General features: G+C 63.9%; 54 protein-coding genes (2 of these 54 running past the window's edge). 24 read left to right on the top strand and 30 right to left on the bottom strand.

Annotation, left to right across the window (positions count from 1 at the left end):
• A protein-coding gene (locus V6767_RS10395; RefSeq protein ID WP_448427624.1) for a TetR family transcriptional regulator C-terminal domain-containing protein crosses the window boundary here: on the bottom strand, positions 1–333 show its 5' portion. The gene continues 315 nt to the left of window position 1, outside the view; only the first 333 of its 648 coding nucleotides appear in the window; it begins with the start codon at positions 331–333; the stop codon falls past the left edge of the window.
• A gap of 256 nt (positions 334–589) precedes the next feature.
• Here V6767_RS10395 and V6767_RS10390 point away from each other — a divergent pair, with 256 nt between their 5' ends.
• The 6 genes from V6767_RS10390 to V6767_RS10365 all read left to right on the top strand — a co-directional run bounded on the left by V6767_RS10390 (position 590) and on the right by V6767_RS10365 (position 5159).
• Positions 590–1777, top strand: a complete 1188-nt coding sequence (locus V6767_RS10390; RefSeq protein WP_448473420.1) for a M20 metallopeptidase family protein — start codon at positions 590–592, stop codon at positions 1775–1777.
• A 39-nt stretch (positions 1778–1816) separates the two neighbouring features.
• The gene (locus V6767_RS10385; protein WP_448473419.1) at positions 1817–2671 is read left to right on the top strand and encodes an ABC transporter substrate-binding protein; all 855 of its coding nucleotides are present in this window, start codon (positions 1817–1819) and stop codon (positions 2669–2671) included.
• A gap of 7 nt (positions 2672–2678) precedes the next feature.
• The gene (locus tag V6767_RS10380; protein WP_448473418.1) at positions 2679–3398 is read left to right on the top strand and encodes an ABC transporter permease; all 720 of its coding nucleotides are present in this window, start codon (positions 2679–2681) and stop codon (positions 3396–3398) included.
• The gene (locus tag V6767_RS10375) at positions 3398–4084 is read left to right on the top strand and encodes an ABC transporter permease (protein ID WP_448473417.1); all 687 of its coding nucleotides are present in this window, start codon (positions 3398–3400) and stop codon (positions 4082–4084) included. The genes V6767_RS10380 and V6767_RS10375 overlap by 1 nt, the downstream gene beginning before the upstream one ends.
• On the top strand, positions 4081–4854 hold the full coding sequence (locus V6767_RS10370; RefSeq protein ID WP_448473416.1) for an ABC transporter ATP-binding protein: 774 nt from the start codon (positions 4081–4083) through the stop codon (positions 4852–4854). Before V6767_RS10375 ends, V6767_RS10370 begins: the two co-directional genes overlap by 4 nt.
• 95 nt (positions 4855–4949) lie before the next feature.
• Positions 4950–5159, top strand: a complete 210-nt coding sequence (locus tag V6767_RS10365) for an ABC transporter permease subunit (RefSeq protein ID WP_448473415.1) — start codon at positions 4950–4952, stop codon at positions 5157–5159.
• Here the strand turns inward: V6767_RS10365 and V6767_RS10360 are convergent.
• From V6767_RS10360 to V6767_RS10350, 3 genes are all read right to left on the bottom strand, one after another.
• Entirely contained in the window at positions 5135–6130 is a 996-nt protein-coding gene (locus V6767_RS10360; protein ID WP_448473414.1) for a DUF1775 domain-containing protein, read from the bottom strand. The genes V6767_RS10365 and V6767_RS10360 overlap by 25 nt on opposite strands.
• 61 nt (positions 6131–6191) lie before the next feature.
• Entirely contained in the window at positions 6192–6533 is a 342-nt protein-coding gene (locus V6767_RS10355; protein ID WP_448473413.1) for a hypothetical protein, read from the bottom strand.
• Between the two features lie 194 nt (positions 6534–6727).
• Positions 6728–7204, bottom strand: coding sequence for an RrF2 family transcriptional regulator (locus tag V6767_RS10350; protein WP_448473412.1), 477 nt, complete (start codon positions 7202–7204; stop codon positions 6728–6730).
• A 133-nt stretch (positions 7205–7337) separates the two neighbouring features.
• Between V6767_RS10350 and V6767_RS10345 the strand changes: the two genes are divergently transcribed.
• The 6 genes from V6767_RS10345 (at position 7338) to V6767_RS10320 (ending at position 12924) form a co-directional block, all read left to right on the top strand.
• On the top strand, positions 7338–8267 hold the full coding sequence (locus V6767_RS10345; protein ID WP_448473411.1) for an NAD(P)/FAD-dependent oxidoreductase: 930 nt from the start codon (positions 7338–7340) through the stop codon (positions 8265–8267).
• The gene (locus V6767_RS10340) at positions 8267–8890 is read left to right on the top strand and encodes a class I SAM-dependent methyltransferase (RefSeq protein ID WP_448473410.1); all 624 of its coding nucleotides are present in this window, start codon (positions 8267–8269) and stop codon (positions 8888–8890) included. Before V6767_RS10345 ends, V6767_RS10340 begins: the two co-directional genes overlap by 1 nt.
• A 97-nt stretch (positions 8891–8987) precedes the next feature.
• Positions 8988–9860, top strand: a complete 873-nt coding sequence (locus V6767_RS10335) for a LysR family transcriptional regulator (RefSeq protein ID WP_448473409.1) — start codon at positions 8988–8990, stop codon at positions 9858–9860.
• A gap of 264 nt (positions 9861–10124) precedes the next feature.
• Positions 10125–11102: a DUF1852 domain-containing protein gene (locus V6767_RS10330; protein ID WP_448473408.1), complete on the top strand. Its 978-nt coding sequence runs from the start codon at positions 10125–10127 to the stop codon at positions 11100–11102.
• Positions 11103–11131: 29 nt separating this feature from the next.
• Positions 11132–12163 (top strand): methionine synthase, encoded by a 1032-nt coding sequence (locus tag V6767_RS10325; RefSeq protein WP_448473407.1) that lies wholly within the window; start codon positions 11132–11134, stop codon positions 12161–12163.
• An 80-nt stretch (positions 12164–12243) separates the two neighbouring features.
• Complete coding sequence (locus V6767_RS10320; RefSeq protein ID WP_448473406.1) at positions 12244–12924, top strand: helix-turn-helix domain-containing protein; 681 nt, start codon at positions 12244–12246, stop codon at positions 12922–12924.
• Here the strand turns inward: V6767_RS10320 and V6767_RS10315 are convergent.
• The 5 genes from V6767_RS10315 to V6767_RS10295 all read right to left on the bottom strand — a co-directional run bounded on the left by V6767_RS10315 (position 12892) and on the right by V6767_RS10295 (position 16622).
• On the bottom strand, positions 12892–13209 hold the full coding sequence (locus V6767_RS10315; RefSeq protein WP_448473405.1) for a DUF1801 domain-containing protein: 318 nt from the start codon (positions 13207–13209) through the stop codon (positions 12892–12894). The two genes, V6767_RS10320 and V6767_RS10315, sit on opposite strands and share 33 nt — an antisense overlap.
• Positions 13206–13595, bottom strand: a complete 390-nt coding sequence (locus tag V6767_RS10310; protein ID WP_448473404.1) for a VOC family protein — start codon at positions 13593–13595, stop codon at positions 13206–13208. The genes V6767_RS10315 and V6767_RS10310 overlap by 4 nt, the downstream gene beginning before the upstream one ends.
• Before the next feature lie 188 nt (positions 13596–13783).
• Complete coding sequence (locus V6767_RS10305; protein WP_448473403.1) at positions 13784–14575, bottom strand: ABC transporter ATP-binding protein; 792 nt, start codon at positions 14573–14575, stop codon at positions 13784–13786.
• Complete coding sequence (locus V6767_RS10300; RefSeq protein ID WP_448473402.1) at positions 14572–15591, bottom strand: FecCD family ABC transporter permease; 1020 nt, start codon at positions 15589–15591, stop codon at positions 14572–14574. Before V6767_RS10300 ends, V6767_RS10305 begins: the two co-directional genes overlap by 4 nt.
• 14 nt (positions 15592–15605) lie before the next feature.
• Positions 15606–16622 (bottom strand): ABC transporter substrate-binding protein, encoded by a 1017-nt coding sequence (locus V6767_RS10295; protein WP_448473401.1) that lies wholly within the window; start codon positions 16620–16622, stop codon positions 15606–15608.
• 373 nt (positions 16623–16995) lie between these two features.
• On the opposite strand from V6767_RS10295, the gene V6767_RS10290 reads away from it, so the two are divergent.
• The 7 genes from V6767_RS10290 to V6767_RS10260 all read left to right on the top strand — a co-directional run bounded on the left by V6767_RS10290 (position 16996) and on the right by V6767_RS10260 (position 26219).
• Positions 16996–19314, top strand: a complete 2319-nt coding sequence (locus V6767_RS10290) for an NADP-dependent malic enzyme (protein WP_448473400.1) — start codon at positions 16996–16998, stop codon at positions 19312–19314.
• Positions 19315–19491: 177 nt separating this feature from the next.
• Positions 19492–20208: a GntR family transcriptional regulator gene (locus V6767_RS10285; RefSeq protein ID WP_448473399.1), complete on the top strand. Its 717-nt coding sequence runs from the start codon at positions 19492–19494 to the stop codon at positions 20206–20208.
• A gap of 42 nt (positions 20209–20250) precedes the next feature.
• Entirely contained in the window at positions 20251–21510 is a 1260-nt protein-coding gene (locus V6767_RS10280; protein ID WP_448473398.1) for an NAD(P)/FAD-dependent oxidoreductase, read from the top strand.
• A 167-nt stretch (positions 21511–21677) separates the two neighbouring features.
• Complete coding sequence (locus V6767_RS10275; RefSeq protein ID WP_448473397.1) at positions 21678–22811, top strand: M24 family metallopeptidase; 1134 nt, start codon at positions 21678–21680, stop codon at positions 22809–22811.
• A gap of 97 nt (positions 22812–22908) precedes the next feature.
• Positions 22909–23949 carry an Ldh family oxidoreductase gene (locus tag V6767_RS10270; protein WP_448473396.1) on the top strand — a complete coding sequence of 347 codons (1041 nt, stop codon included), beginning with the start codon at positions 22909–22911 and terminating at the stop codon, positions 23947–23949.
• Between the two features lie 22 nt (positions 23950–23971).
• On the top strand, positions 23972–25495 hold the full coding sequence (locus V6767_RS10265; RefSeq protein ID WP_448473395.1) for an aldehyde dehydrogenase (NADP(+)): 1524 nt from the start codon (positions 23972–23974) through the stop codon (positions 25493–25495).
• Positions 25496–25607: 112 nt separating this feature from the next.
• Entirely contained in the window at positions 25608–26219 is a 612-nt protein-coding gene (locus tag V6767_RS10260) for a GNAT family N-acetyltransferase (RefSeq protein ID WP_448473394.1), read from the top strand.
• Between the two features lie 106 nt (positions 26220–26325).
• Here V6767_RS10260 and V6767_RS10255 read toward each other — a convergent pair whose 3' ends face one another.
• The 6 genes from V6767_RS10255 to V6767_RS10230 form a co-directional block, all read right to left on the bottom strand.
• On the bottom strand, positions 26326–27984 hold the full coding sequence (locus V6767_RS10255) for a hydantoinase B/oxoprolinase family protein (protein ID WP_448473393.1): 1659 nt from the start codon (positions 27982–27984) through the stop codon (positions 26326–26328).
• Between the two features lie 3 nt (positions 27985–27987).
• Complete coding sequence (locus tag V6767_RS10250) at positions 27988–30057, bottom strand: hydantoinase/oxoprolinase family protein (RefSeq protein ID WP_448473392.1); 2070 nt, start codon at positions 30055–30057, stop codon at positions 27988–27990.
• Positions 30058–30087: 30 nt separating this feature from the next.
• Entirely contained in the window at positions 30088–31053 is a 966-nt protein-coding gene (locus tag V6767_RS10245; protein WP_448473391.1) for an ABC transporter permease, read from the bottom strand.
• A complete protein-coding gene (locus V6767_RS10240; protein ID WP_448473390.1) occupies positions 31050–32582 on the bottom strand; it encodes a sugar ABC transporter ATP-binding protein in 1533 nt (510 codons plus the stop codon). The genes V6767_RS10245 and V6767_RS10240 overlap by 4 nt, the downstream gene beginning before the upstream one ends.
• A gap of 97 nt (positions 32583–32679) precedes the next feature.
• Positions 32680–33669, bottom strand: coding sequence for a sugar ABC transporter substrate-binding protein (locus tag V6767_RS10235; RefSeq protein WP_448473389.1), 990 nt, complete (start codon positions 33667–33669; stop codon positions 32680–32682).
• A gap of 109 nt (positions 33670–33778) precedes the next feature.
• Positions 33779–34291 (bottom strand): hypothetical protein, encoded by a 513-nt coding sequence (locus V6767_RS10230; protein ID WP_448473388.1) that lies wholly within the window; start codon positions 34289–34291, stop codon positions 33779–33781.
• Positions 34292–34557: 266 nt separating this feature from the next.
• Here V6767_RS10230 and V6767_RS10225 point away from each other — a divergent pair, with 266 nt between their 5' ends.
• The 4 genes from V6767_RS10225 (at position 34558) to V6767_RS10210 (ending at position 39441) form a co-directional block, all read left to right on the top strand.
• On the top strand, positions 34558–35280 hold the full coding sequence (locus V6767_RS10225) for a GntR family transcriptional regulator (RefSeq protein ID WP_448473387.1): 723 nt from the start codon (positions 34558–34560) through the stop codon (positions 35278–35280).
• A 181-nt stretch (positions 35281–35461) separates the two neighbouring features.
• Positions 35462–36394: a dihydrodipicolinate synthase family protein gene (locus V6767_RS10220; RefSeq protein WP_448473386.1), complete on the top strand. Its 933-nt coding sequence runs from the start codon at positions 35462–35464 to the stop codon at positions 36392–36394.
• Between the two features lie 34 nt (positions 36395–36428).
• Positions 36429–37361 (top strand): 4-hydroxyproline epimerase, encoded by a 933-nt coding sequence (locus V6767_RS10215; RefSeq protein WP_448473385.1) that lies wholly within the window; start codon positions 36429–36431, stop codon positions 37359–37361.
• Positions 37362–37548: 187 nt separating this feature from the next.
• Positions 37549–39441 (top strand): PhoX family protein, encoded by a 1893-nt coding sequence (locus V6767_RS10210; RefSeq protein ID WP_448473384.1) that lies wholly within the window; start codon positions 37549–37551, stop codon positions 39439–39441.
• 205 nt (positions 39442–39646) lie between these two features.
• Here V6767_RS10210 and V6767_RS10205 read toward each other — a convergent pair whose 3' ends face one another.
• Positions 39647–41302, bottom strand: a complete 1656-nt coding sequence (locus V6767_RS10205) for a Na/Pi cotransporter family protein (protein ID WP_448473383.1) — start codon at positions 41300–41302, stop codon at positions 39647–39649.
• A gap of 113 nt (positions 41303–41415) precedes the next feature.
• Here V6767_RS10205 and V6767_RS10200 point away from each other — a divergent pair, with 113 nt between their 5' ends.
• Positions 41416–42435, top strand: a complete 1020-nt coding sequence (locus V6767_RS10200) for a LacI family DNA-binding transcriptional regulator (protein ID WP_448473382.1) — start codon at positions 41416–41418, stop codon at positions 42433–42435.
• 160 nt (positions 42436–42595) lie between these two features.
• On the opposite strand, the gene V6767_RS10195 is transcribed toward V6767_RS10200, so the two are convergent.
• From V6767_RS10195 to V6767_RS10130, 14 genes are all read right to left on the bottom strand, one after another.
• The gene (locus V6767_RS10195) at positions 42596–44107 is read right to left on the bottom strand and encodes a metallophosphoesterase family protein (protein WP_448473381.1); all 1512 of its coding nucleotides are present in this window, start codon (positions 44105–44107) and stop codon (positions 42596–42598) included.
• Positions 44104–44751, bottom strand: coding sequence for a dual specificity protein phosphatase family protein (locus V6767_RS10190; protein WP_448473380.1), 648 nt, complete (start codon positions 44749–44751; stop codon positions 44104–44106). Before V6767_RS10190 ends, V6767_RS10195 begins: the two co-directional genes overlap by 4 nt.
• Positions 44748–45593, bottom strand: coding sequence for an inositol monophosphatase family protein (locus tag V6767_RS10185; RefSeq protein ID WP_448473379.1), 846 nt, complete (start codon positions 45591–45593; stop codon positions 44748–44750). The genes V6767_RS10190 and V6767_RS10185 overlap by 4 nt, the downstream gene beginning before the upstream one ends.
• 64 nt (positions 45594–45657) lie before the next feature.
• Positions 45658–46527 carry an inositol monophosphatase family protein gene (locus V6767_RS10180; protein WP_448473378.1) on the bottom strand — a complete coding sequence of 290 codons (870 nt, stop codon included), beginning with the start codon at positions 46525–46527 and terminating at the stop codon, positions 45658–45660.
• A gap of 67 nt (positions 46528–46594) precedes the next feature.
• On the bottom strand, positions 46595–47713 hold the full coding sequence (locus V6767_RS10175) for an ABC transporter substrate-binding protein (RefSeq protein ID WP_448473377.1): 1119 nt from the start codon (positions 47711–47713) through the stop codon (positions 46595–46597).
• 54 nt (positions 47714–47767) lie between these two features.
• Entirely contained in the window at positions 47768–48868 is a 1101-nt protein-coding gene (locus V6767_RS10170; RefSeq protein ID WP_448473430.1) for an ABC transporter substrate-binding protein, read from the bottom strand.
• Between the two features lie 67 nt (positions 48869–48935).
• Entirely contained in the window at positions 48936–50057 is a 1122-nt protein-coding gene (locus tag V6767_RS10165; RefSeq protein WP_448473376.1) for an ABC transporter substrate-binding protein, read from the bottom strand.
• A gap of 28 nt (positions 50058–50085) precedes the next feature.
• Entirely contained in the window at positions 50086–51204 is a 1119-nt protein-coding gene (locus tag V6767_RS10160; RefSeq protein ID WP_448473375.1) for an ABC transporter ATP-binding protein, read from the bottom strand.
• Between the two features lie 3 nt (positions 51205–51207).
• On the bottom strand, positions 51208–52959 hold the full coding sequence (locus V6767_RS10155) for an ABC transporter permease (protein WP_448473429.1): 1752 nt from the start codon (positions 52957–52959) through the stop codon (positions 51208–51210).
• Positions 52960–53409: 450 nt separating this feature from the next.
• A complete protein-coding gene (locus V6767_RS10150) occupies positions 53410–53652 on the bottom strand; it encodes a hypothetical protein (protein ID WP_448473374.1) in 243 nt (80 codons plus the stop codon).
• A 202-nt stretch (positions 53653–53854) separates the two neighbouring features.
• Positions 53855–54691 carry an inositol monophosphatase family protein gene (locus V6767_RS10145; RefSeq protein ID WP_448473373.1) on the bottom strand — a complete coding sequence of 279 codons (837 nt, stop codon included), beginning with the start codon at positions 54689–54691 and terminating at the stop codon, positions 53855–53857.
• Complete coding sequence (locus V6767_RS10140) at positions 54688–55695, bottom strand: LacI family DNA-binding transcriptional regulator (protein WP_448473372.1); 1008 nt, start codon at positions 55693–55695, stop codon at positions 54688–54690. Before V6767_RS10140 ends, V6767_RS10145 begins: the two co-directional genes overlap by 4 nt.
• Positions 55692–56459, bottom strand: a complete 768-nt coding sequence (locus V6767_RS10135; RefSeq protein WP_448473371.1) for a glycerophosphodiester phosphodiesterase — start codon at positions 56457–56459, stop codon at positions 55692–55694. Before V6767_RS10135 ends, V6767_RS10140 begins: the two co-directional genes overlap by 4 nt.
• A protein-coding gene (locus tag V6767_RS10130) for an ABC transporter ATP-binding protein (RefSeq protein WP_448473370.1) crosses the window boundary here: on the bottom strand, positions 56456–56557 show its end. The gene runs 957 nt beyond the window's last position; the window shows 102 of its 1059 coding nt (coding positions 958–1059); its start codon lies off the right edge, out of view; it ends in the stop codon at positions 56456–56458. The genes V6767_RS10135 and V6767_RS10130 overlap by 4 nt, the downstream gene beginning before the upstream one ends.

Raw genomic sequence — 56557 nt, 5'->3', positions numbered from 1 at the left:
CAGCGAAACCTTGCGCGCGGAAAGGTTCGGTTGCGTGACATTGGCCGCGATGAAATGCGCGAGCGCCTGCGCCGGCCCTTCGGACGCCGCATGGGCGGAACCCGCCGCGGCCCCCGTCAGATTGTCCATCAGGTAGGCGTAGGCTTCATGGACCATTTCGTCCTTGGACGCATAGTAGTGCCGGATCAGTCCCGCCGAGACGCCCGCGCGATCCGCGATTTTGCGAACGCTGGCCCCGCCCATACCGTCTTCGGCCAGACAATCCAGCGTTGCCTCGAGGAGTGCGCTGCGCCGCGCATCCACGCCCAGACGTTGGTAGCTCCGCCTTGTCACCTTGATGTCCTCCTGCCTTTTGATGCCTGTGCGACAGCTTTGGGGGCTTTCGTGGCGGCAACCAAGTCATTCTTTTATTCATTTTTCAGACCGAACCGCCCCGGGAAACAACGCGCCGGGAACTGGCTGGTCGCTAATTTGTTTCCGTTACTATACATTCGTACAACATTGCGGTAAATAGGGTTCCGCACCCGAACCTGAAATACCCAATGCCCCGTGTTGGAGAGGCGGTCTCCGCATGGGCGGAAGGATACAAATGAACAAGATTTCGAACGACCCCGGACCCGAGATCGAAGCGCTCGTCCGAAAGGTCGAGGCGCGGATGATCGAGATCCGGCGCGATATTCACGCGCACCCCGAGACAGGCTTCGACACCGTGCGCACCGCCGAAAAGGTTGCCGAGGAATTGCGCGCCATCGGGCTCGAGCCGAAGACCGGGGTCGGGCGCACCGGCGTCGTGGCCGAGATCGAGGGCGGCGCGCCAGGGCCTTGCCTGATCCTGCGCGCGGATATGGATGCCCTGCCGATCCAGGAGATGACCGGCCTGCCCTATGCCTCGACCGTGGCCGGCAAGATGCATGCCTGCGGCCACGACCTGCATACCTCCGCCCTTCTGGGAGCGGCCCATGCGTTGAAAGAACTGGCGCCGAAGCTGCGCGGCACTGTCCGTCTGGTGTTCCAGCCTGCCGAGGAAACGCTGGAAAGCGGCGCCGCCGCGATGCTGGCTGATGGCGCGGGCGAGGGGGCGGACATGGCCATCGCCTTCCACAACCGCCCCGAACTGGAGGCGGGCAAGGTGCGGCTGAACCGCGGCGCCGGCACGGCGTCCAGCGACGAGTTCAAGGTCACAATTCGCGGCAAGTCCGGCCATGCAGCACGACCCCATGCCGCGATCGACCCGATCGTCGGCGCGGCCCATGTCATCGCCCAGCTTCAGACCATCATCTCGCGCGAGATGAACCCGGCGCAGTCGGCCGTTTTGACCATCGGCCATATCATTGGCGGCGAGACGCAGAACATCATTCCCGACAGCTGCACATTCGAAGGCACCGCGCGCTGCCGCAGCGCCGAATCGCGCGATCGCGTGGAAGACTCCTTCCGCCGGATCTGCACCAATGCGGCTGCGGCCATGAATCTCGAAGCCGAGATCGATTATGTGCGCGGCGTGCCGGCCCTGATCAACGACGACGCCATGGTCGACCGCGCCGCCGCCGCGCTTGAGGCCCAGTTTGGCGTAGCCCCGCTCGCGTCCGAGGAGCCGAGTTTCGGGGCAGAAGACTTTTCGCTTTTCAGCGAGCGCATGCCTTCGATCCAGATCCATGTCGGCGCGCAGACCCCCGGCCGCAACGACCGCGTCCATAACTCCGACTACCAGCCCAATGAAAGTTGCATCGCGGACAGCGCTATCGTTCTGACCCGCATGGCCACCGAGCTGCTCGCCTGAGCGGTTCCAAATTCAGAAAACCAACAGAGAGGACTATTGATGTTCAAGATTACACGCGCCCTTGCCGGCGCCGCGCTTTCCGCCGCCCTTCTGGCCGCCGCCGGCGCCCAGGCCGACGTCACCGACCGGACCATTGTCATGGCCACTGAAGGCTCCTTCCCTCCCTCCAACATGACCCGCCCCAATGGTGAGCTCTACGGCTTCGAGATCGACATGGTGAACGAGATCGCCAAGCGCCAGAACCTGAAGATCGAACTGATCTCGCAGGCCGGGGACGGCATGATCCAGGGCCTGATCGACGGCAAGTACGACGCTATCGTCGACGGCGTCAGCATCACGCCCGCCCGCCAGGAAGTGGTCGACTTCACCCACAACTATACGCTCGGCGGCTCGACCTTTGTGGTCATGAAATCGTCCGGCATCGAATTGCCGATGGATGGCGAATCCGCGCGCCTCGACAATCCCGAGAGCATCGGCCCCGCGATCGACGCCGTTGCCGAGGTTCTCGCCGGCAAGACGGTCGGCGTGCAGCAGGCAACGATCCAGTCCAAGTTCCTTGAGGAGTATCTCGAGGATCGCGGCGTCAAGGTGCGCACCTACCCGAACGGCCCCGATGTCTACCAGGATCTCAGCGTCGGACGCATCGACGCGGGCATCGCCTCGCTGACCAATGTCTCGGCCTTCCTCGAAAAGAATGCCGACAAGGCCGCCGCGACCGGTCCGGCCTTTGGCGGCGGGATCATGGGTAACGGTTCCGGCCTCGTGGTGCAGAAGGGCGATACCGAGCTGCGCGACGCGCTCAATGCCGGGCTGGAGAGCATTGTGGCCGATGGCACGCTGGCTGATCTGTCCGAAAAGTGGTTCGGTTTGGTCGTGACCCCGCAGCAATACTGACGGGCGCATGACTTCAGACCTTTATCTCCTGGGCTTCAGCCCCGAGGGATGGGGGCCGGTGCTTGTGCGCGCCGGTCTCATGACCCTCGCCGTTTCGATCGCGGCCTATTTGCTCGGCACGGTCTTGGGAACGCTGACCGTTTGGGCGCGCATCTCGGGCAATGTTTGGGTGCGCCGGCTGGCCGAGACCTATGTGGTGGTTCTGCGCGGCGTTCCCGACCTGCTGGTCATCTTCCTGTTCTACTTCGGCGGACGCCAGGTGGTGGCCTTCCTGGGCACCGCGCTCGGATTCGAAGGCCCGTTCGATATCAGCGGCTTCGTTGCCGGCATGCTGGCGATCGGCTTGATCTCGGGCGCCACCCAGTCCGAGGTCCTGCGCGGGGCCTACCAGGCCGTGCCGGTCGGCACGCTGGAGGCCGGCCGCGTCGTGGGCATGACGCGGTGGCAGCTCTTCCGCCGCGTGACCGCGCCGCAGGCGATGGTGACGGCAATCCCGGGCATGGGCAATCAATGGCAGTCCGTCATCAAGGAAAGCGCGCTGGTTTCGGTCACGGGATTGGTGGAGACCATGCGCCAGGTCTCGATCGCCGCCGGCACCACGCAGGAGCATTTCCTTTTCTATAGCGCCGCGGCCGTCATCTATCTGGTCATCACAACCCTGTCCGACCAGGCGTTCCGGCTGCTGGAACGGCGCGCAATGGCCGGCTATTCCGGAGAGGCACGCTGATGGATTTTTCCTATTTCGTTTCCCTCTTCCAGGCGCTGCTGTCCGGCCTGCCGCTGACGCTCAATCTCGCCTTTTTCTCGCTGTTGGGCGGCTTCGCTCTCGCCCTGCTGCTGAACCTTGCGCGCACCACGCGGGTCGGCAACGCGGTGGCGGGAACCTACGTCTTCATCTTCCGCGGCACGCCGCTGCTGGTGCAGCTCTTCATGATCTATTTCGGCCTGGCGCAGTTCGAGTTCATCCGCGCGAGCTTTCTGTGGCCATTGCTGCGCGAACCCTATTGGTGCGGCCTGATCGCGCTGATGCTCAACGACGCCGCCTACACGTCGGAGATCCTGCGCGGCGGGCTGCGCGCCGTGCCGAAGGGCACGCAGGAAGCCGCACGCGTCAGCGGCATGTCGGACCTTCAGGTCCTGCGCCGCGTGACGCTGCCGATTGCGGTCAGGCAGGCCTTGCCGGCCTATTCCAACGAGATCATCTCGATGCTGAAATCCACCGCGCTGGTCAGCATGATCAGCCTGATGGATGTAACCGGCATCGCCCGCGAGGCCGTGGCGGAAACCTGGCGCGCGGTCGAGATCTTCATCTGCGCGGGGCTGATCTACCTGGCGATGTCGCTGATCATCACCCGCGCGACATCTCTCGTCGAGCGCGCCCTCTCTCCCTGGCAATTCGGAGCAAGACCATGACTTCCCATCCTACCGCGGTTTCAGTCGAGGGCCTTCACAAGAGTTTCGGCGAGAACGAGGTGCTTCGCGGCATCGACCTGACGGCGCATGATGGCGACGTCATCTCGCTGATCGGGGCCAGCGGCTCCGGCAAGAGCACGCTGCTGCGCTGCATTCCGATGCTGGAGACGCCCGACAGCGGCGTCATCTCGGTCGGCCGGGCGCGTCTTTCGCCCAGCGGCGGCGCGCTGACCCGGGGCGAGATGCGCACGGTGCGCGCCATGCGCCGCGAACTCGGCTTCGTGTTCCAGAACTTCAATCTCTGGCCGCACCGCACCGTGTTGCAGAACGTGATTGAATCCCCGCTGATCGTGCAGCGCCGCGACAAGGCTGAATGCCGAGACGAGGCGCTGGCGCTGCTCGAAAAGGTGGGCCTGCCCGAAAAGGCGGACGCCTGGCCCAACGAGCTCTCCGGCGGGCAGCAGCAGCGCGTCGCCATCGCCCGCGCTCTGGCGCAAAAGCCCCGCGCGCTGCTTTTCGACGAGCCGACCTCGGCGCTTGACCCCGAACTGGTGGGCGAGGTGCTGAAGGTGATGCGCGACCTTGCCGGCGAGGGCCGCACCATGATCATCGTCACCCATGAAATGGGCTTTGCCCGCGAGGTCTCGTCCCGCACGGTCTTCCTGCATCAGGGAATTATCGAAGAGGACGGCACGCCCGACGAGGTTTTTGGCAATACCCAATCGGAACGCTGCACCGCCTTCCTCAGCGGCTATTTCGACCGCGCATGACGATCTTGGTTGGGTGCCGGCGCTTGCATCCGGATTTGGCAGAGCGCTCTGCGCGCCAGAGGGCGCGGCAATCGTCTTGAGCGCGGAACTGTGGCATGCATGGACGTGGAACCATAGCGCACTCGCTCCAGAGTGACGGGCAGATCGAGGCGGCCAAGGCGCTCGGCATTCCCTACTGGAAAATCATCTGGCACATCGTCTTGCCGCAGGCGATCCAGAACGTGATACCACTGCTGACCAACATCGCCGCCCGGTGGAGGGGCGGCGACAGGTCTGAAGCTCAGTTGGCGTTCATGTCGCCATGATCCATGCCATGTATGTCAGGGCCGGCATCTTGTGCGGCGATGTTTCTCACGGCGAAGGGCACGGTCACGGTGCCGGCCTTTTCGAAGGTCAGTTCGACATCGACGACGCTGTCTTCGACCAGCGGCCCGTTGAGCTGCATGAACATCACATGCATGCCGCCGGGCGAAAGCGTGACGGTTTTATGAGCGGGAACCGGAATGCCGTCGGACATCCGGTACATCTTCATTACCTCGCCATCCATGCGCATGTTGTGAAGCTGCAATTCGCCGGCGGCATCGGAAGAGGCGGCGATCAGGCGGTCGTCGGCATCGCCATTATTGGTAATCGTCATGAAGCCGCCGCCGACGGGCGCGCCGGGCAGGGTGGCGCGGGCAAAGGCGCCGTCGATTTCGAGATCGCCGAGCGTCACATGGTCCGGTGCCATGGCGTCATCGTGGCCGTGATGGTCGTCGCCGACCTGGGCAGCGGTAACGGTGAGCTTTGGCGCGGGCTCGCCGTCGCTGGCCTCGCCCGTGGCGGTCCAGTGGTTGGCGCTGCCATCGGCGCAGAGCTGCTCAGCGGGGAAGTAGAGCGCCGTGCCGGGTGCGATATCGGAAGAGAGCGAGCCGCGCATGACGAATTCATCGTAATGGGCGTCGGGCAGTTCGCCGCCCGTCCAGATCACCTCGGTCACGCCTTCGCTGACCGGCCTGCCGTGGTCCATATAGGTATTGGCGTAGGCGCCGGTAACGGTTTCGAGCTGCCAGCCCGCATGCGGCATCGGCTTCACGCTATAGAAGCCTTCCGGCACCTTGACGCGGATTTCGGTGGTCGCCGCGCCATCGCAGCCATGGGGAACGCGGATGACGGCCTTGTAGCTGCCGCCGACGGCCGCTTCCGCTGTTTCAAGCGTCATATGGGCACTGGCGGCGGAAAGGCTGGCAAGGCTGATCGCGCTGGCCCATGCGAGACGGGTCATGAACGTGGTCATGGAAAATACTCCGTTTGGAATTGTCGTGATTTTTTGGGCTGTTGAAGCCCGCGTCAAAAAGTCAGACGGCAAACGGCGGCGCGCGCGGATTGTAGTGGTCGGTGTGGAGGACGAGCGTCAGGGCCTGGTCGTTCACCGTGAAGACATGCGCGACAAGGCAGGTATAGGCCGGAACGGCCTCGTCCGGCGGCGACGGCAGGATGGCGGCATCCTGGCGGCAGGCATGGCAGGGGCCATGGCTTGCGGTCCCGTGGTCGGCAGGCCCGCTGCCGCAGACAACGCTCTGGGAGGATGCCAGGAGCGAACCGGCATCATGATGCGTCAAGGCCGGCATGTAGGGCTGATAGACAAAGGCAAGCGCAAAGACGGCGATCACGGCCAGCGCCGCCGCCAGTTCCCGCATCGCTGCCTTCAATCCCCGCAAACCCAATGCCTCCCCATCATCGCGCTGTTTCGCCGAAGCGTGCACAAGCTCGGCGAAACAAGAATGGAAGCCGCAATTTATTGCAACCTGCCAATTTGACGCAAGCTAAATGGTTTCCGGGTGGGTAGCTCTCGTCAGCGCCCCCCGACTTTCCGACTGAGTGTGGGCTTCAGTCAGCCCTTGATATGCGAAAAGGCCGCTTCCCGATCGCCCGCCTCGACCTGAAGCGCGGCGAACCGGTGCTCGAAATCCTGCGCCAGGTCTTCCACCGAGACTTCGGAGAACTGCTGTAGCAGCCGGCGTTCAGCCTCCTGCATCGCAAGGTCGAGCCGCGCATCTACGGCCTTTTCCACCAGACAGTCGGCGGGTTCGGCGCCGGGGCCGATGTTGAACAGCGGCGGGCTGCCGATCGCTTCGTAGACATCCAGCAGCGATATCGCGCTCAACGGCCGCGCCAGTCGCCAGCCGCCGCCATGGCCCTTTTCCGAGATCAGGATTTCCTTGTCCCTGAGGCCCGCCATCATCCGGCGCACCACGACAGGGTTGGTCGAAATCATCCCGGCGATCTGGTCAGACGTCGCGCGCTCGACATGCCGGTCGAGATGGATCAGCACGTGCAGCATGCGGGAGAGGCGGAGGTCGCGCGGCATGAAATGGGCTCCTGGCGTTTCGCTGGTCCCTGTCTAGCATCCATCATGCAACAATGAAAGTTTCATGTCTTGTCACGGGCGGATGTTTCATGTAACTCATAAAAATACATTAAAGCCGAAACAGGAGCAGGCGATGGATCACGATGTTCTCATTATCGGCGGCAGTTTTGCCGGCATGTCCGCCGCCATGCAGCTGGCGCGGGCGCGAAAGGCGGTGCTGGTGCTGGATACCGGCATGCCCAGAAACCGCTTTGCCGCGACATCGCACGGGTTTCCGGGACAGGACGGGCAAAGCCCGGCCGCGATCAAAGCGCGGTTGCGCGAGGAACTGAGCGCCTATCCGACCGTTCGTTTTCGCGACGAGGCGGCCGTGTCAGCCCGGCGTGCGGGCGAAGGTTTCCGCGTGTCTCTGGCCGGCGGCGGAGAGGTCACCGCGCGGCGGATCGTCCTTGCCCATGGCGTGCGCGATACCCTGCCGGATATCCCCGGCCTTGCCGAGCGCTGGGGCGCAAGCGTGCTGCATTGCCCCTATTGCCATGGTTATGAGCTCGACCGGCAGCCCGTGGGCGTGCTGGCCCGCGACGAGATGGCTTTCCATCAGGCGATGCTGCTGCCAGACTGGGGGCAGACCACGCTGTTTACCGGCACGGCTTTCCGAGCGACAGACGAGCAGGTGCAATCGCTGAAGAGCCGTGGCGTTCAGATCGAAGAAACGCCGGTGGCGGAACTCATCGGAACCAGTCCGGCGCTTGAAGCAGTGCGGCTTGAAGACGAGCGGACGGTTCCGCTGGCGGGCCTGTTCCTCGCGCCGCAGACCGCGCCGTCCAGTGACATTGCGGTGCAACTGGGCTGCGACATGAAGGACGGACCGACCGGGCCCTATGTCGCCGTCGACCAGATGCAGGCGACGACGGTTGCCGGCGTCTTTGCCGCCGGCGATCTCGCAAGCCCGATGCCGAACGCGACGCTGGCAGCAGCGGCGGGCGTGATGGCCGGCGGCGCTGCCCATCGCTCGCTGATCTTCGACCCCGATCTGAGACCGCAGAATGAGAGGGCATCGTGATGAAGTCGGCCGCACAGGATGAATTCTGGAACGATCTCTATTCCAGGGCCGCGCCGACCTCATCCGGAAAGCCGGGAATGGCGCTGGCCCAGTTTGCCGGACCGCTGTCGCCCGGCGCGGCGCTGGAGCTTGGCTGCGCCAAGGGCGACGATGCCGTCTGGCTCGCCGGGCGGGGCTTTCAGGTGACGGCCGTCGACATATCCTCCGTCGCGCTGGAATATGCCGCGGAGAATGCGCGCCGCGCCGGCGTTGCGGACCGCATGCGCTTCGAAGCGCATGATCTCGCCGTTTCCTTCCCCGAGGGCAGTTACGATCTGGTGACGGCGAGCTTTCTGCATTCCCCGCATGACTGGCCGCGCACCAAGGTCCTGGCCCGCGCCGCCAGTGCCGTCAGGCCGGGCGGACATCTGCTGATCGTCGAGCATGGCTCATACGCGCCGTGGTCATGGTCATCGAATGAGACGCCGCCGCCCACTGCCGAGGAGACGTTTCGGGCGATGGATCTTGCCGCCCATGACTGGCGGAGAGACTGCGTCTGCCAGATCGAGCGCGCGGCAAAGGGGCCGGATGGCCAGACCGCGCTGGTGAAGGACAATATCATCTTCCTTCATCGCATCGGCTGAGCAGGGCTGCTATGGGCTCTTGGTTGGATGGAACCAACTGTCTATCATGACGTGGCTTCGATAGAATATCCATGTTCATGACAGGAGATCATGCTCCATGATCGACATCCAGCCCCTCGCCATCCTGCGCGAGATTGACCGGACCGGCAGCCTGACCCAGGCAGCCGAGCAGTTGAACCTGACGCAATCGGCCGTCAGCCACGCGATTCGCCGTTTCGAGGACCGCTACGGCGTCAAGCTGTGGGAGCGTGAGGGGCACAAGCTGCGTCTCACGCTGGCGGGAGACTATCTTCTGGGCCTTGCTCAACGGGTTCTGCCGCAACTGGAACATGGCGCCTCGGTGATCGAGGATTATGCCCGCGGTCGGCGCGGCGCGATCCGGGTGGGGATGGAGTGCCATCCCTGCCAGGACTGGCTGATGCGGGTGGTGGATCCGTTTCTGGCGGAATGGCCGGATGTCGAGCTGGATGTGACCACGGCTTTTCAGTTCGGCGGGCTGGCAGCGCTTCTCAGCCACGAGATCGACATACTCGTCACCCCCGATCCCATCGAACGCGCGGGCCTCGAATACAGACCTGTGTTTGATTACGAACTGGTTCTGGCGGTGGCCGAGAATCATCCCCTGGCGCAAAAACAACGGATCGAGCCGGAGGATCTGGCGGGCGAAACCCTGATCACCTATCCGGTCTCGCGCGAACGGCTCGATATTTTTACCCGCTTTCTCGTGCCCGCCCATGCCCTGCCGCGCCGCCACCGCGCGGTGGAGACGACCGATCTGATGCTGCGGCTGGTGGCATCCGGCCGCGCCGTCAGCGCCACGCCCGACTGGCTTCTGCGTGAAGCCAGGGGCGTGACGGGCGTGCGGATCGGCGAAGGCATCGCCAAATCCATCCATCTCGGCCACCGCAAGGGTAACCGGGCCGCCTACATGGATGGTTTCATGGGATTGGCCGAGGCCGTTCAAATCTGAGCCATCGCTGGAGGGCCGGCGGCGTCCGGTCGTTTTTCGCGCCCAGGCGGTCATCGGGCTGCGGCTCCGAAACGGATCGCCTCAACATGACGACGTGTCATGGTTTTCTGAAAAATAATCATTTTTTATCATGGAAAAACTCGGGCATACAACACGCATTCCCTGAGCCGCCGTCTCATGAAGACTGCCGACGGGCAGGCTCGACAGGCCTCGAAAACGCAATCAATGCCAGCGCGCGCTTTCTCGAAAAGCCAGGATACCACGATGACCAATGACCTCACCTTTACGATCAAGACCATTCGTTTTGACGAAACTTACAAGCCCTCCGATTCCACGCGGACGACCACCAATTTCGCGAACCTGGCGCGCGGCGAGCGTCGGCAGGAGAACCTGCGAAACGCGTTGCGCATGATCGACAATCGCTGCAACGATCTCGCGCATTGGGACAATCCGGAGAGCGACCGCTACGCTGTCGAGCTCGACATCATTTCCGCCGAACTGGAGATTGGCGGCAATGGACAGACTTTCCCGGCCATCGAGGTGCTGAAGACGACGATCCTCGATCGCAGGACCGGCGCGCGGATCGAAGGCATCGTGGGGAACAACTTCTCCTCCTATGTGCGCGATTATGATTTCAGCATCCGTCTACCCGCGCATAACAGGGACCGGGCGGGTTTCAGCGTGCCGGACGACTTTGGCGAGCTGCACGGAAAGCTCTTCCAGTGCTTCGTGAATTCGCAGGCGTACAAGGCGCATTTCCGCAAGCCGCCGGTGATCTGCCTCAGCGTTTCGGAAAACAAGATTTATCGCCGCACCGCGAACCGGCATCCCGTGCTCGGCGTTGAATACGAGGCCAACGAGCCGTCGCTGACCGAGCAGTATTTCCGCAAGATGGGTTTGCAGGTACGCTATTTCATGCCGCCTGAATGCACAGCACCGCTGGCCTTCTACTTCTTCGGAGACCTGCTCAACGACTACACCAATCTGGAATTGATCGGCACCATCGCGACGATGGAGACGTTCCAGCGGATCTACCGGCCGGAGATTTACAACGCGAACTCGGTTGCGGGCCAATGCTACAAACCGAACCTGAAGCAGAGCGACCATTCGCTCACCCGCATCGTCTATGACCGGGAGGAGCGGACCCGGCTCGCCATCGAGCAAGGCAGGTTTGCGGAAGAGCATTTCATCAAACCGAACGCATCCCTTCTGGGCCGTTTGTCCGCTCAACACGCCCTTTGACCCATTCGAGAACCCGCAAGGTCGCGATCATGAACAAACTCCTCCCCACCTCGACCGCCGGCAGCCTGCCCAAGCCCGCCTGGATCGCAGAGCCGGAAAAGCTCTGGTCCCCCTGGAAGCTCGAGGGCGATGAGCTTGCCGAGGGCAAACAGGATGCGCTACGGCTGACGCTCGCCGAGCAACAGCGCGCCGGTATCGACATTGTCAGTGATGGCGAACAGACGCGCCAGCATTTCGTCACGACCTTCATCGAGCATCTCGATGGCGTCGATTTCGAAAAACGCGAGACCGTGAGGATCAGGAACCGCTATGACGCCAGCGTCCCGACCGTCGTCGGCGCTGTCTCGCGCCAAAAGCCGGTCTTCGTCGAGGATGCGAAATTCCTGCGCAGCCTGACCGATGGTCCGATCAAATGGGCGCTGCCCGGCCCGATGACGATGATCGACACGCTTTATGACGCCCATTACCGGAGCCGCGAAAAACTCGCCTGGGAGTTCGCCAAAATCCTCAATCAGGAAGCGCGCGAGCTGGAAGCGGCCGGCGTGGACATTATCCAGTTCGACGAGCCTGCCTTCAACGTGTTCTTCGAGGAGGTGAATGACTGGGGCATCGCCACGCTGGAAAGAGCGATCGAAGGGCTGGAATGCGAGACTGCGGTCCATATCTGCTATGGCTATGGCATCAAGGCCAATACCGACTGGAAGAAGACGCTGGGTTCGGAATGGCGGCAATACGAGGAAACCTTCCCGAAGCTTCAGGCCTCCAATATCGATCTGGTCTCGCTAGAATGCCACAACTCGCATGTGCCGATGGAGCTGATCGAACTGATCCGCGGCAAGAAGGTGATGGTCGGGGCGATCGACGTGGCGACCAACGCCATCGAAACGCCGGAGGAGGTCGCCGCGACCCTGCGCAAGGCGCTTCAGTTTGTCGATGCCGACAAGCTCTATCCCTGCACCAATTGCGGCATGACGCCGCTTGCGCGCAACGTTGCCCGCGGCAAGCTTGAAGCGCTGAGCGCCGGCGCCGCGATTATCCGCCAAGAACTGGCGGCCGCATAAGGTCTCTCAGGACGCGTGTCGGCAGAGAAAAAACGGTCCGATCTGGTCAACAATGACCGCCTTTGATGTATGCTAGTTTGATGGACCGTTCTTCCCGTGAAATCTCTCCGCGCGTTCTGCGCTGGACCTACGCCGCCAAGGCTGACGAGGTGTCGCTCGTATTGCCGGACGGGTGCGTCGATATTCTTGTCTCGTGCCGCGGCGGCACTGCCAGCGTCGGCGTCACCGATTGGGACTTTGCGCCAAGGCAGGTGAAGCTCACTGCGGGAACCTCTCTAATCGGCTATCGGCTGCAACCCGGTACCACCATCCGCCTCGACGATCTTGCGATCGTGGGCCGTGATCTTTCCGATCTGGATGCGGCAATCGCGGATGCGGCAAGGCATGATCGCGAGATTGCCGAGATCATTAATGCGCTCAACCGGCCGGGCGGTGGCATCGAGCGCCTGGCCAGGCAACAAGGCGTCTCGGAGCGCACCCTTCAGCGTCACTTCAAGAGCCTGTCGCTTCCCCCGCCGGCCTTCTGGCGGCAGCTTGGGCGGGCCAGACGGGCGGTGCAGGCATTGTCGTCGCCCGCGCCGCTGCCGGATATCGCGCTGGACTATGGCTACAGCGATCAGGCGCATATGACGCGCGAGTTCCGCCGTTGGTTCGGACGAACGCCCGCTCAATTGCGCCGCACTCCGGCCGCGATGAACGATCTGGCCCAACCCGGCCTGGGCAACTGGTCAGACGTTCTGGAGCCTGCTGGCCTGTCGTAGGAAAGGCTCGCATCGTTTTTCCGCGATGTCGGAAAGGCTTGCGAGCTTGATGTGACGTCGATGTTTGCCGCTGCCTTCCAGAATCCGGTCCGGATCGGCAAGTTGCGCGCCGCGGCTGAATTCCAGAGACACCTGATGTGCGTGAGCAAAGACGCCGCAGAACTGCGATCCGGAGTGTCCGGGAACGCTCTCGACGACGATGCCGCCATACTTTTCGATGAAGGCCGCATTCGGCTCGACCGAGAGGATCACGGTTTTCAACTGCTCGACAATCTCGTTCATCATGGCGTGGGCTTCACCGCCGAGCATATCTCGATCAGGTAACCATTCGGATCGGCGACATAGGAGGTCGTCTGCCCCCATGGCTCATCGCGCAGCTCCTGAATGAGGGTGGCCCCGGCATCGACCGCCCTTTGCAGCGCGCCGGCGACGTCATCCGTTTCGAAGGCGATTTCAAAGGTTGGTGCATCGGGCCTTGGATCGGCCGGGTTCTTGCCAAGCTGACGCATCAGCGCCTTCGAGGAAAAGGCGAGCTTTGTGGCGCCGGTCGCCAGTTCGCCATAGTCGCCGCTTTCGTGGAGAAAGGCGCGCTCAAGGCCGAACGCCTTTTCGAAGAAGTCCACAGACGCCGGCACGTCCTCGACGTACAAAATCGTATAACGGAAGATCATTACAGCTACCTCGAATAGGATGTATGCAAGCCATCATTACGACGCGTCGACAGGGCATGTCTTGAAGAAAGGCGACAGTGCCGTTTTCTTGCGCAAAGCAATTCCATGTGTGTTTCGCAGAAGGCTGACCTGCCCCGCAATGTCGTCCCCTCATGGATAAGCTGCCCAAAAAGGTCTTGAGGATCAGATCAGGTTGACGGCGCGACCTGTCGGGATGGCCCGGTCCGGAAATGGATCTGCGGTTGTCCATGGTCCGCGGCGATGCTGACGGCGGCGGCGACGCGAAAGACCCTTGCGATCAGCTCCTCCGTCAGAACGGTTTGGGGCGGGCCAGAGGCGACCAGCGCGCCATCCTTCATCACGATGATCCGATCGCAGAACATCGCTGCAAGGTTGAGGTCGTGGAGCGCCACGATGCTGGTGAGGTCCAGCTGCCGCACGGTCTGCAGGATCTCGATCTGGTGATGAATGTCGAGATGGTTGGTGGGTTCATCGAGGAACAGCACCTCGGGGCTTTGCGCCAGCGCGCGGGCGATGTGGACGCGCTGCCGTTCGCCGCCGGAAAGTGTCTGCCAGGACTGGTCCTGAAGGCGGGTCATGCCCACCTGCTGCAGGGCTCCGTCCACCGCCTCCTGATCGCTGGCGCGCCAGCCGGAAAGCGCCGAGCGGTGCGGCGTGCGCCCGAGCCGCACCACATCGCGCACGCTGACGCTGGTTTCGGTTGCAGCACTTTGCTGGACGAAGGCGACGTTGCGCGCCAGCTCGCGGCGCGGCACGTTGGCGATGTTGCGGCCCTGAATTTCCACCGTGCCGCTGACCGGCCGCTTCAGCCCCGCGAGCAATCTCAGCAGCGAGGATTTTCCCGAGCCATTCGGTCCGATCAGGCCCAGCGTTTCGCCAACGCGCACATCAAGGCTTACATCCTTGACGATAGCCTTCCGTTTCACGCCCCAGCAGAGATTTCTGGCGACAACGCTCATGTCTGTGGCCTCGCGCGATAGAGGATGATGGCGAAGAACGGGACGCCGACCAGCGCGGTGACGACGCCGATCGGCACGGTCTGCTGCGCGACGATGACGCGCGAGGCAATGTCGGCGACCACCATGAAGACTGCACCGAGAATGGCTGCGGCCGGCAAAAGGCGCATATGCACCGGGCCCACGACATAACGCGCGGCATGCGGCACGACGAGGCCGACGAAACCGATGGCGCCGACCTGGCTGACGATGGTTGCCGTCATCAGCGCGGTCACGCCAAACAGGATCAGCCGGGTGCGGGCGACCGGGATGCCAAGCGCTGCGGCATCTTCATCGCCGAAAGTGAAGGCATCAAGCGCGCGGGCCATCACAAAACAGATCGCAAGGCAGAGCACCAGCACGATGACCAGAAGGTGGAATTGCGGCCAGCGCACCCCGCCGAAACTGCCGAGCATCCAGAACATAACGCCGCGCGCTTGCTGGGCGCTGGCAGAGGTTGTGACGATATAGGCCGTCAGCGCATTGAAAAGCTGCGACGCCGCGACGCCGGCAAGAATGGTGTGGTTGGGGCCGCTGGTTGCGCCGTTGGAAAGCAGGGCGACCACAGCAAAGGCGGCGAAAGCGCCGACAAAAGCGCCGAGCGACAGTGACACGGCGCCGGCTCCGATACCCAGAACCAGGACGGCGACCGCGCCGGTCGAGGCGCCGGCGGAGACGCCGAGCACGAAGGGCTCGGCCAGCGCATTGCGCAACAGGGCCTGCAGGATCGCCCCGCAGATCGCCAGCCCCGCGCCGCACAGTGCTGCGACGAGGCTGCGGCTCAGCCTGAGGTTCCAGACCACGCTCGCCTCGATCTTCGGCACATCCGCGTTCGTCAGACCGAATTCGTTGGTGACCGTCAGGAAAACGGTTCTGACCGGGATGTTATATTCGCCGATCGCGGTTGCCGCCGCGATCGCCGTGACAAGCACAAGCGCGGAAATGCCCAGAAGCAGAAAAAGCCGCATACCGGCGCTCATGTCCGTGACCGCCCTCATTCGGCGCTGTCGAATGCCTTGATCTGCTTGGCGATTTCTTCAGCCCCGTAAAGCGTGCGGATGCTCGGGTTCATCGCCGCGCCGCTCATCACCACGATCCGTCCATTCTGGACGGCGTCCATCTGGCTCACCGTCGGATCGTTTTCAAGGAATTCGATCTTGTTTTCCGCCTTGTCGAGATCCCAGCGATTGCGGTCGACTTGGGTGGCGACGATCACGGTTGGATCGGCGGCCATGATGCCTTCCCAGTTGAGTGTGGGCCATTCCGCCTTGGTATCGAGAGCGTTGCGGCCGCCCAGGAGATCGGCGATGAAACCGGAAGGGCCGTTGCCGCCGCCGAGATAGGCGTCGTCGGCCGCCGACGCGCTGGAAAACCAGAACAGGAAGGTCAGGTCTTCATTCTGCGGGAAGGTTTCGCGCAGCGCCGCCTCGCGCGCCTTGAAGTCGGCAATCACCGCTTCGCCGCGATCCTGAACGTCGAAAATCCGGGCAAGATCGTCGATTTCCTTGTAGAGCAGGTCCATGTTCCAGAGCTGGTCGCGGCTGCCATAGGCATCGCCCGTATCGAGAGATGTGGAGCAGGCGCTGGGAGAAAGGTAGGTCGGGATGCCGAGGTCTTCGAAATCGCCGCGCTTGGCAACCCGGCTGTCGGGACCCATCAGCGTCGTCAGCATGGCTGCGACGAAATCCGGCTGCTGCTGCAGAACCGCTTCAAGCGTCGGGAATTCGACGGTGAGCGTCTCAACCTTGTCATTGGCCTCCGCCAGTTCGGGCAAAACATCGTTGGGCCAGAAGGCGGTGGCGGCCATCCGGTCTTCAAGGCCAAGCAGCAGCATGATTTCCGCGCTGTTTTGACCGAGCGCCACGGCGTTTTCCGGCGCTTTCTCGAACACGACCGTTTCACCGCAATTCTCGATCTCAAGCGGATAGGATGTCGAGGCGGCCAGCGCCGGACCCGACGCCAAAATCGTGAAGAAGCAGCTCGCAAGGCCAAGTCTCTGCGCAAAAATCATATCCGGTCCCGTCATGCTTTGATGCTGTTGGACCGCTGTTTAGAAGTGGGAGAAATCTAAATCAAGATAAAAAAACTCATCTTTTAATCAGGCGGCCTTCGCCGCGCCCCATGCGCCTTCAGCGCCCTTTCGCCGCAGCTACCCTGCACGTCTTTCCGTCGGGCTGAAGTTCGGATTGATGGCCACCTGCAGCCTATCGACGTATCGCAGGATATACGCTCCGCCATGTCTCATGGGTCCACATTCTGCGGGGGTCCTGTTTCCGAAACTGACAAAGTCTTTTGCTGTTTCACATTCGTTGACAATTTGTTCGCCCTTGCCTAACCGTTTCTGTCCATCGCCCTCTTCCGCAAGATTTCAAAGGTGACCGAGCATGGACCGAAGCGCTGACGATCGTGAAAAACCGAGCGGCCACCTCAAGCCGGCGGAACAGGAGGCGCTCGACTTCCACGCGCGCGGTCGCCCCGGCAAGCTGGAGATCAACCCGTCGAAGCCGATGGCGACACAGCGCGACCTTTCGCTTGCCTATTCGCCGGGCGTCGCCGTGCCGGTCAAGGCGATTGCCGGGGATCCGGACAAGGCCTTCGACTACACCACGCGCGGCAATATGGTCGCCGTCATTTCCAACGGGACCGCGATCCTGGGGCTCGGCAATCTCGGCGCGCTCGCCTCCAAGCCGGTGATGGAAGGCAAGGCGGCGCTGTTCAAGTGTTTCGCCGATATCGACTCGATCGATCTCGAGGTCGATACGACCGATATCGATGCCTTCGTCAATTGCGTGAAGCTGCTCGGCCCGTCCTTCGGCGGCATCAATCTCGAGGATATCCGGGCGCCGGACTGCTTCATCATCGAGCAACGTCTGCGCGAGGCGATGGATATTCCGGTCTTCCACGACGACCAGCACGGCACGGCGATCATCGCCGCCGCGGGGTTGATCAACGCGCTGCACCTGACCGGCCGTGATTTCAAGACGACGCGGATCGTCTGCAATGGCGCGGGCGCTGCCGCCATCGCCTGTATCGAACTTTTGAAGGTGATGGGCGCCTCCCATGAAAACATCATCCTCTGCGACAGCAAGGGCGTTGTCTATGAGGGGCGGGCCGAGGGTATGAACCAGTGGAAATCGGCCCATGCCGTCAGCACCGACCGGCGCTCGCTGGCCGACGCAATCGATGGTGCCGACGTGTTCCTCGGCCTCTCCGTCAAGGGTGCGCTGACCCCGGAGATGGTGGCCAGCATGGCGGAAAACCCGATCATCTTCGCCATGGCCAACCCCGATCCGGAAATAGCGCCGGAAGCGGTTGCCGCGGTACGCTCCGACGCGATCATGGCGACGGGCCGGTCGGACTATCCCAACCAGGTCAACAATGTACTGGGCTTTCCCTACATTTTCAGAGGCGCGCTCGATGTGCGCGCGACCGAGATCAACGAGGCGATGAAAGCCGCCGCCGCCCGGGCGCTGGCCGCACTCGCGCGTGAGGATGTGCCGGATGACGTTGCCGCCGCCTATGCCGGCAACCGGCCGAAATACGGTCCGGGATACATCATCCCGGTGCCGTTCGATCCGCGCCTGATCTCCGCCATTCCGGTTGCGGTCGCCAAGGCCGCGATGGAGTCGGGGGTCGCGCGGCGCGAGATCGACGATTTCGAGAAATACGAGCGGGAGCTCTCCGCAAGGCGCGATCCGATCGCCTCGACGATGCAACGCGTCTATGCCCGGGTCCGCCAGCAACCGAAGCGGATCGTCTTCACCGAGGGTGAGGAAGAGCAGATGATCCGCGCCGCGATCTCCTTCGTGAACCAGAAGCTCGGTACGGCCATCCTGCTTGGGCGCGAGGATCTGGTGCGCAAGGCCGCGCGCGATGCCGGCGCCGAAATCGACCGGCCGGGCATCGAACTGATCAATGCGAGCCTATCGCACCGCAATGCCGATTATACCGCCCATCTCTACAAGCGGCTGCAGCGCGACGGCTTTCTGTTCCGCGATTGCCAGCGGCTGATCAACAACGACCGCAACCACTTCGCCGCCACCATGGTGGCGCTCGGCGATGCCGACGGGATGGTGACCGGGGTGACGCGCAACTATTCGACAGCGCTTTCCGATGTCCGCCGGGTGATCGACGCCCGACCCGGCCATTGCGTCATCGGCCTGTCGCTGGCGCTCTGCCACGGCCGCACCGTGCTCGTGGCCGACACTGCCGTGCACGATACGCCGGATGCCGAGGAGCTTGCCGATATCGCTCAGGAAGCGGCGTCAATGGCCCGCCATATGGGTTACGAGCCGCGCATCGCCATGCTCGCCTATTCGACCTTCGGTCAGCCGCCCGGCGAACGCTCGCGCCAGGTGCGCGATGCGGTGCGCATTCTCGACGAGCGCCGGGTCGATTTCGAGTATGACGGCGAAATGGCGGCCGATGTGGCGCTGAACGCGGAGCGGATGCGGCAATATCCGTTCTGCCGCCTCACCGGCCCGGCCAATGTTCTGATCATGCCGGCCTTCCACTCCGCCTCGATCGCGACCAAGATGCTGCAGGAACTCGGGGGCTCCACCGTCATCGGCCCGCTCCTCGTCGGGCTGGAAAAGCCGGTGCAGATCGTCTCGCTTGGCGCGCGCGATGCCGACATCGTCAACATGGCGGCCATGGCCGCCTATAGCGCGACGATCGAACCCGAGAGCGACGCCGACGATTGAAATGATCGAGCGATAACGCAGAATTTCTGAATACATTTTGTCGACAACCGACCCGCGGCGTTCTATGCTGGTAACCCGCAGGGCGTTGTCAGGTCGTGCCTGTTGTGGGTCATCGGCGCAAGCGGATGATTCGAGCGCGCGTCCAGGAAGAGCGGAACAAAAACAGCAGAGGCAGTGATGGCGGCAGTGGAAGAGACGGTGAAGGCGAAAACGCGCGGATCCGGTACCCAAAAGGTCTACGAGACGCTGCGCCGGGAAATTCTGGCGATGGAGCTGATGCCGGGCAGTCCGCTTGACGAGGTCCGGCTTTCGGAACGCTTCGGCATGTCGCGCACGCCGGTGCGCGAGGCGCTGCTCAGGCTTGCAAGCGATGCGCTGGTGACCACGCTGCCCAACCGCAACACCATCGTTTCCGCCATCAACTTCGCCGACATGCCGCATTATTTCGAGGCGCTGACGCTGATGTACCGGATCAGCACAAGGGGCGCGGCCGCGCGTGGGCCACATGACCGCGCGGAGATGGTGAACATCCGCGGGCGACAGGGCGAGTTCGTCGCCGCCGTGGAAGCGCAGGACGCCTTTGCCATGATCGAGGCCAATCGCGAGTTCCACGTCGCGATCGCAGAGCTCGCCGGCAATGCCTATTATACCGGTTTCTTCTCGCGGTTGCTCGATGAGGGACGGCGTGTTCTCAGGCTCTACTATTCCACCTTCGAGGACCGGCTTCCGCGCCAGTATGTCAACGAACACGAGGATATCATCGCGGCGATTGAGGCAGGCGATACCGAAACGGCCGACCGGCTGGCGGTGGCCCATGCCGGGCAGATCGTGCGCCAGATTCAGGAGTATCTGGCGCGGGAGGCCGAACAGGCGCGCGCGCTGTCGCTGGGGTGAGCCCATGACCTGCGGCTGTAGCCAATACATCACGAGGACAAGATGAAAGACCAGACTGAAGCAGACGTTGTCGTGATCGGCGGCGGCATTATCGGCTGCATGGCCGCGCGCTATCTCATGGAGGCCGGGCGCAGGGTCACGATCCTGGAGCGCAGCATGATTGCGGCAGGAGCCAGCGCCGGCAATGCCGGCATTCTCGCCTTTCCCGAGATCGTGCCGATCCCCGCGCCCGGCATCACCTGGAAAGCGCCCGGATGGCTGCTCGATCCGCTGGGGCCGCTTGCCATCCGCCCGGCCTATGCGGCAAGGCTGGCGCCCTGGCTCTGGCATTTCTGGCGGGCGAGCTCCAGGGTGAATTTCGAGCGCGGTCTCAAGGTCCAGGCGGCGATGATGCGGCTGGCGGTCGCCGAATACGAAGCTGTCCGCAAGGACGCGCGCCTGGCGTCCTTCATTGTCAATACCGGCACGCTCGATCTCTATGATAGCGAGAAGAGTTTTGCCGCCGCGGCGGCCGACTGGGCGCGGAAGCGCGAGGCCGGCTTCGAGTTCCACCGCGTCGGCCGCGGCGAAATCGAGACGCTTCAGCCCGGTCTCGCGCCGCAGTTCGAACACGCGATCTACAGCGAGGATGGGCTGCAGGTTTCCGATCCCGCCGGTTTTACCCGCGCGCTCGCCGAAAGCCTGCGGGAGAACGGCGCCACGATCACGATCGGAGAAGCCGCCGCCATCGAACCGACCGAGGCCGGTGCGCGCATCCGCCTTGCCGATGGTGGTGCCCTTGAAGCGCGCACCGTCGTGGTAGCCTGCGGGGCGTGGTCGAAGCGGCTTGCGAAAAGCCTCGGCGAAGCGGTGCCGCTCGATACCGAGCGCGGCTACAATACCACCTTGCCGGCGACCGCCTTTCCGCTGAAGCGCCAGCTCTATTTCAACGATCATTCCTTCGTCGTCACGCCGCTCTCGTCCGGAATTCGCGTCGGCGGCGCGGTGGAGTTCGGCGGCCTCGACCTGCCGGCCAATTTCAAGCGCGCCGATGCGCTGTTGACGCTTGCCAAACGGTTCCTGCCGGGGCTTGAGACCGAGGGCGGCGAGCGGTGGATGGGCTTCCGCCCCTCCATGCCCGACTGCCTGCCGGTGATCGACCGCTCGAAGGCCGCGCCGAACGTGCTCTACGCCTTCGGCCACGGGCATCTCGGATTGACCCAATCGGCGGCCACGGGCCGGCTGGTCGCGGAACTGGCCGGTCAGCTCAAGCCATCCGTAAACCTCGAAAACCTGCGCTTCGACCGGTTCTCCGGCCGGTAGGGCCCGGGGTTGTTCCGGGGCCGGCGTCTGCTGGCGGCAGGTACGGTTTTCTTGATTGTAAAAGCCCGCCCATTGCGTTGTCGACAAACTGACGACAAATGTGATAGGCGGGTTTGAGGAATGAAAATCTCGGTCTTAGATCGAGTGAAGACGGAGAGACCGCTGCGATGACCATCCGCCCCGAACCGATCAGCAACGACGAACGCAAGGGCCGGATTGAGCGCCTGCGCGCGGCCATGCAGGCCGCCGGCGCCGATGCCATGCTGCTGGGCTCGACCATCAGCCTTGCCTATTTCACCGGCCTTGTCTGGCATCCGAGCGAACGCCTGGTCGGCGCGCTGGTCACCGCCGACAGCCTGACCTATATCGCGCCCGCCTTCGAGGTTTCGAAGATCGAGACGCTCGAGCGGCTCGACGGCGATATCGCCGCCTGGGATGAGCATGAAGATCCGGCGGCGCTGACGGCAAAGCTGCTCGGCCAGGGCAAAACGCTGGCGCTCGATGATGCGCTGCCATTCGCCATCTATTCGGCGCTGGCCCGGCAGATCGCGCCGGAGCGGCTCGTTGACGGCGGGTCGATGATCTCTTTGCTCCGAGCGGTGAAATCGCCCGCCGAGATCGCGCTGATGCAGTATGCGATGGATGCCACGCTTGAAGTGCACAAGCGCGTTCACGCGCTGATCGAGCCGGGCATCCGCGCTTCCGAGGTCGTGCGCTTCATCGACGAGACCCACCGGGCGCTGTGTGGCTCGGGCAGCACCTTCGCGATCTGCTCCTTCGGCGCGGCGACATCGCTGCCCCATGGCGTCGATGGCGACCAGACCTATGCCGAGGGGGATATCATTCTCGTCGACACCGGCACGATTGTCGGCGGCTACCAGTCGGACATGACGCGCACCTATGTGAAGGCGGAGCCCTCGGCCGAGTTTTCGCGAATCTGGATGATCGAACGCGAGGCGCAGCAGGCCGTTTTCGATGCCGCGAAGCCGGGCGTTTCGGCTGAAACCCTCGACCATGCGGCGCGGCGCGTGATCGCCGCCCATGGCCTCGGCCCGGATTATCGCCTGCCCGGCCTGCCGCACAGGGCGGGGCACGGTCTTGGCATGGACATCCACGAAGCGCCGTTCATCGTGCGCGGCAATGCAGCGCCGCTTCAGCCCGGCATGTGCTTTTCCAACGAGCCGATGATCGTCGTGCCCGAAAAATTCGGCGTCCGGCTGGAGGACATCATCCATATGGGAGAGAACGGGCCGATCTGGTTCACCACGCCCGGCAAGGGCCCGACCGAGCCCTTCGCCTGAGCACCGGGGTTCACATCAACTTCATCCATGAGGCAGATTGCGTCCGGCGCGCTTTCCGCATGGCGCGCATGCGAAACCACGCCTGAAGGGAGACGGCATGAGCGACGACTTCGAAACGATTGCGACCGATGAGGCGCGGGCGCTGGGGGAGAGCCTGCTGCTGGCGGCCGGCTATTCCGAGGACCATGTCCGCACGATCACCGATTGCGTCGTGCGCGCGCAGATGGACGAGTGCCATTCGCACGGGCTCTACCGGCTGATCAGCTGCCTGGAGCTGATCGAGCGCGGCAAGGTCGATCCCACAGCCACGCCGGTGGTCGAGGACCGCGCGCCGGCAATCGTCCGCGTCGATGCCCGCCGGGGCGTTTCGCTGTCCGCCTTCGAGGCCGGACTTCCCATCCTCGCCGAAAAGGCGAGGCACAGCGGGCTAGCGGCGCTTGCGATCAACAACTGCTTCCACTTCTCAGCGCTCTGGCCGGAGGTGGAAAGGATCGCCGATCAGGGCCTTGTCGCCATTGCCGTCACGGTCAGCCATGCCTGGGTCGCGCCCGCCGGCGGCAGCAGGCCGGTGTTCGGCACCAATCCGTTTTCGTTCGGCTGGCCGCGTCCGGGCAAGCACCCCTTCGTGTTCGATTTCGCCACCTCGGCGATTGCGCGCGGCGATATCGAGCTGCATCGACGCACGCAAACGCCGCTGCCGGAAGGAACCGCGATCGATGCCGACGGCAAGCCCACGACCGATCCTGAGGCCGCGGTTGACGGGGCGATGCTCACCTTCGGCGGCCACAAGGGCTCGGCGCTTTCGGCGATGATCGAACTGCTTGCCGGGCCGCTGATCGGTGATCTCACCAGCGCCGAATCCATGGCCTTCGATGGCGACGCCAAAGTGGTGCCGTTTCATGGCGAACTGATCATCGCGCTCGATCCGGCCTCCTTCATGGGGCAGGCGGCCCTCGATAATCTGAAACGCGGCGAGACGCTGTTTGACGCGATCGAAGGGCAGGGCGCGCGCCTTCCCTCGGCGAGGCGCTATCGCGCGCGGGCCCGCAACAGCAAGGCCGGCGTCATGCCGGTGCGCAGGAACGTGCTCGATGAGCTGCGGGCGCGCGCCGCGGCATCGACACCGAAATCGAACTGACAACCAGACTGAGGATGCACCAATGAAGATCACCGGCGAATTGCTGATCGGCAACCAGACCCGCATGGGCGAAAACGGCACGCTGACGGCTGTGGAAGCGGCCACCGGCAAGGCGCTTTCCGGCGCGTTCGGCGGCGCGAGCGCGGCCGATCTGGACGAGGCGGTTCGGCTCGCCTGGCAGGCTTTCTTCGCCTATCGCGAGACGGCGCTGGAAGACCGGGCCGCGTTTCTGGAAAAGGCGGCCGCGAATATCCTCGCCATCGGCGATCCACTGATCGAGCGCGCCATGGCCGAAAGCGGCCTGTCGCGCGCACGGCTTGAGGGCGAGCGCATGCGCACCGTAAACCAGTTGCGTCTGTTTGCCGGCGTCGTGCGCGAAGGCGCGTTTCAGGATCTGCGTTTCGATCACGCCGATGCGGCGCGCACGCCGCCCAAGCCCGATCTCCGGCTACGCAAGGTCGGCCTCGGCCCGGTTGCCGTTTTCGGCGCGTCGAACTTTCCGCTGGCGTTCTCGGTGGCCGGCGGCGACACCGCCTCGGCGCTGGCGGCCGGTTGCCCGGTCGTGGTCAAGGCCCATCCGGCCCATCCCGGCACCTCGGAACTGGTGGCCCGCGCGGTGCAGCAGGCCGTGATCGAATGCGGCATGCCGGCAGGCACGTTCTCGATGCTGCATGACACCGGCTACGAGATTGGCGGCGCGCTGGTCGCCCATCCGCTGATCCGCGCCGTCGGCTTCACCGGCTCGCGCCGGGGCGGTCTGGCGCTGGTCGATATCGCCGCAAAGCGCGACATGCCGATCCCGGTCTATGCCGAGATGAGCGCGATCAACCCTGTCCTCCTGTTTCCCAAAGCCCTGAAGGCGCGCGGCGACAGGATCGGCGCGGCGTTTGCCGCATCGCTGACGCTCGGCGCCGGCCAGTTCTGCACCAATCCCGGCCTGATCCTTGCCGTCGAAGGCGAGGGCCTCGATGCCTTCAAGGCGAGCGCCGTGGAGGCGCTGAAGGCGGTGCCGGCGCAGACGATGCTGACCGCCGGCATCTGCAAGGCCTATCGCGACGGCGTTGCGAAACTGGTCGGCCACAGCGATGTGACGCAGCTTGCCGAAGGGCAGGAGGGCGACGAGTTTCACGGCCAGGCCGCGCTTTTCGAAACGACGGCCGCCTCGTTCCTGAATGACAAGAGCCTGCATGACGAAGTCTTCGGCGGTGCGGGTCTGATCGTCAAATGCCGCGATCTGGCGGAGCTCGAAACCGTGGTCGACGGTATCGAGGGTCAGTTGACCGTCGCGCTTCACATCGACGAAGCGGACTATCCGGCGGCTGCGAAACTGATGCCGAATCTGGAAATGCTGGCCGGCCGCCTGCTCGTCAACGGGTTTGGCACCGGCGTCGAGGTGTCGCCTGCCATGGTCCATGGCGGGCCCTATCCGGCGACCTCGGACGTGCGCTCGACCTCGGTCGGCACGCTTGCGATCGACCGCTTCCTGCGTCCGGTCTCCTATCAGGACATGCCGGCGGATCTGCTGCCAGAGGCTTTGCGCGGGTAACGGCTGTGAACTGCCGCGCCCGGTTGCCAAGACTTGTCGGTACCGGGCGCGATCTCGATTGAACCTGCGCCCGGCTCTCCCCATCTGATGGGATATCGAGGGAGACAGCGGATTGAATGGAGATCGGAATTCAGCGCCTTTTCGGATCGAGGCCGGCTTGCATTCGCAACACCGCCATCTCGCCGCGCGGGGATATTGGCGGGCATTTTCGCGCAAGCTGCGCTATCCGCTTGGCCCCGAGGCGAAGGCGGTCGCTTTCATTGAACGCGTAATCAATCCCGCCCATGCGATCAGCGCTGTCTCGCAAAATGGCGATTTTCTTGGCGTGGCCGGCTTCAAGTCGCCGGAAGGGGCGTTTATCGGCGGCGGCTTCGGTGACTTGGCGGCGACGTTCGGATGGATCGGCGCGACATTTCGCGGCCTGTTGATCGGCATTCTGGAGCGTGATTGCGAGCCGGGCACGCTGCTTATGGATGGAATTTTCGTCGAGCCCCATGCGCGAGGAAGGGGAATCGGTAAGGCCCTTTTGAAGGCCATCGAGTCACGTGCCGCATCCATGGGCCTTCACCATGTTCGCCTCGACGTTATCGACACCAATCCGCGCGCCCGTGCCCTCTACGAACGGGAAGGCTTCGTCGAGAAATCCGTTCAGTCGCTTGGCCCGCTGAGCCCTGTTTTCGGCTTCTCAACGGCGACCCAAATGACAAAACCCGTCGGCATTTGATTGACGGTGCGGTCGCTCGGGCTGCGAATATCGGCGGCAATTTCAGTCGTATTACCGCCGGTTCGCCCGGGAAAAGGCCGCCGGCGCTCGGCCTCCTCCCATTCGATCAGGCCTCGTAGCCGTAGATTTCCCTGGCGCGTTCGGGCGTGAGGTATTCGTTCTTCAGGTCGCGCTCGATATCGGCGCGGCTGCGCTCACGCGGATCGCCATAGCCGCCGCCATTGCCGGTGACGACGCGGATGATGTCGCCTTCGTTGACCGTGAGGTTGGTGGTAAACGCGTGGCGGTCGCGGCTGCCATCGCGGCGCAGCACCTCGACGTAATTGACCGAGCCGTCGAGCCCGCCCGATGCGCCCCAGGGCGGCATGCGCGAGCGGGTGTAGCCGACCGAGAGGAAGTTGTTGTCGGCGCGCACGCGGTAATGCACCTCGATGCCCTTGCCGCCGCGCCACTGGCCTTCGCCGCCCGGTTCTGAGTTCAGCGCCACTTGCTCGATGCCGAGCCCGTAGCGGGCCTCGGCGACTTCGGCGGGGCAGTTGAACGTTTCACCGTGGAAGCCGGAGAACTGACCGGACACCCCGTCGGAGCCTTCCCACGCGCCCCAGCCGCCGACCTGCGGTTCGACGATGGTGTAGTGGCGGCCGGTATCGGGGTGCGGGCCGCCGATATTGGTGCCGCAGATCGAGGCGAAATTGCCGGCCGGAACCGAGCCCGGAAAATGCTCGGCCATCGCGCGCAGCAGCATGTCGAACAGCCGGATTTCGACCTCGGCGTAGTATCCGAGCGCGCCGGGGGCTTCCACATGATAGATCGTGCCGGGCTTGGTCACGACCTTGAGCGGGCGGAAGAAGCCGCCATTGCCGGGCGCATCGGCATCGGTGAAGTCCTTGAAGGCGAGCTGCACGGCGATTTCGGTGCCCTCGCGCGAGCAGTTGAGCGAGCCGGACTGGGCGGGGTTGTCGGTCAGGTCGACGATGAACTCGTCGGCGGTTACCGTCAGCGTGACCTTGTGGACCACGCCGCTATCCTGCTCCTCTGAAAAGCTGTAGCTGCCCTCGGGAATGTTCGCCAGCGCCGCACGGGCGCGGCGTTCGCCGAGGTCCATATAGTCGGTGACGGCGGCGGCAAACGTGTCCGCGCCGTATTTTTCGACCAGTTCCAGCACCCGGCGCTCGCCGATGCGCAGACCCGCGATCGCGGCCCACAGATCGCCGTTCAGGTAGTCCGGCAGGCGTGAATTGATCTTCATGATATCGAAGACGGCGGCATTCTCGACGCCCGCGGTGAACAGTTTCACCGCCGGAATGCGGATGCCTTCCTGGAAGATTTCCGTGGCTTCCGCCGACATCGAACCAGGCACATTGCCGCCGACATCGTTCCAGTGGGCGATATTGGCGACCCAGGCGACCATCACGCCATCATGAAACACAGGCGCGGCCAGCACCATGTCGTTGAGATGGGTCACCCCACCGAAATAGGGATCGTTGGAGGCGAACACATCGCCTTCGCGGATGTCCTCGAGCGGAAACTTGGCGAGAATGCCCGCGATCGCCTTGTCCAGCACGCCGATGAAGGCCGGAATGCCAGCGCCCGATGCGGCGATCTGGCCCTCGGGGTTGAGGATCGAGGTGGATAGGTCGAGCACTTCATAGATGATCGCGCTCATCGAGGTCTTCACCTGGGCGTAGAACATCTCGTCGGCGATCGCTTCCAGGGCGTTCTGGATGATGTCGAAGGTGACGGGATCAAAGGTCTTGTCGGTCATGGCTCAGCCCCTCGTCTCGATATGCGTGTTGCCGAAATCGTCGATGAAGACGCGGTTGCCGGGATGGACGACGATGGTCGTGCCCGGATCCTCGATCACCGCGGGGCCGGTAAAACGCATACCCGGCTCGAATTTCGTGCTGTCATAGATGGTGGCCTCGTGCCGGCCCTCGGTGGCGTAGTCGACCATGCGCCGGCCCTTGACCGCGTCTTCCAGCTTCGCGCCGGTCTTCGGCAGCGCCACCAGTTCGAGCTTGCCCACTTCGGCGGCGGCGACCAGATGCAGGCCGATGATCTCGACGCCGGCTGCAAGGCGATAGGTATATTCGCGCTCATAGATCTCGTGGAATTCCGAAACCATCTTGGTCAGGGTTTCCTCGGTCACGGGGCCTGCGGGCACCGGCACCTCGACGGCGAATTCCTGGTTCTGGTAGCGGCAGCGCACCAGAGGCTTGAGCGAGACCTTGTCGGGGCCGAAGCCCTCGCGGGCATATTCGGCGCGGGCGCGCTCCATGGTGTGGGCGAGCAGTTCATCGAGACCTTCGCGGTCGGCGCTGTCCATCAACCGGGTGACGAAATAGTCGCGGCGCAGGTCCGACATCATCATGCCCCAGGCCGAGAAAACCGGCGCGCCGCGCGGCACGACAACCTTCTTCACGCCCAGTTCCTGGCCAAGCGCCACGCCATGCATCGGCCCGCCGCCGCCGAAGACCACCAGGGTGAAATCGCGCGGGTCGTAGCCGCGATTGACCGAGACCAGCTTCAGCGCGTTGACCATGTTGGAATTGGCGATGCGGATAATGCCGCGCGCGACGTCCTCGGGCGAATTGCCCATGCGTTCGGCCAGTTTTCCGAGCGCGTTTTCGAGCGCCGGAATATCGGCCTCGACGGACCCGCCGCAGAAATAGTCCCTGTTGATCCGCCCGAGCGCCAGATTGGCATCCGTCGTGGTCGCGTCCTCGCCGCCGCGGCCATAGGCGGCGGGGCCGGGGGTGGAGCCGGCCGAATGCGGGCCGACATGCAGCTTGCCGAAATCGTCGACCCAGGCGATCGAGCCGCCGCCATTGCCGATTTCCACAAGGTCCACCACCGGCACCATGATCGGGTAGCCGGCGGACTTGCCGTCGCGCTCGATCCAGTAGTCGGTCTTGATGGTGACCTGATTGTTTTCGATCAGCGAGCATTTGGCGGTGGTGCCGCCGATATCGAGCGCCAGAATATTGGGTTCGCCGATGATCCGGCCGAGCTCGGCCGCGCCCCAGAAGCCCGACGCCGGGCCGCTTTCGACCATGGTGATCGGCACGGCCTTGATTGCGTCGAGCGAATCGACGCCGCAATTCGACTGCATGATGAAAAGCTGTCCTGAATAGCCCTTGCCGGTGAGGCCCGATTCCAGCTTCTCGAGATAGCGCTGGGCCTTCGGCTGGACATAGGCCGAGAGGATGGCGGTGTTGGTGCGCTCATATTCGCGCCATTCACGGGTGATCTGGTGCGAGGCGACCACCGTCACCTCGGGCCAGCGGGCTTCGACCTCGGCCTTCAGGCGGATTTCGTGTTCCGGATTGGCATAGGCATGCAGCAGGCTGATGGCGATGGCTTCTATGCCCTCGGCGCGGAAAAGGGCCAGCGTCTCGTCGAGCGAGGAAAGGTCCAGCGGCGTGACCTCATTACCGTGATAATCCAACCGCTCGACGATCTCGCGGCGCAGATAGCGCTCCACGAACGGGGCCGGCTTCTTGTATCTGAGATTGAAGAAGTCCGGCCGGTTGCCGCGGCCGATCTCGATGGAATCGCGAAACCCCTTGGTGGTGATCAGCCCGACCTTGGCGCCCTTGCGTTCGGTCAGCGCGTTGATAACAACGGTGGTGCCGTGGGCGAAGAAATCGACCGAGCCGACATCGACCTTGGCCTTTTCCAGAACGTTGAGAACGCCCTTTTCGAAATCCGGCGGCGTGGTGTCGGATTTTTCCGTGCGCACGGTCTGAACGCCGGTTTCAAGGTCGGTCTCGAAATAGACGAGGTCGGTGAAGGTGCCGCCGACATCGGTCGAGACGCGTGTGATTTTGTCAGTCATGGGAAGTCTCTGTTCAATGCGTGAAGGATGTCAGCGGCTGCGCCGGCCCGATGCGGCAAGCGCGACCGCGACGACGATGATCACGCCGGTGGTGAGGTCCTTGAAGAAGGGGTTCACGTTGAGGATGTTGAAGCCGTTGCCGATCAGCGCCATCAGCAGCACGCCCGCGACCGAGCGCCAGATCGCGCCCGAACCGCCCATGATCGAGGTTCCGCCGAGGATTACCGCCGCGATTGCCTCGAATTCCATGCCGATGCCGGCCTGGGGCGAGGCCATGGAAATCCGCGAGACCGCGATCACGCCGGCGAGACCTGCGGCCATGCCCGAGAGCGAGAAGGTGACGATCTTGATCAGATTGGTGCGGATGCCCGAGAGGATCGCGGCTTCCTCGTTGCCGCCGACGGCGAAAACGCGACGGCCGAATGTGGTGCGGTTCAACAGCACCATGAAGATTACCATGAAGATGATCAGTACGATCACGGCGATGTTGACCATGCCGATGCGGCCGCGACCGATCCAGGAGAACTCGGCGATCCGGACCGGGATCAGCGCGCCCCCGGTGATCAGGATGGCGATGCCGCGATAGACGAGGCTTGTGGCGAGCGTCACCAGGAAGGAGTGCACCCCGAAGCCGGTGATGATCGCGCCATTGACCGTGCCAAGCGCAAGCCCGATCAGCGGACCGGCGACAATCGCGGTATAGGGATCGACATGAACTGCGATCCAGCCGGCCGCGACCGAGGCAACGCCAAAGATCGCGCCGGTCGACAGGTCGAACCCGCCGCCGATGATGACGAGCGTGAGTGCGCAGGCGATGATGGCGAGCGGCGCCGACTGGTTGACGATGTTGAGCAGGTTGCGGGCCGTCAGGAAACTGTCGGAAATCAGGCTGAGGCCGACCATCAGGATGACGATGATGGTGAGAACGCCGTATTCGCGGGCGAAATCGCCGGGCGTGATGGAAAAACGCCGGGCAGGTGTCTGAACGTCGCTCATGGTTGGGTGACCTCCTTGCCGCGGGAGACGGCGCCTTGTTCTTCAAAGATGCGGTGCAGTGCCTCGTCGACCGTGGTGTCCCGGCAGTCGGTCTCCGCGAAGATGCGGCCGTCGCTCATCAGATAGCCGCGATGGGACAGGTTGATGACCTCCTCGAGTTCCGAGGAGATCAGAAGCACGGCCACGCCGTTTTCCGCCATTTCGATGATGAATTCGTGGATGCTCTGCCGGGCGCCGATATCGACGCCCCGGCTCGGTTCATCGAGGATCAGCAGGCGCGGCTTTTCCACCGCCCATTTCGACAGCAGCACCTTCTGCTGGTTGCCGCCGGAATAAAAGGCGACCTTTCCGTCGATGGCGGAGGGAACGATGCCGAAATGGTCGATCATCTTACGCGCCCGCGTGCGCTCCAGCCCGTGATTGATGAAGCCGTGGCGCGAGATGTTGCCGAGCGAGGCGAGCGAGATGTTGGGACGGGTCGTCTGGGTCAGCACAAGTCCCTGTTTACGCCGGTCTTCCGGCACGAAGGCGATGCCCTGGGCGATGGCACGTGGAACCCTGAGCCGGCGGTTCTGCACGACGCCCTGAATGGCATAGCGGCCGGAGACGATCGGATCGGCGCCGAAGAGCGCGCGCGCCACCTCCGAGCGGCCGGAGCCGACAAGGCCGATCAGGCCGACGATCTCGCCGGGAAAAATCTTCAGGGTGATATCGGAAAGGCCGGTGTCGGTAGCGACATTCTCCATCTCGACGACCGGCGTTGCCTGCTCGGCGGGGCGCGGCGGCAGGGTGGGCCAGCTGATCTCCGAGGCCTCGCCCAGCATGGAATCGACGAGACTGTTCTTGGTCTCGCCGGCAATCGCGTCGGTGCGGATCACCCTGCCGTCGCGCATGATCGTCACCCGGTCGCAATTGGCGAGGATATGATCGAGGAAATGGCTGACATAGATCACGGTGACGTCGCGGGCCTTCAGCCGCGCGATCAGCTGGTGCAGGCGCTCGGCCTCGTCCTCCGTCAGCGAGGAGGTCGGCTCGTCCATGATGATTACCCGCGCGTCGCGGGCAATCGCGCGCATGATCTCGACCTTCTGACGCTCGGCGATCCGCATGTCCGCGATCCGGGTATGCGGGTCGAGGCCGAAATCGCAGGTCTCCTCCAGCGCGTGGAAGCGGGCGAGATCGCCCTTGCGCAGGAAGCCTGCGGTATTGCTTTCCAGCCCCAGGAACACGTTTTCCAGCACGGTGAGCTCGGGCACGAGCTGGAGTTCCTGGTGGATCATGGCGATGCCGCGACCAAGCGCGTCGCGCGGCGAAAACCGGGTGACGACGTCGCCGAACACCTCGACCGTGCCTTCATCCGCCGAATAATAGCCGCCGACGATCTTGCCGACCGACGACTTGCCTGCTCCGTTTTCGCCGACGAGCGCGTGCACGGAGCCTTTCTCAATGTCGATATTGATATCGTCCAGGATACGCATCCCGCCAAAGCTCTTGGCGACGCCCCGAAGCCGTATGGCGATGTCGGTCATGGCTTTCCTTTTCATCTGCAGCGCGCCGGCCAGGCAGGCGCGCTGTGTGAAGTCGGGGTGCGACGCGCCTCAGATGGGCGCGCCGGGAGGATATGGATCAGCCCTGCCATTCCGGCTCGAAGTCCGGATTTTCGTCCAGCCATTCCTTGGTGATGATCTTCGGCGTCTCGCGCAGCGAATATTCATCGATCCAGGTCGGAACGGTTTCGCCATTGAGCGTTTCGACCATGGCGTCGAGCGCGGCCGCGCCCATGGATTTTGGGAACTGCGCCAGCGTGCCGCTCCAGCTTCCGGCCTTGATCGCGTCAACGGCGATCTGGTTCAGCCCGCCGCCCAGCGTGTAGATCTGCGTGATGTCGAGGCCGGCATCCGCAATCGCGACCTCGGCACCCATCAGATGCTGGTCGGCATTGGAGAGCACGACATCGATGTCGCGATTGGCCTGCAGGATATCCTGCATGGCGATCATCGAATCCTGGGGCGAGTAATTGCCCTCGCCGGTGGCGACGATCTCGATATTGTCATGCTCGCCGAGGATTTCCTTGTAGGTGTCGTTGCGCACATTGTCGAAGGGGAAGACAAGCTGGCCGATCAGGACGACGACCTTGCAGGGGTCCTTGTCGGCGCAGTAATCGACGACCGCATTGGCCTGGGCGGTGGCGCCGACGACCGGATCGGAGGCGACGGTAACGGTGAGGCCCGGCACCTGCGGCTCCATTTCGGTCAGCTCGGGGCCGATGGGAAACAGCGTTGTGCCGACCTTGACGCCGGCCTTTACCGCGTCTTCCAGCGCCGTTGCGATGCCGACCGTATCGTTGGGCGTGATGATGATGGCGTCAAACTTGCCGCCGGCGACGATGTCCTCGACCTGCGAGAACTGCGCGGTGGCGGAAAACTCGCCGTCGAAAATCTGCGTGTTGACATTGTCGTAGCCGGACGCGGCTTCCTTGATGCCGTCATAGATCGCCTGGTTGAAGCCGTTCTGCGACGAGGCGGCAAGGAAGGCGATGTTGAAATCCTCGGCCTCGGCGGCCAGCGGCGCGGCAAGCGCCGAGGAGAGGATCGCTGCTGTGAGTGCTGTTTTCATGGATCGGTTTCTCCGGTTTGAGATATTTTCATCGGGTTTATGCGGCCCTTTGAGGGCCATTCAGCAGGACTCTCCGGTCCCTTGGACATCCTTGGTCGGGTTGTTTCCGTCATGTCGGGTGAAATGTGGCCGTCTCGATGTCTTCAAGATGCAAAAGAAGGAATGCCATGGTGACAGCCGGCTGCCAGGCTAGGGCCCGGGCGACGGTTTCTGGCGTGAAATGACCCTTCGGCCCCAGCATGTTGACCGTACCGATCACGCGCCCATCGGCGACCGCCGGAAGGTTCATGTTGGATTCGAAGCCGAGATCGCGGATCTTTTCCCAGTCGAAGAAAACCTGGGCGATCTGTTCGATGGTCGTTGTGCTGAAATGCCGGTTGCCGGCAATCACCGTCTCGAAATAGCGGTTTTTCTCAAGCGGCTTGAAGCCGCCGGGCTCATAAGCCTCGACATCCTCGGAAAACACCCGACGCGAACGCATGCGCGGCAGATCGTAGATTGAGGCTGTGGTCAGCCCCTTGCCGACATCCCTGTTCAGGCCGTCGAGCAGATAGGCGAAAACCCGCCGCGCCGCGTCCGGCTGCCCCGCAAGGCGAAAGACTTCCTCCGTATCGCACGGCATCAGCTTTCTCCCTTCATGGCGGGCCCGCAGCGCTCCTGCCTGCTGCCGCCGCGCGATGACTTGAACGCTGCAAGCGCGACCAGAGCGGTTTTCATGCGGGCGGGTTTCATATTGGCGCTGTCCGTTTCAGGTGGCAATCATCGTGGAACAGGTCGTCACACTAATGCCGAAAATTTGTTATGTCGACAAAAAAAATTTAAAGTGCATGATGGATTGTGTGCATCGAGTGTTGCATATTGGTGGAAATAACCGGAGAGCGGAGCATCATGGTGAAGACATCGTTGGAGAACAGCGGGCTCCAGAGCCAGCAGGTCAGGCGCGGCGGCGGCGTGGCGCATGTCTATGAAACGCTGCGCAACGAAATCATCGAGTTGAAGCTCGCGCCCGGCAGCCCGATCGACGAGACCGAGCTTTCCGAACGCTTTGCGATGTCGCGCACGCCCATTCGGGAGGCGCTCGTCCGGCTCGCGGCGGAAGGGTTGATCACCGCGCTGACCAATCGCACCACCATCGTTTCCAACATCGATTTCGTGCAGCTCGGCGCATTTTTCGACGCCTTGACGCTGATGTACCGCGTCACCGCGCGACTTGCAGCGATCCATTACAACGAGGCGGATCTGGCCGGGATACGCGCCCACCAGAGGCGCTTTGCCGAGGCGGTCGAGGCCCGCGACGTGCTGGGCATGATCGCCGCCAACCGTGATTTTCACATCGCCATCGCCGAGGCCGGGCGCAACAAATACTATACCGACCTGTTTCGGCGCCTGCTCGATGACGGTCGCCGGATTCTCCGCCTTTACTATCGTTCCTATGACGACGACCTGCCGCGCCAGTATGTGGCCGAGCACGAGCATATCGTCAGCGCCATGATCGCGCGCGACGAGGACGCCTGCGACCGGCTTGCCACGGCGCATGCCGACCAGATCGTGCGTCAGATCCGGGCTTACATCTCCGCCGATTCCCGCAGCGTTTCCTCAATCGCGCTCTAGGTTTCACCCGTTTGCCGAAGGATGGAAAGGCGCGCTGCGCTTTTAAGTATTTTATTTGTCGACAAGATGAATCATCGGTGCTACTGAAATTGCAACCGACCGGCTCCGGGCCGCAGTGCCAAAGATTGCCAGCAGATTGCCCCGCCGAGACCAATTCCTTGTGCCTATGAAAGGACCCCAGATGAGCGACACAATTTTCACCGGCTGCATTCCGGCTTTGATGACCCCCTGCAAGGCTGACCGCACGCCGGATTTCGCGGCGCTTGCGCGCAAGGGCCGGGAGCTGATTGAGGCCGGCATGTCCGCCGTCGTTTATTGCGGGTCTATGGGCGACTGGCCTCTGCTGACCGACGAGCAGCGCATGCAGGGCGTCGAGGCGCTGGTCGAGGCCGGGGTTCCGGTGATCGTGGGGACCGGGGCGATCAACACCAAATCCGCCGTGGCGATCACGGCCCATGCCGCCCGCGTCGGCGCAGCCGGCCTGATGGTCATTCCGCGCGTTCTCTCGCGCGGCAGCTCGGTGGCCGCGCAGAAGGCGCATTTCGCAGCCATTCTCGAAGCCGCGAACGGTCTGCCGGCCGTGATCTACAACAGCCCCCATTACGGCTTTGAAACCCGCGCCGACCTGTTCTTCGCCCTGCGCGCCGATTACCCCAACCTGATCGGCTTCAAGGAATTCGGCGGCGCGGCCTCCCTCTCCTACGCCGCCGAGCACATCACCTCCGGCAATGACGATCTCACCCTGATGGTCGGCGTCGATACCCAGGTCTTCCACGGCTTCGTCAAATGCGGTGCCACCGGCGCGATCACCGGCATTGGCAATGCGCTTCCGAAAGAGGTTCTGCATCTCGTTTCGCTTTGCAAGGCCGCAGCCAGGGGCGACAGCGAGGCCCGCGTCAAGGCGCGCGAACTCGAAGAAGCGCTGATGGTGCTGTCGAAATTCGACGAGGGCGTCGATCTCGTGCTGTTCTACAAATATCTGATGGTACTGAATGGCGACGAGGAATATACCCTGCACTTCAACGAGACCGATGCGTTGACCGCGCCGCAGCAGGCCTTCGTCGAAGAGCAGTACAAGCAGTTCAAGACCTGGTACGCCAACTGGGCGGCCTGAAACCGGCGGAGCGGGCCTTGCCAGGGAGCAGCACATGCATGTGATTGACAGCCACACCGCGGGCGAGCCGACGCGGGTCATCCTCGACGGCTTTCCCGATCTCGGCACCGGCCCGCTTTCCGAACGCGCGGCGCTGCTTGCGACGCGCTTTTATGACGACTACCGCGCCGTGGTGCTGGAGCCGCGCGGCCAGGTCGCCATGGTCGGCGCGCTGCTGGTGCCGCCGGTGGACCCGACCTGCGTCACCGGCGTCATCTATTTCGATGTCGGCGCGGTTCTGGGCATGTGCGGCCATGGCACGATCGGCCTTGCCGTCACGCTCTACCATATGGGCCGGATCGGCACGGGTCTGCACCGTATCGAAACGCCCGCCGGCGTCGTCACGGTCGATGTGCATGATGAAAGCACGGTCACCGTCACCAATATCGAGAGCCGCCGGGTCAAGGCCGGCGTCACGGTGGAGGTGCCGGCTTTCGGCCCCATCACCGGCGATGTCGCCTATGGCGGCAACTGGTTTTTCCTGGTCGATCCGAGCCCGATCCCGGTGGTCCCGGAGAATATCCGCGCGCTGACGGATCTCGCCGTCGCGACCCGGACCGCGCTCAACGCCGGCAAGATCGGCGGCGAAAACGGCGAGCCGGTCGACCATGTGATCTTTTACGGCCCGGCCGGCGACCCGGCGGCGCACAGCCGCAATTTCGTGCTCTGCCCCGACGACGCCTATGACCGCTCCCCCTGCGGGACCGGCTGTTCCGCGCGGCTCGCCTGCCTTGCCGCTGCCGGTCAATTGGCAGAAGGCCAGGAAATCGTGCAGGAAAGCATCATCGGCTCCACCTACCGCCTCTCCTACAAGGCGGGCAACCATGGCGGCGTGATCCCCTCGATCACCGGTCAGGCCTATGTCATGTCGGTGGCCGAACTGGTATTCCACCCCAACGACCCCTTCCGCAACGGCATCGTGCTCTGAACCTTTATCGGTTCATGAAGCCTTCGCATTGACGCAAGACAGCCCGTTAGCCGCGGGCGAGGCAATCTGACTGCCATCGAGACCCACATGTAGATTTCAGATTGGTCGTGGTGGCGGGCTTCATGCCGACGTCAAAAAAGTCCCGTACACTGAGTCCCGTAATGCTATTAAATTACGAGGACCTTTCATGACCAGGATACCGCCCATCAAGATGCCCGCCGACGCGTGGGACGAGCTCAACTTTCCCCGGCCCGAAGAAAACGATTTCGACCGTGTTGTCGAACGCGCGATCTCGCGGCGCGGCTTCCTCGGCGGCGTTGTGGCCTTCGGCTCGGGCGCCGTTGCCATGAGCGCCGGCCTGTTGCCGGGCGGAACGGCGGAAGCGGCAGCGCCGCAATCGCGCTTTCCGTTCACGCCGATCGCCGCCCAGACCGATTACGCCTTTCACGTGCCCGAAGGCTATAAAGCCAGAGTTCTGGTGAGCTGGGGCGATCCGCTTTATGACGGCGTGGCCGAATTCAACCATGAGACCGGCGGTTCGGTCGAGGAATCCGACAAGGTCTTCGGTGAGAACACCGACGGCATGGAAACCTTCGAGATCGGTGGTCACCAGATTCTCGCGGTCAACAACGAATATGTAAACAGCGACATCAACCTGCCGCATACCGAAGACGGCGTGCCGCAGAGCGCGGCCGACGTTCTGAAGCTGCAGAACCTGCAGGGCGTGACCGTGGTCGAGATCGCGGAGGGCGCTGACGGCTGGTCCGTGGTGCGCTCCAGCCCGTTTAACCGTCGCCTGCACCACAATGCGCCGATGGCGATTTCGGGTCCGGCCGCTGGTCATCCGCTCATGAAGACGGAAGCCGATCCGGATGGTCGCGCCGTGCTCGGCACGCTCGGCAATTGCGGCGCCGGCAAGACGCCGTGGGGCACCTATCTGACCTGCGAGGAGAACTTCAACGGCTATTTCGGCGCGACCGAAGAGACGAGCTACAGCGATGCAGTCGCCGCCGGCTACGAGCGCTATGGCATGGCCGCGGAAAGCCAGTACGGCTACGAAAAGTTCGATCCACGCTTCGATACCTCGAAGAACCCCAACGAGCCACACCGCTTCGGCTGGGTGGTCGAGATCGACCCGACCGATCCCGACAGCACGCCGGTCAAGCGCACCGGTCTCGGCCGCTTCAAGCATGAAAACGCCGAAGTGACGCAAGCCCCGGATGGCCGCGTCGTGGTCTATCTCGGCGATGACGAGCGCGGCGAGTTCCTCTATCGCTTCGTCTCGACCAATCCCTATGTCGCCGGCGGCGATACCGACGGCCTGCTCGATGACGGCACGCTCTATGTCGCGAAGTTCAACGACGACCAGACCGGCGAGTGGCTGGCCCTGACGCCCGAGACCACCGGCATGGACGAAGCCGACATCCTGATCTTCGCTCGCATGGCCGGATCGAAGGTCGGCGCCACGACCATGGACCGTCCCGAATGGGTCGCCGTCAACCCCTATGCCGTCGAGGCCTATTGCTGTCTCACCAACAACAAGAACCGCGGCGTCAAGGCCAATGCCGGCGGCGACGCCACGCCGGTCGGCGGGCCGAACCCGCGCGAGGCCAATAAATACGGCCAGATCGTGCGCTGGTATCCCGATGGCGACGACCACGCCGCCGACACGTTCCGCTGGGACCTGTTCGTCATGGCCGGCAATCCGGAGGTCCATTCGGACGCCAATGCCGGTTCGTCCAACATCAACAGCGGCAATCTGTTCAACTCGCCCGACGGCATGGCCTTCGACACCAGCGGTCTCGTCTGGATCCAGACCGACGGCGAGGACAGCAATGAGGGCGATTTCGCCGGCATGGGCAACAACCAGCAGCTTGCCGGCGATCCGGCAACGGGCGAGATCGTCCGCTTCCTGACCGGGCCGCGCGGCGGCGAGATCACCGGCCTGTGCTGGTCCGCAGACCGGCGCACCATGTTCGTCGGCGTCCAGCATCCGGGCGGCTCGTGGCCGGCGGAAGAAGGCCTGCCGCGCTCCTCGATCATGGCGATCAAGCGCGACGACAACGGCCTCGTCGGCTGACGTCGTCCGGTATCAAGACGGCATGGCGCGCCAAGCGCCGTGCCATCCGTCCATCAGTTGAGAGTTTAGAACAGGCGCTGACGCCGCCTGGATCGACGATAATTCCGCGCGCTTGGCTCTATCTTCGTGGAAGGCTTACGGGCTCGATGAGGCGGCAGGCCCGGCCGCAGCAACGGCTCTCAAAAACAGCGCCGGCATTCTCTCGTCAGCTCGCATTCTGCAGCGAGATGACCCGGCTTTCGGAAAGTTCGCCCGCCTCCGACAGGATGGGATAAGACACTGCGGCGATATGGGCGTTGATGCGCTTCAGGTCGCGCAGGATGTCGAGATGGAGCGTGGAGGAGCCGAGCGTTTCCGGCCTTCCGTCCTGCAGGCGCTCGATATGCTTCTTCTGCGAGCGCTCCTCGATCTGGCGGACATGCACCTTTTCGGCGGTCAGGCGGCGGGCGAGGTTGACGTCGCGGCTGAGAAACACGGATTGCGCCAGTTCGAGGTTCAGCAGTGTCTGGCGGTAGAGCTCGCCGATCTCCTCCTCGCCGGCGGTGGAGAACTTCACCTGCCGGTCGGTCTTCTTGCGCGCCATTTCCGAAAGGTCACGATCGATGATATCGCCGATATGTTCGAGATTGATGGCGTAGGACAGGATTTCGCGCATGCGGGTGTTCTCGTCCTTGCTGAGTTCGGTGCGGCCGAGGCGGGCGAAATAGAGCTTCAGATCGGTGAGCGCGGCGTCGACGCGGTCGTCGAGCTTGGAGATGTCGCGCCCGGCGTCAGGATCGTCGACCAGCAGCGAGCGCAGGTTCAGCTCCATCATCAACGCCACCTTGTCGCCGATGCGCAGCACCTCGCGCGCGGCACCACCAAGGGCAAGGGCGGGGGTCTCAAGCGCGGCGTCATCTAGATAGGAGGTCTCGCCCCGCTCCGTGGCGGGGTCGGGCCAGAGCAGGCGGCAGAGACGGTCGAGCGGGCCGAGCAGCGGCAGGAACAGCGCAAGCAGGATGGCGTTGAAGGCCAGGTGCGCGGCAATGGCGAGCCGGGCATCGGGCGGCATCAGGTCGGCGAGATAGGGTCCGGCGATGCCGGCGGTCGCGAGCACCAGCAGCGCGCCGATGCCGCGCACGGCCAGATTGCCGCGCACGAGACGTCGCGCCTTGGGTCCGTCGCCGGCAACCGCGAGGCACGGCGGCACAGCGCCGCCGAGATTGGCGCCCGCTACCAGCACCAGCACCAGCGCGGGCGTGACCGCGCCGCTCTGGGCGAGCATCGAAATGAAAAGCACGACGGCGAGGCTGGAGGAGGAGGCGAAGGCGAGCACGGCGGCAAGCAACAGGCCGAAGATCAGTCCCTGATCGAGCGCCGACAGGATCGCGCCGGTCACCTCCGCTTCGCGCAGCGGTTCCGTCGCCGCGCCGAGCAGTTCCAGCGCCAGCAGCATCAGCCCCAGCCCGATCAGCGCCTTGCCGATGCCGCGCCCGCGCGCCAGCCGGCTGCGGCCGTGGGTGATCACGCCGCAAAGGATGAGCGCCGGGGCCAGCCAGTGCAGGTCGCGCACCAGGATGGCTGCAGTGAGCGCGGTGCCGAGATTGGCGCCCAGAAGCACGGCCTGCGCCATGCGCGGGGCGATGATGTTGCGCGCGACGAAGGAGCCGGCGATCACCGCGGTCGCGGTCGAGGATTGCACGGCGATGGTGACGAACATGCCGGAGACCGCCGCGAACACCCGGTTGCCGGTGCCCCTGGCAATGCCTTGCCGCAGCGATGCGCCGAAGCCGGAAAGCACGCCGGACTTAATCATGCGCAGCGCCCAGAGAACCAGCGCGCCTGCGCCGAGCAGATCAATGAGCTGGATGGTCGAGTTCATGCGGCTCCTTCCCGCCGTTCGCCGTTTGTCTTGTCACCTTTTGCTTGAGCCGCGACGAGCAAGGCTTTACCGTGGCCAGTGTACATTTTTGCACTCATTTGCAAAGGCTTTGCATGACCGGATCGAGCGCGCCCCGCAGCGAAAGGGTGTCTTACGTCAGCGCCAATGAGGTGGCCGAACGCGCGGGCGTGTCCCGGTCGGCGGTATCGCGTACGTTTTCCGGCGCGGGCAGCGTGGCGCCCGCCACGCGGCGCAAAGTGCTGAAAGCCGCCGAGGAATTGGGGTATCACGCCAATCTCCTCGCGCGCGGGCTGGTCGGCGAGCCGTCGCGGATCGTGTGCCTGATCGCCGCCGATGTCGGTCAACCCTATCATAGCGCGATGATCGACAAGGTCACCCGCCAGCTTCAGCTCCACGGCAAGGTGGCGATGATGATCAATACCGCCGGCGACGATGACAGCGTCAGCCAGGCGTTGCGGCAGAGTTTGCACTTCCGTGCAGAGGCTTCGGTGGTGCTCAGCGGCTCGCCGCCGGCGAAACTGGTGCAGAGCTGTCTTTCGAACGGCCAGCGCGTGGTGCTGGTCAACCGCGACGATGATGCCGAGGGCGCCGCGCGCATCCGCATCGACAATCGCTCGGCCTGTCGCGAGGCGCTGGCGCTGCTCAGGCGGGCGGGCTGCACGCGGCTGGCCTGCGTGTCGTCGCAGGCGCGCACCTCGTCCATGACCACGCGGGAAAGCGCCTTTGCCGCTGCCGCCGCCGAGGTCGGGGTCGAGATCGATGTCGTCCGGGTCGGCCCCACCAGCTATGACACCGGGCAGGAAGCGGCGCGGGTGCTGCTGGGGCGGTCGAACCCGCCGGACGGGGTGTTCTGCGTGACCGACCTTCTGGCCTTCGGCTTCATCGACGCCGCCCGCACCATATTCGGCGTCGAAATACCGCGCGATCTCTGCGTGATCGGCTTCGACGACGTGCCGCAGGCGCGCTGGTCGGGCTATGAGCTCACCACGTTCCGCCAGCCCATGGACGAGATGGTGGCGCGCATTGCCGAGATCCTGACCTCGGACACCAGCGGCAGTGATTCCGCCTTCGAGGCGTTGCCGGTCTGGCGCAAGACCGTGCGCATGGGATAGAGCGCGTAGACCGTTCACGGTAGGACGCAGTCGCTCTGTCCCCCCGATTTTACGCAACCTGGGACGGAAAACCGGGAGCCGCTTTTCCTCGCGTTGCCCTAGCACGGCACGAAGGCCTCCTTCAGCCGGTCCAGGGCTGTACGTTTCGCGTCATTTCCGGTCAGCAGAAGGCCGAGCGTGCGCAGGAAAACCGCCAGAATGGCGGCGTCGGAGCCTGGCGAGTCCTCCCTTCCGGCTGAGCTTCGCGCAAGCTCTGCGTAGAGCGCGCGGCGCTCCTTCGATATGCCGGCCGCTGCACCTCCGCCGGCCTCACGCAGGCGGTACCAGTCGACGAAGATATCGGCGAGGGCAATGTCGGGGAGCCCGGCTTGCGGGAGCGACAGAAGGTCTCGGGCAGGCGCGCTGTCTGGACCATGGCCTGCATGCGGGGCGGCCAGTCTTCCGGCAGGCGGCGCTCGAGGACGATTGCCCGGAAGTGGCGGTCAAGAAATGCGCGGTAATCCGCGACGGACAGGATCGAGCCGCTTTGCCCCGTGCGGTCGGCCTCGGCGGCATAGCGGGCGAACCAGGCGTCGAAACCGGGGGCGTCGAAAACGGCGCGGTCCGATATCTCCATGCCTTCGGAGCCGATCTCAAGGCACTTCCAGCCGGCCGGATAGGCGACCGTCGAGGGAACGGAGACGTTGACAAGTCCGTCTGCGGCGGCGGTCGCATCCACATGCCAGTGACCGCTGAAATGGAGCGGTATGCCGGTGGCGGCAATGGCCGCGGCGACATCCGGCGCCGGCATCCGCCGCGCGCCGGCGCGCGAGCCGGGAAGGGTTTCAAGCTCTGCCGTCAGCCCGAAAAAGATATCGGCGACGGGGTAATGCGAAAAGGCGACGAGCAGCTTGTTTCCGGCCGCGGCCCGGCGGGCGACCTCGCGCATCCAGTCGAGAAGGTAGGGCTTGTGCCGCACCGTCGCATTCCAGCCCTCCTTGCTGCAGTCGTCATAGCCGCCATCCGCATTCGGCAAATAGACATTGGCGTCGATTGAAAGCAGCCACAGCCCCTCGACCGGCTCGACCAGATAGGACATGTCGCTGATCAGGGCGCTTTCGCCGCCTTCAACGGTGATCCGCGCCCTGCGATCCGTCATGTCGGGCGATGCGCCGAAGGGCGTTTCCCAGTGCAGGTCGGAAGGCTGCGGAGAGTAGCCGAACTGGGCGGCATAGGGCAGCGCTTCACCATAACCGACCATGCGCAGGCCGGGGCAGAGCTGCGCTCCGTTGGCGCGCGCCAAACCCTCGCCCGCCTGACGCTGAACATGACCGTCCGGGTCCACGAAATTCTTCGCCAGCGGCTTGCCGCCCATCGACCACTGATCGTGGTTGCCGGGCGTGGCGAAGAAGCGGATGCCATGCCGGCGGCTATAGTCCGAAAGCAAATCCGAGACGGCCTGCCAGTTCGCGGGCTGGCCGTCATCCGTCAGATCGCCGGCGATGATGCAGAGCTTGATCCCCTCGGCCGCGACGGCATCGAGCGCTGCGCGAAACGCCGCCTCGCTTTCGTTGAAGATGCGGGTCGAATGCAGGCTGTCGGCAAGCGAGCGCACGAACGACGCCTCGGCTTCCGTGCTGCCGAAGCGGACGTCATGCAGATGCGGATCGGAGAGGACGGCAATGCGGATCATTGCGGCTCCCTGTCCGCCTCTTCGGGGTCGCGGTGGTCGATCCTGTCGATCCAGGCGGATGCCTTGCGGGTGGCGTCGACCAGCATCGGCTTCGGCGCTTCGAACCATTCGTCCGGGCGCAGTTCGCGCCTTGTGCGGACATGGTCGAGCGCGACCTCCAGCGTCGGATAGCGATCGGGCATCTGCTTGTGCAAAAGCAGCGCCACAAGCGCCACCGAGCGGCTGCGCCCGCCGCGGCAGTTCACCAGCAGGTTGCCGCGCTCGCGCAGCGGATAGGACGCGCGGTTCGGCAGGATCTGCGACAGCGCGCCGAGCAACTGGTAATAGCCGGCGAGGATCATGGTTTCGGCATTGCCGGCGCCATCCACAAGGCCGAGCTTGTAATAGCGATAGGCGCCATGACCATAGATCAGATGACCTTCTTCCACCGCCGGATCGGGCGTATCGACGACGTTGATGTCGAGATTGACGGCGCAGTTCACTACGGTGGTGATGTTGTGTTTGCGCAGCAGCGGCAGGTTCGACATCCCCTCGCGGCCGCCGACATAGACGGCGATGCCATAGGGCTCCAGCCGCTCCTCGATCAGGCTGATTTCAGGGCGGTCATAATGGGGCGACTTGGGCATGGGGCGGACCTCGTTCATGCAATCATCCTTGCGCGGTCTGTTTCGTTGGAGAGCGGAGCCAGCTTGATGCCGGTGGCGGCGCTGACTTCCGAGGCGAGCGCCGGCACGACGGCCAGCACAGGGCCGCCCTGGCCGAGGCCATCCTCCGGCAGATCGCTGACCCGCCCGCCGGCCTCTTCGACCAGAAGCAGGCCGGCAAGGCAATCCCATGCGTTCATGTGCAGCTCGGCATAACCATCCGAGCGGCCATCGGCAACATAGGCAAGCCCCAGCGCCCCCGATGCGCCGCGGCGGATATTCGCGCCATGATCGAGCAGCCGGTTCATAACCGTCAGATAATCCGTCTGTGGGCGGCGGTTGCTCCAGCCGAGTTCCAGGCAGGCGGCAGAGAAACTGCGGGTGCCGGCGACATGGATCGGTCGGTCGTTGCAGGTCGCGCCCGCGCCGCGCCGGGCAAACCAGAGTTCCTTCGTCGCCGGGGCGTAGATCGCGCCAATCTCGGTGATGCCGTCGCGCACATAGGCGATTGAAATGCAGAAATGCGGGATGCCGCGGGCGAAATTGGCGGTGCCGTCGATCGGATCGACGACCCAGACCGAGCGTCCGGAAACCGCGCCGCCGGTTTCCTCGCCGAGAAATTCGTCTTCCGGCGACGCTTCCGCGAGCCGTTGTTTCAGATGGGCTTCAACGGCGGCGTCGGTCTCGGTCAGGAAATCCTGCGATCCCTTCATCGCGATCTCCTCGGTTTCGCGGCGGCGGAAACCGTCGAGCGCGATCCGGCCGGCGCTCTGAACAAGGGAAAGGCACAGCGCGGCGCGATCGATGATCTGCTGGTCCGCGGGTTTGGCTGCTTGGTTCATGCAGGAGTAACTCCGTTCAAGAGATGGCGCGCGGGGCGCCGGTGTTTTGGTATGTGCCGGACCGTCACAGGGCGGGGGCGAGCGCGCTAGCGCGGCGGCGGAAATCGATGGCGTCCGCGACCCGGTCGAGCGTCGGAAAATGGCCGCCGGGGCCGTGGGCGACGTAACCCGGGCAATGATGCGCCGGCGCGCCGTCGGGCTCTCTGCCGAGCGTCAGCGGGCGATAGCTGCCGCCGGCGCGCTCCAGAATCAGGATCGCGGCGGTGACGTCCCAGGCATTGACGCCGAAGCCTGCGGCCGCATCCGCCCAGCCGGCCGCGACATGGCAGAGGCTGAGCGCCGCGCTGCCGGGACGGCGCAGGCACGAGAAGGCGGAGATCAGGTCGCCAAGTCCGGCAAGTGCGGCCTCGCGGCCTTCCAGGCGGAAGTCGCGCTGCACCGGATAGCCGGTGATCAGCGTCGCGCGCGCCTCTTCGCGGGCTTCAGGGCAGTTGAGCGGCGCGCCGTTGACAAAGGCGCCATCGCTGTCTGCGGAAAACATGGTGTCGGACATCGGGTCGTAGACAGCGCCGGCGACGATCTTGCCGTCGACCACGGCCCCGATCGAAACGCACCAGAAGGCAAGGCCGGCGGCGAAGTTCGAGGTGCCGTCGATCGGATCGACGAACCACTTGACCGGCCCCTTGCCGATCTCGCCGCCTTCCTCGCCAACAATGGCGGAGTTCGGCACCTCGGTCAGCAATTGCTCGCGAATGATCGCCTCGGTCCGCTGGTCGTGCACCGTCACCGGATCGTGCAGGTCGACCTTGTAGTCCACGGCCATGTCGGCGCGAAACACGGTGGTCAGCGGCGCTCCCGCAGCGCGGGCCACGGTTTCGGCGACGTCGCGCAGGCGGGCGGGTGAGGGGATCGCGTTATCGGCGATGGCGGTCATTGGGGCTTGTCCTTCATTGTCCTGTCCCCGGGCCCAGCAAGGGCCCGGGGTTTCGCGGCTTGGGAGATCAGCGGCTGTAGTGGATGCGCCAGAAATCCTGCCAGTCCTGGCGGGTGTCCCAGTCTTCCAGGCCGGTCGTGGAATCATAGGCCTGCAAATTGTCCCAGAGATCGACGATGCCGGATGGCTCGTCGGCGGGCATGGCGATCGTGGTGTTGGTCGGCACCTTGCCGTCAACCATCTGCGGCGCGATGCCTTCCTCGGTCAGGACGTAATGCACGAACAGCTTGGCCGCGTTCGGGCTGTCGGTGCCGGACGCGATCAGCGCCAGCTTGGAATAGGTCCAGCCCACCCACGGCTCCAGCGTATCGCAGATCGCCATCTTGTGGCCCTTGTCCTCGACATCGCGGAACTTGGCGGACGACATCAGCCCGATGAAAGGCTCCTCCTGACCGGGCGCGCCGACGGCGGCAGAGGTGTTGTCGTCCCCTTCGGTCACCAGCGGCGCGTTTGCCCCGATCGCCGCGACCCAGGCCTTCGTGGCGCTGTCGAACTCGGTTTCCAGCGGCTTGCCGTAATGCGCCTCGTAGGCGGCGCGAACCTCGTCATCGTGGTGGCTTTCCATCTGGCTGAACCAGTCGGTGTAGCTCGACTTGGAAAGCGGGTCGATCATGGCGAAGCGCCGGTTCCATTCCGGATCGGTCAGCGCCCAGATATTGTCCACCGGGCAGGCCTCATAGACCTCGGTGTTATAGGCGAAGACGTTGGCGTTGGTGGTCGCGGTCAGCGGGTCCTGGTAGCTCGCCGGGATCACGTGCGCCATATCGGGCGGTAGGTAGCTGTAAACGAAATCCTCGGGAATAAGCTGGGCAAGTGCTGCCGGCGCGTCGGTGATCATCAGCACATCGCCCTGCACATTGCCGGCCTGCGATTCCCGGATCACCATTTCAAGCTGCGAGGTCGCGCTGACCTTCTGGCCGATGGCATCGATGCCGTATTTGTCCGAGAAGGCTTCGACCATCTCGACGATCTTGCCTGTGCTGTCATAGACGGTGAGCTGAGGCTCGCCCTTTGCCGACTCGACAAGCGCATCGAGGCTGGAATCCTGTGCCAGCGCCGGCGTTGTGAGCGCCGCGACGAGGGCCAGGGCTGTCAAGCTCGTTTGCATCTGCGTCATTTTCTTCATTGCGGGTCTCCTCCCCTTGTGATGGCCGGGCGGCGTGGCGCCCGGCCCTGGCATTCATCGTTGGTAGTTCAGGCGCCAGAAATCCTGCCAGTCCTGCCGCGTGTCGTAGTCCTCGGCGGCAGTCGAAAGGTCGTAGGTCAGCAGCTGATCCCAGGCGGCGCCGATGCCGGAGGGTTCGTCTTCAGGCAGGCCAACTTCGGTGTTGGCGGATTTCTTGCCGTCTTCCGCCTGCGGGGCGATGCCTTCAGCGGTCATCACGTAGTGGATGAACAGCTTCGCCGCGTTCGGGCTGTCGGTGCCGGTCGCAATCAGGCCGACGCCGGCATTGGTGAAGCCGAGCCATGGCTGAATGCCCTCGCAAAGCCCGAGCTTGTAGTCCGAGTCCGCGTTGTCGCGGTACTTGGCCGAGCTCATCAGCCCCATGAAGCCTTCCTTCTGGCCCGGCGCGCCCACGGCCTCGGCCGCGTTGCTGTCGGAGCCGCCCAGAAGCGGTGCATTGGCCGCAAGCATGGCGACCCATTGCTCGGTCGCGCTCTCTTCGGATGTGTCGATCGGCTTGCCGAAGAAGTCCTCATAGGCAGCGGCCAGCGCGTCATTGCCATGGGATTCCATCTGGTTGAACCAGTCGGTGTAGACCGACTTGTTCAGCGGGTCCTGCATGGCAACCTTGCCGCGCCATTCCGGCTGGGTCAGTTCCCAGACGTTGGAGACCGGGCAGGTGTCGTAGAGCTCGGTGTTATAGGTCCAGACATTGGCCATGGTGACCACGACCAGCGGGTCCTGATAGCGCGCCTCGATCACGTCTGCGAGGTCCGGCGGCACCCAGCTCACGGCGAAATCGTTCGGCAGCAGTTCGGCGATCGCAGCCGGCGCGTCCGAAATGATCGAGACGTCGCCCTGCACGTTTCCGGCCATCGCCTCGCGCGCCATCATCTCGAGCTGGGCATGGGCCTTGACCTTCTGGCCCACCGCGTCGACGCCGTATTTCGCGGAAAAATTCTCCGCCATGGTCACGATCTTGCCGGTGCTGTCGAACACGGTCAGTTGCGGCTCTCCCTTCGCCGCCTCGATCAGCACGTCGAGATCGAATTCCTCGGCCTGAGCGCCCATCGCCGTCAGGCAAAGGGCGATCGCGCCGGTGGCTTTCAACATCATCAGTCTCATGTCTTTCCTCTCCTCCCGTTGAAATGGTTGCGGCCCGCTCCTCCGGCGGGCCGGCAATTTATCGGCTGTAGTGAATGCGCCAGAAATCCTGCCAGTCCTGGCGTTTGTCGAAGTCTTCCGCAGCGGAGGCGGTGTCGTAGACCATCAACTCGTCCATGTAGTCCGCGACGCCCGATACTTCCTCCGGATTGGCCGGCACGGCGCTGTTGGACGAGACCTTGCCGTCGACCGACATCGGCGCGATGCCCTCCTCGCTGAGCAAATAGTGGACGAAGAGCTTCGCCGCGTTCGGGCTGTCCGTGCCCGTAGCCATCACGGCAAGGCCCGGATAGAGCCAGCCGGCAAAGGGCTGCATGCCGCCGCAGATGCCGAGCGCGGTTTCGCCGCTCTCATTGGAGCGGAACTTGGCGGTGGACATGATGCCGAAGAACGGTTCCTCCTGCCCGACCGCGCCCACGGCCTCGGCGACCGATGTGCTGTCGCCGAGAAGTGGTGCGTTCTCGCCATACATCCGCACCCATTGCTGGGTTGCGCTTTCCTTCGACCGATCGATCGGCTTGCCGAAATGGGCCTCATAGGCTTCGGCCATGGCGTCGTCGTGATGGGTTTCAAGCTGGTTGAACCAGTCGGCGTAGTTGGGCTTCACCAGCGGGTCGAGCATGGCGACCTTGCCGTGCCACTCCGGCTCGGTCAGGGCCCAGATATTGTCGACCGGGCAGGTGTCATAAGCCTCTGTTGAATAGGCCCAGACATGCGGGTCGGACACCACGACCAGCGGGTCCTGCTGGCCTTCGGGAATGTTGCCCGCAAGGTCCGGCGGCAGCCAGCTCGTGACGATGCCTTCCGGGATCAACTGCGCCATGATCGAGCCGACATCGGCGGCAACGCTCAGATCGCCGACAATGTTGCCTGCCTGGTATTCGCGGATCATCAGGTCGATCTGATCGGCCTCGTTCACCTTCTTGCCGGTTGCCTCGACGCCGTAGGCCGCGGTGAAGGCCTCGGCGGTGCGCACGATCTTGCCGGTGACGGCATAGACGGTGATCGGCGGCTCGGCCCGTGCGGCCTCGATGAGCGCGTCGAGGTTGAATTCGCTCTCCTGGGCCTGCGCTGCGCCTCCCAGTGCGATTCCTATCGCAAGCGTGGTGAGCGCGGTGGCGGGTTTGAGTTTGATGGTCAAGTGTTTCTCCTCCCTTTGAAACAGTGTTTTATGCGGCGGCTGCGGCCAGAACCTTGTCCGCCGCGCGGATGCGGTCGCCCTTGGCGTCGAAGACGTTGAGCGCGCGGGCCGGAACGCGGAAATACATCCGGTCGCCCTCGCGCACGGTGGGCGCTACATGCGTGTTCATGAAGATCACCTCGTCGCCGGACTCGAGCTCGATGATCCAGCTTCCGCCGGTGGGCAGGATCGCGGCCACCCGCGCCGGCGCGCCGAAATCGCTGTCGGCGAGGTCGTCCTTGCCGGCGACCAGCGAGATCGCCTCGGGCCGGATACCGACGGAGCCGATGCCGGATATCTCCGGGTGACGCCTTGCGAGGAAGCGCATCACGTTCTGGACCAGCTCGTCCTTGCGGTCGAAATCGAGGATGTTGATCGGCGGCGAACCCACGAATTCGGCGACGAAGCGGTTGGCGGGCCGCTCATAGATGTCGTCGGGCGTGCCGAGTTGCTGCAACGTGCCCTCGTTCATCACCGCGATCGTGTCGGCGAGGGTCATCGCTTCCCACTGGTCGTGGGTGACGAACACGATGGTGGTCGAGAACTGGGTGTGGATGCGCTTCAGCTCCGCCCGCATTTCAAGACGCAGCCGGGCATCGAGGTTCGACAGCGGCTCGTCGAGCAGCAGGACGCTCGGGTTCACCGCCAGCATGCGGGCAAGCGCCACGCGCTGCTGCTGGCCGCCGGAAAGCTGCGAGGGGTAGCGTTTGCCGTATTTGCCGATGCCGAGCGCCTCCATCACCTCGGCGGTGCGCTTCTGGCGCTCGGCCTTGGGGACCTTGCGCAGCTTCAGGCCGAATTCGACATTCTGCTCGATGGTCAGATGCGGCCACAGCGCGTAGCTCTGGAACACCAGGCCCATACCGCGCTTTTCAGGCGCGACGAAGGTCGCGGTCTCGGGGCAATCGACCACGCGATCGCCGACGGCCAGTTCGCCGCTGGAGAGGTTCTCCAGCCCGGCGATCATTCGGAGCGTCGTGGTCTTGCCGCAGCCGGAGGGGCCCAGCAGGCAGAGGAACTCTCCATCGGCGACCGAAAGGTCCAGCTTGTGGATCGCCTCATAGGCGCCGTAGCTCTTCTTGATGTTCTTCAGCGTAATTCCCGGCATGGCTTATCCTCCCAGGCCTTCGGCGAGATTTGTCTTGGTGAGTTTCTGTGCCGCGAGCGTGCCGAAATAGGCGAGCCCCGCGACGATCAGGACCACCGCATTGGCGGCCTGGGTGTAGTTGTAGTCGACGAGCCGCAGCGAATAGGTCGTCAGCACGTCGGTGGAAGGCACGGCCAGCACCACGAACAGGCTGAGGCCCTTGATGCCCGAGATGAACGGCAGCAGCACGCCGGTGACGAGCGATCCCTTCTGGATCGGCACGACGATGCGGGTCATCCGGTGGAACCAGCTCGAACCCGCGACCTGCGCGGCCTCCTCCGGCTCCTTGCCGAGCTGCATCATCGCCGAGATGCCGGCGCGCGAGGCATAGGGCATCTGGTCGGCAATCAGCGCCAGGATCAGGATCGCCATCGTGCCGTAGAGCGCCGGTATCGGGCCGCGTTGCACGGCAAACAGCGACAGATAGGCGGCGGCAAAGGCGATGCCCGGCACCAGATAGGGGAAGAATGTCACTTGTCTGAGGAAGGTGCCGAGCGGACGCAGCGGCGTGCGCACCACGGCATAGCCGACGAGCAGACCCAGGAGGCCAGAGACGACCGAGGCCGAGCCGACGATCCATAGTGTGTTCCACGCCGCGCTCCACAGTTCCGGCGTCAACAGGATGCCCTGCTGCAGCGCGACCGTGTCCAGATTGGTCCCGAGCCAGTAGTCGAGCGTGAAGTTGTCCCAGGTGAAACGCGCCGGCACATGCATGACGGTCGAAAGAAACAGGGTCAGAACCGGCAGGCCGACGCTGATCAGGAAGATGAAGGCGGCGAAACCGGTCGCCGGCAGGCGCAGGCCGCGCAGCCGGCTCAGCCGGTTCATCGAGCCCTTGGAGCCGACGGTGACGAACCTGCGGGCCTCGCGGATCAGATAGGCGTCGATAAGAAGCGTCATGATGCCAAGCAGCATGATCGAAGCGGCCAGCACCCCGGCGACGCCGGTCTGGCGCGAGCCGAGATTGCGGTAAAGCGAGGTGGCGAGCACATCGAACTTCACCGGCAGGCCCAGCACATAGGCCACGCCGAACTCGCCGAGGCATTTGGCGAAGATCAGGACGATCGCCGAGATCAGCGCCGGTTTCATCAGCGGCAGCACGATCGACCAGGCGATCCGGCCGCGGCTGGCGCCCAGCATCCGCGCGCTGTCCTCAAGCTGGCTGTCGAAGCGGCGCAACGCGCTGCCGAAAAGCAGGATGATGAAGGGCGTATAGTGTAGCGCCAGGATGATGGTGATCGGCACCTGACCATAGGCGAGCCAATCCGGCGGCGAAAAGCCCAGCGCCTCAACCCAGCCCTGCTGCCCGCCGACCGTGCGGTTCTTGAACAGCGTGGTCCAGGCGAGCGCGAAGGTCCATGCCGGCAGCATGTAGGGCACGATCAGCGCGGTTGCGAACCACCGCCTTGCGAACATGTCGGTCCGGCTGATCAGCCATGCGAGGATACCGCCGACGATCACCGATACGATGATCGCGCCGAAGGCGACGCTGAGCGTGTTCCTGAGCGGCTCCCAGAACATGTCGCGGGCGACCGGGGAGAAGAAGGTCCTGTGCAGGTAGTAGGAGGTCCATTCGCCGACGGCGGTGTCGGTGCGCCTTGAATCGCCGAACTGCGTCTGCACGGCGTCGAGCAGGATCGAGATGATCGGAACGACGATCAGATAGGTGAACAGGGCCGCCATCAACAGGCCGATCACCGTGGTCGGCTCCCGCATCGCGATCCGGGTCCGATATTTCAGTCGTGTGGTCCAGCTCGAACCGGCCGGCCGGCCGATCGGCTCCGCAGCGTTACTCATTCGGCAAACCCCGCTGACGCAAGGAGTTGCGGTAAAGCGTTCTGTTTCATGTCTGTCCTCCCGTAGTCGCCGCCGTCCGGTCGGTCCGCACTGCTTTGATGCACTCCCTTGCATCGCGGTCGGTCGTCTTGGCCATGGATCGACGAAGTGACGCCCACGTTTGCAGCATTTTTGGGATGAGTCAAAAAGAAAATTGTAAAAATAACACACCCGTGCAGCCTGAAAGTATATATAAATATCTGAAATTATTAAACAAATTTAACTAAAAGAAAAAAATATCAGAAAATAATGCACATATGTGCATAAGAAGGTGGCCAGAGCTGGAGATCGCCGCTTCGTTGGCAGGCGCTCCGCATATCCGGGCACCGCTCACCAAAAAGGCCTTTGCCAATCCTCGCGAATATCGTGGGTGACGTAGATGAACGTGCGTCCGGTCTCTTTCCAGATGCGCACCAGCTTCTTCTCATGCCCCGTGAGGCCGACCATGGCGTTATATTCAGAGGCGATCGCGCGACGGGCCTTACGGTCGCAACCGGCCGTCTTCGGCCCGAAGGCGACATTGTCCTCGACATTCAGCCAGTCGAACAGCGGGCCGTCGACGGACTGGAACACAATGCCGCGATCTTGCGCAGGCCCTGAGACCTTTGCGCCGAAAGCCGCAACGGAGCCGATGCATTTTTAGACAAGTGTCAAGTCTGGCCATAAATTAGACGGTGCATGGGCGAGGACGCGCCCTGCGGGCCACGCCAGCAAGGTCTGGCGGGCTGGTGAACTCTGATAGTGCTGGTTGTCTCTGGCAGGCGTCAGAGTAGGCTCAGCCTTGCCGTTCCCGGAGCGGGCGGACATCCTGCGCCGGCTCGATCTGGCGAAACAGGTCCGTGATCGTAGCCTCCATCGCGGGGGCACATGCCCGCACCGGCCCGCCTTGGCGGAGCAGGTCGGCGAGCGCGGGGCGTTCGACAACGGCGCCTGCCTCTTCCGCGATCAATATGCCGGCCAGAACGTCCCAGCAATTAAGGTGCGCCTCGTAATAGAGCTCGGCCTTTCCCTCAGCGACACGCAACAGCCCGAGAGCCGCGGCCCCGATGCGGCGGTGATCGAAGCCTTGCTCGTGCAGCTTCAGGAGCAGGTCGAGATAAGGGCCGATCGCGGTGCGGCGGGAATGGCCGGTGAGCGCCAATGCGGTTTGCGGGTCATCGATTGTCGAAGCGGCAAGGCGGTTGTCGCCATTGAAGGCGCCATGGCCACGGCGGGCATGAAACACGGTCTGCGTGGTCGCGTCGAAGATCGCGCCGAGCATGATCTCGCCATCGGCCACCAGCGCGATCGATACGCCCCAGTCGGGCAGGCGGCGCATGTAATTGTTGGTGCCATCGATCGGGTCGATCACCCAGACAGGGCCGTCGCCGCCCGTCCGGCCGGTCTCCTCGCCCACAAAGCCGTCCTCGGGAAAATCGCGTGCGATCGCCGCGCGGATCAGCGCCTCGCATTCCCGGTCGGCATTGGTGACGAAATCCTGAAGCCCCTTGTTCGAGATCGAAATCGCGGCGTCGTCTCGCTGAAGCTGAAGCGCCCGTTCGCCGGCGCTTTGAGCGAGCGCCTGCGCGAACGCATAGCGCGCTTGAAGGTCATGTTCGGATAGGCTGCTCATGCGGCCGACTTTCGTTCCACCAGCCGCACGGGCGTGGTCTCCAGCCGCGCCGGAAGGTCGGGATCGGCGATGCGGGTTTCGAGGAAATCGATCGCCGCCTCGGTCTGAAGATCGCAGGCCTGGGCGAAGGTGGTCAGCCGGTAGGCGTCCCAGCCTGCCTGAGGGATATCGTCATGACCGATGATCCTGAGGCCGGGATGGTCCCGATCGCGCCCAAGGCGCGCCAGCGCGTCGATGACGCCGCAGGCCATGTAGTCGTTGACGCAGAACAGCGCCTCGGCGGCGCTTTCGGCGAGTGCCGCGCCCTGTTCGAAACCTGACTTGTAGTCGTTGATCGGCACGTCGATCACCTCGAGCGCCGCGCCGAGTTCCTCGGCGCGCGCGATAAAGGCTTGTCTGCGGCTGCGGCCGGTGAAGGACAGGTGCGGCGAGGCCATGACGGCCAGCCGCCGGCAGCCGGCGTCGAAGAAATAATCGGCGGCCCACCGGGCAGCGACATCGTCGTCATTGACCACGCGATCCACCAGTGGAATGTTCTCGCCCTTGTTGATCAGGACGATCGGAATGCCATTGCCGGCGCATTCCTCGCAAAGCTCCGTCGGCGGGGCATCCGATGTGACGATGACGCCGGAAACCGAATATTGCAGCAATTGCCGGATAAAGGTCGTCACATCCTCCGAACGGGAGGTCGGCAGCAGGATGGGGCGCAGGTCGCGCGCGAGAAGGCCGCGGGTCAGGTGGTCGATCTGCATGGTGCGAAACGGATTGTCGAGGCCGGCGGCGACGACGCCGACGAGGTCGGAACGTTTGTTGATCAGGCTGCGGGCCAGATAGTTGACGCGGTAGCCGAGCTCATTGGCGGCCTTGATGACCTTCTGCCGGGTTTCCTCGGAGACGGAGGCATTGGGCGTGAAGGTGCGCGACACGGCGGCGCGGGAAACGCCGGCGTGCCGGGCGACATCATGGGACGTCACGGCCCGTTTCGGAAATACTGGATCGCTCATGTAAAGTCGCTGGATGCCTCGCCGGTCTGCATCATCTCCGGCCGGTTGGTGCAGATGCCCAGAACCGGAAGGTCGATCATGTCTTTCAGGATATCCGCCCGCTCCTCATGCCAGAGAACAATCTGCCGTTGTGAGCGGAAGATACGGTCGCAAAGTTCGGCTGTCACCTTGTCCTGCGGCCGAGGACCATCCTTTTCCCAGCACAAATGCACGAGATCCGCCCCGACCATATCCGCCAGCGCCATCGGGTCCTTGCCCATGCCGACCAGGACGGCGAGCGGAAGGTCGCAGCCGGCCTCGCGCAATTCGCGCACCTGCGCCGTGTCGAAGGAGCCGAGCGCGGCGAAGCGCTGTTCGTGGTCCCTGAGTACCTGCCAGCACTTCAGCCCGGTGCCCGGCGCCTTGAGTTCGACATAAAGGCCGGTGCCAAGTTCGCGCGCGAGGGCTGCAACCTGGGCAAAGGTCGGAACGTCGACGCCGTCAAGGGCGGCCAACTCAGCCGCTGTCATCGCGGAAATCCGGGCATCGACGCCGAAGACCCGGTCGAGATGATCGTCATGGGAGACGACCACGACGCCGTCGCGGGTGAGTTGCGTATCCAACTCCCACATATCGGCGCCGAGTTCGGAGGCAAGGCGAAAGGCGGCGAGCGTGTTCTCCACGGCATGATCGCTCGCTCCGCGATGGGCGATGCAGAGCAGGGCGGATGTCTCCGGCCAGCCATAGCGCGCGATGAAGTCGGAAAGTCCGGGCGCGCCGCTCATAGGCGTGTCCCGTCCTGCTGAAACACCAGAAGGTCATCGGGGCGGACGCCCCAGCGCACCTCATCGCCGATCGCGATGTCGTGCCGCACCGGCTGGAT

The sequence above is a fragment of the Martelella sp. FLE1502 genome, assembly GCF_053484255.1.
Note: the sequence above shows the minus strand (reverse complement) of the source record. Positions and strands in the feature narration are given on the sequence as shown.

Bases quoted from the DNA above. Each gene is read 5' to 3' on its own strand.
- V6767_RS10290 (WP_448473400.1), top strand. From the start codon at position 16,996: ATGGACCGAAGCGCTGACGATCGTGAAAAACCGAGCGGCCACCTCAAG.
- V6767_RS10140 (WP_448473372.1), bottom strand. From the start codon at position 55,695: ATGAGCGATCCAGTATTTCCGAAACGGGCCGTGACGTCCCATGATGTC.
- V6767_RS10265 (WP_448473395.1), top strand. From the start codon at position 23,972: ATGAAGATCACCGGCGAATTGCTGATCGGCAACCAGACCCGCATGGGC.
- V6767_RS10305 (WP_448473403.1), bottom strand. From the start codon at position 14,575: ATGAGCGTTGTCGCCAGAAATCTCTGCTGGGGCGTGAAACGGAAGGCT.
- V6767_RS10255 (WP_448473393.1), bottom strand. From the start codon at position 27,984: ATGACCGACAAGACCTTTGATCCCGTCACCTTCGACATCATCCAGAAC.
- V6767_RS10330 (WP_448473408.1), top strand. From the start codon at position 10,125: ATGACCAATGACCTCACCTTTACGATCAAGACCATTCGTTTTGACGAA.
- V6767_RS10380 (WP_448473418.1), top strand. From the start codon at position 2,679: ATGACTTCAGACCTTTATCTCCTGGGCTTCAGCCCCGAGGGATGGGGG.
- V6767_RS10215 (WP_448473385.1), top strand. From the start codon at position 36,429: ATGCATGTGATTGACAGCCACACCGCGGGCGAGCCGACGCGGGTCATC.
- V6767_RS10300 (WP_448473402.1), bottom strand. From the start codon at position 15,591: ATGAGCGCCGGTATGCGGCTTTTTCTGCTTCTGGGCATTTCCGCGCTT.
- V6767_RS10285 (WP_448473399.1), top strand. From the start codon at position 19,492: ATGGCGGCAGTGGAAGAGACGGTGAAGGCGAAAACGCGCGGATCCGGT.
- V6767_RS10315 (WP_448473405.1), bottom strand. From the start codon at position 13,209: ATGATGAACGAGATTGTCGAGCAGTTGAAAACCGTGATCCTCTCGGTC.
- V6767_RS10375 (WP_448473417.1), top strand. From the start codon at position 3,398: ATGGATTTTTCCTATTTCGTTTCCCTCTTCCAGGCGCTGCTGTCCGGC.
- V6767_RS10220 (WP_448473386.1), top strand. From the start codon at position 35,462: ATGAGCGACACAATTTTCACCGGCTGCATTCCGGCTTTGATGACCCCC.
- V6767_RS10210 (WP_448473384.1), top strand. From the start codon at position 37,549: ATGACCAGGATACCGCCCATCAAGATGCCCGCCGACGCGTGGGACGAG.
- V6767_RS10185 (WP_448473379.1), bottom strand. From the start codon at position 45,593: ATGAACCAAGCAGCCAAACCCGCGGACCAGCAGATCATCGATCGCGCC.
- V6767_RS10345 (WP_448473411.1), top strand. From the start codon at position 7,338: ATGGATCACGATGTTCTCATTATCGGCGGCAGTTTTGCCGGCATGTCC.
- V6767_RS10370 (WP_448473416.1), top strand. From the start codon at position 4,081: ATGACTTCCCATCCTACCGCGGTTTCAGTCGAGGGCCTTCACAAGAGT.
- V6767_RS10205 (WP_448473383.1), bottom strand. From the start codon at position 41,302: ATGAACTCGACCATCCAGCTCATTGATCTGCTCGGCGCAGGCGCGCTG.
- V6767_RS10335 (WP_448473409.1), top strand. From the start codon at position 8,988: ATGATCGACATCCAGCCCCTCGCCATCCTGCGCGAGATTGACCGGACC.
- V6767_RS10200 (WP_448473382.1), top strand. From the start codon at position 41,416: ATGACCGGATCGAGCGCGCCCCGCAGCGAAAGGGTGTCTTACGTCAGC.
- V6767_RS10155 (WP_448473429.1), bottom strand. From the start codon at position 52,959: ATGCGGGAGCCGACCACGGTGATCGGCCTGTTGATGGCGGCCCTGTTC.
- V6767_RS10195 (WP_448473381.1), bottom strand. From the start codon at position 44,107: ATGATCCGCATTGCCGTCCTCTCCGATCCGCATCTGCATGACGTCCGC.
- V6767_RS10350 (WP_448473412.1), bottom strand. From the start codon at position 7,204: ATGCCGCGCGACCTCCGCCTCTCCCGCATGCTGCACGTGCTGATCCAT.
- V6767_RS10360 (WP_448473414.1), bottom strand. From the start codon at position 6,130: ATGACCACGTTCATGACCCGTCTCGCATGGGCCAGCGCGATCAGCCTT.
- V6767_RS10365 (WP_448473415.1), top strand. From the start codon at position 4,950: ATGCATGGACGTGGAACCATAGCGCACTCGCTCCAGAGTGACGGGCAG.
- V6767_RS10310 (WP_448473404.1), bottom strand. From the start codon at position 13,595: ATGATCTTCCGTTATACGATTTTGTACGTCGAGGACGTGCCGGCGTCT.
- V6767_RS10230 (WP_448473388.1), bottom strand. From the start codon at position 34,291: ATGCCGTGCGATACGGAGGAAGTCTTTCGCCTTGCGGGGCAGCCGGAC.
- V6767_RS10390 (WP_448473420.1), top strand. From the start codon at position 590: ATGAACAAGATTTCGAACGACCCCGGACCCGAGATCGAAGCGCTCGTC.
- V6767_RS10355 (WP_448473413.1), bottom strand. From the start codon at position 6,533: ATGCGGGAACTGGCGGCGGCGCTGGCCGTGATCGCCGTCTTTGCGCTT.
- V6767_RS10225 (WP_448473387.1), top strand. From the start codon at position 34,558: ATGGTGAAGACATCGTTGGAGAACAGCGGGCTCCAGAGCCAGCAGGTC.
- V6767_RS10235 (WP_448473389.1), bottom strand. From the start codon at position 33,669: ATGAAAACAGCACTCACAGCAGCGATCCTCTCCTCGGCGCTTGCCGCG.
- V6767_RS10340 (WP_448473410.1), top strand. From the start codon at position 8,267: ATGAAGTCGGCCGCACAGGATGAATTCTGGAACGATCTCTATTCCAGG.
- V6767_RS10385 (WP_448473419.1), top strand. From the start codon at position 1,817: ATGTTCAAGATTACACGCGCCCTTGCCGGCGCCGCGCTTTCCGCCGCC.
- V6767_RS10250 (WP_448473392.1), bottom strand. From the start codon at position 30,057: ATGACTGACAAAATCACACGCGTCTCGACCGATGTCGGCGGCACCTTC.
- V6767_RS10270 (WP_448473396.1), top strand. From the start codon at position 22,909: ATGAGCGACGACTTCGAAACGATTGCGACCGATGAGGCGCGGGCGCTG.
- V6767_RS10145 (WP_448473373.1), bottom strand. From the start codon at position 54,691: ATGAGCAGCCTATCCGAACATGACCTTCAAGCGCGCTATGCGTTCGCG.
- V6767_RS10245 (WP_448473391.1), bottom strand. From the start codon at position 31,053: ATGAGCGACGTTCAGACACCTGCCCGGCGTTTTTCCATCACGCCCGGC.
- V6767_RS10320 (WP_448473406.1), top strand. From the start codon at position 12,244: ATGGACCGTTCTTCCCGTGAAATCTCTCCGCGCGTTCTGCGCTGGACC.
- V6767_RS10160 (WP_448473375.1), bottom strand. From the start codon at position 51,204: ATGCCGGGAATTACGCTGAAGAACATCAAGAAGAGCTACGGCGCCTAT.
- V6767_RS10280 (WP_448473398.1), top strand. From the start codon at position 20,251: ATGAAAGACCAGACTGAAGCAGACGTTGTCGTGATCGGCGGCGGCATT.
- V6767_RS10190 (WP_448473380.1), bottom strand. From the start codon at position 44,751: ATGAACGAGGTCCGCCCCATGCCCAAGTCGCCCCATTATGACCGCCCT.
- V6767_RS10170 (WP_448473430.1), bottom strand. From the start codon at position 48,868: ATGATGTTGAAAGCCACCGGCGCGATCGCCCTTTGCCTGACGGCGATG.
- V6767_RS10325 (WP_448473407.1), top strand. From the start codon at position 11,132: ATGAACAAACTCCTCCCCACCTCGACCGCCGGCAGCCTGCCCAAGCCC.
- V6767_RS10135 (WP_448473371.1), bottom strand. From the start codon at position 56,459: ATGAGCGGCGCGCCCGGACTTTCCGACTTCATCGCGCGCTATGGCTGG.
- V6767_RS10295 (WP_448473401.1), bottom strand. From the start codon at position 16,622: ATGATTTTTGCGCAGAGACTTGGCCTTGCGAGCTGCTTCTTCACGATT.
- V6767_RS10175 (WP_448473377.1), bottom strand. From the start codon at position 47,713: ATGAAGAAAATGACGCAGATGCAAACGAGCTTGACAGCCCTGGCCCTC.
- V6767_RS10180 (WP_448473378.1), bottom strand. From the start codon at position 46,527: ATGACCGCCATCGCCGATAACGCGATCCCCTCACCCGCCCGCCTGCGC.
- V6767_RS10240 (WP_448473390.1), bottom strand. From the start codon at position 32,582: ATGACCGACATCGCCATACGGCTTCGGGGCGTCGCCAAGAGCTTTGGC.
- V6767_RS10275 (WP_448473397.1), top strand. From the start codon at position 21,678: ATGACCATCCGCCCCGAACCGATCAGCAACGACGAACGCAAGGGCCGG.